Source organism: Amycolatopsis xylanica (assembly GCF_900107045.1).
In the GTDB taxonomy this organism is placed as follows: Bacteria; Actinomycetota; Actinomycetes; order Mycobacteriales; family Pseudonocardiaceae; genus Amycolatopsis; species Amycolatopsis xylanica.
This window is the reverse complement of sequence record NZ_FNON01000011.1, coordinates 173,015-229,930: the sequence shown is the minus strand read 5'-3', so window position 1 is coordinate 229,930 and position 56,916 is coordinate 173,015. Positions and strand designations below refer to the sequence as shown.

Sequence of the window (56,916 nt, the reverse complement as noted above, 5' to 3'; positions counted from 1 at the left end):
GCACGCAGACGACCAGGTTCTTGATCTTGTGGTCGACCAGCACGGCGACGAACTCTCGGATGGTCGCGCTCGGCCAGAAGTACCAGGCCGTCGGCGATCCGATCACCTGGCCGTTCACCTTGGCCCGGCGCGCGATGAGCGCGGCGCGTAAGACGTGGAAGTTGTTGGTCACCACGGCGCAGCGGTAATCGGGCTTGTGCTCGGCCATGATGTCCGCGCTGAACCGGAGATTCTCGAACGTCGTCCGCGACCGGTCCTCCAGCAGGATGCGTTCACGCGGCAGCCCGGCGGTCACCAGGTAGTCGGCCATGGCCCGCGCTTCGGACACCTCCTCGTCGGGCCCCTGCCCGCCCGAGGTGACGATCAGCGGCTCGCGGTTCCGCTTGTGCTCCTTGGCGAGCACGCTGAGCCCACGATTCAACCGGCTCGTGAGCAGCGGCGGCACCGTCTTCCCGCCCAGCAGGCCCGAACCGAGCACGACGACGAAGTCGACGCCCTTCTCGCTGCGGATGCGCCCGTAGACGACCGAGTACAGGAGGAAGCATACGAAGATGAACGAGACATACGCGAGAATCCCGTTGACGCTGCCGCGCAGCGCGTCGAGCGGCGCCCAGTCGATCCGCGTCACCAGCGCGTTGAACACGATCAGGCCGACGATCCCGAGACCTGCCAGCAGCGACAGGACGTTCGCGGGCCTGCGCCCTTCGCGCCGGAGCATGGTGATCCCGTTGCAGATCAGGAACACCGCGAGCGCGAGCACGGTCACGACGAAGAGCACGAAGGCAGCGAGAACCAGCCAGGCCGCCGCGTCGGGGGAGACCGCCGCGAGGAGCGCGAGCAGCGTGATCGCGATGAAGAACAACGCGAAGAAGAGGTAGAAGCCGTTGCGGAGCCTGCGGCGGTCGTGAATGAAGCTCACCAGGAACGCCACCGTGCACAGCGCCGCGAAGACGAACGGGAAAACGGCGCCCTCCACGGGACCTCCAGTCTGGGGTTCGGTCCCGGTCACGCTAGACCACGATGATCAGCCCACTTTCGGGCGATCAGGTCGTGAGTGTTCCGGCCGGTTCTAACCGGCCGGAACACTCACGACCCGGCTACTCGGTGTCGGCGTGGATGGCGGTGAGGATGGGCGTCTGGGCCGCCTTGCGCGCCGGCCAGAGCGAGGCCAGTATCCCGATCGCGACGGTCACCAGCACGAAGACGCCCAGCCGTTCCCAAGGCACGACCAGCGTCAGCTTCTCCTGGCCGAGCACCACGATCGCGCCGAGCGCGCAGCCAGCCACCAGCCCGATGAGCGCGCCCAGCATGGCGATGATCACCGACTCCAGCCGGAGCACCGAGCCGACCTGCTTGCGGCCGAGCCCGACCGCGCGCAGCAGGCCGATCTCGCGCACTCGCTCCAAAGTGGACATCGTCATGGTGTTCACCACGCCGAGCGCGCCGATGAGCACCGAAACGCTCAGCAACGCGTACAGGATGTTCAGGAAGACCGCCGCCTGCGAGCCCGCTGCCTCGGCGACCTCGGCCTTCGTCTGGACCACCAGTGTCGGATTGGCGAGCGCGTGCTGGATCGACTTGCTCACGGTCGACGCGTCCTGGTCCGTCTTCACCAGGATCTTCTGCGGCGCGGCGTCCTTGGGCGCGGCGATCAGGGCCTGCTCACCCGATTCCGGGGCCTCGTAGATGGCGACGATCGGCAGCGACGCGGGTGCGTCGCCGGAGGTCGCCTTCAAGGTGCCCGAGACCTCCGAGCCGATGGTCCAGCCGTGCTTGGCCGCCACCTGCTCCGAGATCGCGAGTCCGCTCGCCAGCTGATCGAGTGATCCCTGCTTGACCGTGACCGGGAAAAAGTCCTTGATGCTCTGGGGATTCACGCCGGTGGGGTTGAAATAGCCGCCGTCGTCGAGCTGGATGGCGACCGGGGACATCGGCGTGACCGACCCGACGCCGGGCACCTTGGCGATGTCCGTGACGGTCTTCGCGGACAGGTCGGCGTAGTCGATCGTGGTGACCTCGATGTCGGCCTTGTCGGCGGTCGCCGACTTCTTCGCGTCCGCCGCGGCGACCGAGGCGATCGGCACGGTGACCGCCGCGCACACGGACAGGCCGATCATCAGCGTCGCCGCGGTGGCCGCGGTCCGGCGCGGGTTGCGGCGGGTGTTCTCGACGGCCAGCGTGCCGCGCATGCCACTCAGCCGGGTGAGCGGCCCGCGCAGGATCTTGGTCAGGCCCAGGCTGAACCACGGCGTCAGCACGATCAGCCCGAGCATGGTCACCGGCGCGCCCAGGTAGATCAGGTCCTCGGCCTGGATGCCCGCCGTGGTGATCGCGGCGCCCAGCAGCGTGACGACGAGGCCGATGATGTTCCTGCGGCGCAACGACTTCGCGGTCGGCGGGACGCCGGTCCGCAGTGCCGCGATCGGCGGGATGGCGGCCGCCCGCCGCGCGGGGATGTAGGCGGCGACCGTGGTCACGCCGATGCCGACCCCGATGGCCGCGCACAGCGCGCCCACGCTGAACACCTGCAGCGGCACGCCCGGCCCGTTGATCACGGCGAACGCGCTGTTGAGCGCGGCCGCCGCGCCGATGCCGAGCAGGTACCCGAGCACGGTGGCGATCAGGCCGAGCACGGTCGCCTCGGCGAGCACCGTGCGCAGCACGTACTTGCGCGACGCGCCGACCGCGCGCAGGAGCGCGTTCTCGCGGGCGCGGGCCGCGGCGAGCATGGTGAACGTGTTCGCGACCAGGAAGACCGCGACGAACAGGGCCACCGCCGCGAAGATCAGCAGGATCTCGGTGATCTTGTTGTCGCTGTGCGGGGTGTTGAGCTGATGGCCCGTCTTGACGTCGAAGGCCTTTCCGAGCATGGCGCTGACACCGGTCGCGAGCGTGTCCTGGCCGACGCCGGGCGCGGCCACCAGGTCGAGTGCCGTGTAGCTCCCCGGAACGTGCGCGAACTGCTCGACCGCCGTCTTCAGTTCGAACGCGACCAGCGTGCCGCCCGAGGCCAGCCGAGCGTCATCGCCCGCGAACACACCCACGAGCCGCACCTGGCGCACCACACCCTTGACGATCACTCTCACGGTGTCGCCGACGTTGAAACCGGCCTTCTTCGCGGCGGCTTCGTCGACGGCGACCTCGTCGGGGCCGCTTGGCGCCTTACCGGCGCTCAGCGGGAAACGGGCGGGGTCGTAGCTCACGCCGGCCGCGCGGTCGGGCAGCCCGGCGAGCGCGCCGTCCTTGCCGACGAGGAACGCGCGGCCGTCGGCGATCGGCCGGACCTGCGCGACCCCTTGCACGCTTTGAAGCTGGCCGACGACGTCGTCGCCCATCGGCGTGCTGTAGCGGTCCGGCTCCACCTTGACCGCGACGTCGGCTTGCGCGCGGATCTGGGCGCGTTCGATCGAAGTCTTGACCGCGTCGCCGTAGAGCAGGGAGCCGACGACGAACGCGACTCCGAGCACCACGCCGAGCGTGGGCAGCAGATACCTCGCCTTGTGCGCCAGTATCGAACGGAACGCCAGCCGGAACATCAGCCCACCGCCTGCGTGTCGAACCGGCGCATGCGGTCGAGCACCCGGCCGGGGGTCGGCTGGGTCATCTCGTCGACCAGGCGGCCGTCGGCGAGGAACAGCACGCGGTCCGCGTAGCCCGCGGCGATCGGGTCGTGCGTGACCATCAGCACGGTCTGCCGCCATTCGCGCGCGCATCGCTGCAGCAGCGAGAGGATCTGCGCGCCCGACCGGGAATCCAGGTTCCCGGTCGGCTCGTCGGCGACGACGATCTCCGGGCGCGTGATCAGCGCCCGCGCGCACGCGACCCGCTGCTGCTGGCCACCGGAGAGCTGCGCGGGCCGGTGATCGAGCCGGTCCTGGAGGCCCATCGCCTCGATGACCTGCTCGGTCCAAGCTGGGTCGGGTTTCTTGCCGGACAAGGACAACGGCAGCGTGATGTTCTCCCAGGCGCTCAACGTGGGCAGCAGGTTGAACGACTGGAAGACGAATCCGATCTTCTCGCGGCGGACCTGGGTCAGCTGCTCGTCGTTCAGCGAGCCGAGGTCGACGCCCGCGATACTGGCCTTGCCCGAGCTGGGCGTGTCCAGTCCGGCGAGGCAGTGCATGAAGGTCGACTTGCCGGAGCCGGACGGGCCCATGATCGCGGCGAATTCACCGCGGCGGAAGCGCACCGACACCTCGGCCAGCGCGACCACGGCGGCCCCGTCGGTGCCATAGACCTTGCCGAGGTGCTCCACTTCGGCGACAGCGTGTTCGTTCATGGTCCCCATGCTTCGCGATCGACCGGAGATCCGGCTCCACCGAACTGACGAGTGAACCCGAACGTGCTCCGCCGAACGAATGAGGACTGTCCTCAGAGAACTGTCCTAACGTGGCAGCCATGCTGGCGACATTCGGAAGGCTCTCTTGGGTTCAGCGCGGCGCGCTGGGGCTGGGGCTGCTCACAGCGGCCACGCTCGCGGTGCTCGAGGGCTTCAGCTCGGAAACGTTGGCCCCGGGCATCGGGCTGGCCATCTGCGGCCTGGTGCAGGTGGCCGTGCTGGCCATGCCCACCCTGCGCCCGGTCGTGATCGTGGAGGCGACCTGCGTCTCGATCGCGTTCACCCTGCTGACACCCGCGCTGCCACAGGGGTTGGACAACACCTACGGCCTGGTGGAGACGATCGCGCTTGCCTGCCTGGTGACGCGGGTGATCATCGAACTGCCGCCCCGGCGCTCGGCGCTGCTCGTCCCGCTCCAGTTCCTCGCCATCGTGATCATGCCGTTGCGGTGTTACACGATCGAGAGTGGTCTGCGGGAGGTCTTCGTCATCCTGACCTCGTTCGCCACGATCCTGGTGATCGTGCTCGGGCTGTACCTGCGCCTGCACGACCAGCGCCGGGCCGACGGCCACGAGATGGCCAAACAGGTGCAGCGGCTGACGTATGCCCGCGATCTGCACGACTTCGTCGCCCACCACGTGACCGCGATCGTCGCGCAGGCGCAGGCCGTCCGCTACACCACGGCCGCCGGGCAGCAGCCGACCCCGGAGGCGCTCGACAAGATGCTGGCGGGCATCGAAAAGGCGGGTTCGCAGGCGCTGGCGTCGATGCGCGGGATGATCACGGTGCTGCGCGACGACCAGCCCATCCCGGTGCGCAAGCCGCTCGGCGCGGTGCTGTCCGAGGCGACCGGCCAGTTCGTCGGCCCGCCGGTCACCACCGAGATCGACGAGGTGCTCGCCGAGACCTATCTCGTCCCGCACGTGCTCGACGCCGTGCACCATGTCGTCCAGGAATCGCTCACGAATGTGTTGCGCCACGCGGAAGGCACCACCGGGGTCACGGTCAGCGCGCGCACCCTGCCCGACGACAAGCTGGAGATCGTGGTGCGCGACGACGGCGCGGCCAAACCCGGTTCGTCCGGCGGCGGCTTCGGTCTCGTCGGCCTGCGCGAGCGCGTCGAAGCCGCGGGCGGGACACTGACCTCCGGGCCCGACGGCGACGGCTGGCGCGTGGCCGCGACGCTGCCGTTGACCTTGGCTCTGCCATCATGACGCGGATGAGCACCCGTGTGTTGATCGCCGACGACCAGGAGATGATGCGCTCGGCGTTCGGGATGATCCTGGATTCCCAGCCCGACATCGAGGTCGTCGCCTCGGTCGGCGACGGCCAGGCGGCGGTCGACGAGGCACGCAGGCTCCGCCCGGACGTCTGCCTGCTCGACATCCGGATGCCCAAGCTCGACGGCCTGGAGGCGACCCGGCTACTGGCCGGTCCCGGCGTGCTCAACCCGCTGAACGTCCTCATCGCGACCACCTTCGACCTCGACGAGTACGTCTACCGCGCCCTGCGCAACGGCGCTTGTGGCTTTCTCCTCAAGGACATGTCACCCGCACTGCTCGTCGAGGCCGTCCGCGCCGCGTCGGCGGGGGCGACGCTGATCTCCCCGACGGTGACCACCCGCCTGCTGGCCCACTTCGCGCTCGACCGCTCGGACAAGGCGACCCAGGACTCCGCGCCCGCCGAACCCCTGACCGAACGGGAACTGGATGTCGTCCGCCAGGTGGCGCAGGGCCGGACGAACAGCGAGATCGCTGCGGACCTGTTCGTGAGCCAGGCGACGGTCAAGACGCACCTGGCGAACGTGCAACGCAAACTGGCGGTGCGCAACCGTGTGGAGATCGCGGCCTGGGCGTGGCGCACCGGCCTCTGCGTCTGAAGTGGTCGTGAGTGTTCCGGCCGGTTAGAACCGGCCATACCACTCACGACCCCGCTCAGCGCGGGGTGCCCAGGGTCCCGTTGATCACCGTGCGCAGGATCCACTCGAGGCGGGCTTCGGGTGGCCCCGAGACGAGGTCGTCGCCGAGCGCGACCACGCGTGGGTGCGTCTTGGGCGAGGCATTCCGCAGCGCGGCGACCGTGGCCTCGTGGTCCGCCGGCGCGGCGGCGCTCTCCGCGCGCGCCGACTGCTCGGCGGCGGTCGCGGTCGCGACCAGCAGGAGCGCGTCGATGCCCCAGGCCGCCTGGGCGTCGGGTACTCCACCCTTGTGCAGCAACGCCAAGACCGCCTCGACGAGCGCGAGGTAGTTCGGCCCGGACGGCCTGGCGATCAGCGCGGAACTCGCCAAGGCCGGGTGTGCGAACAAAACCTGGGTATACGAACGCAGAACGGCGATGAGCCGGTCCCGCCAGTCGCCCTTGGCGCGGACCGGGCGCAGGTCGACCGTGCCGAGCAGGTGCTCGAGGATGGCGGCGTGCAGCTCGGCGGTGTTGGCCACGTAGACGTAGAGGGAGGCGGCGCCGGTGTCGAGCTCCTGGGCCAGCCTGCGCATCGTGACCCGTTGCAGCCCCTCGGTTTCCATCAGGCGGACGGCCGTGGCGACGATGCCTTCGTAGGTCAGCGCTGGCTTGGCGGGGCGCTCGCGGCGGCTGCGGGGTGCCGAGGTCATCGAGCGAGCCTACTGAACGTGTTCGTCCCGAACAAGTTCGTCAGGATCACGCTGGGGGAGCACGCAGAACTCATTGCCCTCGGGGTCGGCCAGCACGACGAAATGCTCGGCCGGGTCGTCCGTGAGGACGCGGGCGCCGAGTGTGGTCAGGCGGTCGATTTCGGCGTATTGGCCGAGTTCGGCAGGCGCGATGTCGATGTGGACGCGGTTCTTCACGCGCTTGCCCTCACCGACCGGCTGGAACAGCAAGGGTATTCCGCTTTTCCCGCGAAGCTCCACATAGGTCAGTCCGTGACCGTCGCGCCAGCGGCGGGTTTCGGCGTAACCGAGTGCCTGCTGCCAGAACGCGGCCAGTTTCTCGGCGTCCTGGCAATCCACGGTGATCGCGATGATGCTGGTCATGGCCGCCACCTCGCAGGGACAGGCGGCGGGCCCGTCGCCGGGCCCGCCGTTCGAATGGGGGGTCAGTCCTTGTCCCGGACGCCCTTCACAGCGTCCTTGACCTTTTCGGCGGCCTGCTTGAGCGAGCCCTTGGCCTGGTCGGCCTTGCCTTCGGCCTGCCACTGCTCGTTGTCGGTGGCGTCGCCGACGGCTTCCTTGGCCTTGCCCTTGAGCTCTTCGGCCTTGTTCTCCATCTTGTCGTTCACGACGAACCTTTCCTTGTCGGAGGTGTCACCACCCGGCGGTTACCCGCATTGGCGGCGTTTAACCACCGTCATTCGTGTCATCGTGCGGCGCGCCGACCGGTTTCGATTCGGGGGAACCGCGTTGGCGCAGGTAGACGCTGAACACGGCCATCGAGCCGATGGCCAGGAATTCCGACTGCCAGTTCTGCAGCGTGCGGTTCCAGAAATCCGCCGAACCCAGATAGGTGAGCCAGGTCACCGGATCACCGAAGTCGCTGAGCTGCGAGGCGTTGTAGGCGCTCAATCCCGCGATCGACTGCGCGAGCAGCGAGAGCAGGAACAGGCCCGCCATCACGAAACCGAGTGAACGCGAGAAGACCGCGGTGCGCCACCCACCCGCACGGGCCCACTTCGGCGAAGACACTTTCGTGTACTTCCCGACGAGTTGCTCGCGGTCGTTCTCGGCGCCGAGCCGGTCCGGCGGCTTCGATTCGGGTGAGCCGCGTTGCATGAGCCAGACGGTCGCGAAGATATAGAGGAAGAATTGCAGGTATTCCGACTGCCAGTTCTCGGCGACATCGACCGCGAAATCGCTCGACGTCACGTAGTCGAGCAGGCTGATCGGCTCGGCGCCGTGCGCGAGCGCGCGGCTGTCGAAGTCGGCGTGTCCCGCCAGCGCCTGCCCGAGCAGGCTGGCCAGGAACAACGCGCCGAACGCGAGCGCCAGGCCGTTGTCGCGTAAGTACCGCTTCATTGGTGGGCCAGCCCGAGTGCGATGCAGTACCCGAGGCCCGCGACCACGAAGACGAGGTAGCAGACGAACAACGCGCGGCCTCTCATCGCCCACCGACCAGGCAGTCGTAGACCTGCTCGTTGCGCGGATGGCAGCCGGCGCCGGTGATCCGCCAACCGTCGGAGAACTCGTGCAGGAACACGGTGTCGTCAGCGCTCTTGGCCTGAGCTTCGCTGCTCCACACCACGGGCATGGCCGGCGGCGCGTGCGGCAGCCGCAGCGCGGCCAGCGCGACCGCGCACGGATGGGTGGTGAGCGCGTCCTTGGCACGGGGCGCGAGCAGCGCGCACGCGGCCGCGGTGTCACCCGATCCGACGGCGTCGGCGAACCGGCGCGCCACCGCCGACGGCGCGGCGTCCGCCGGGCTCCCGCAGGCGGCGACCGCGCAGGTCAGCAGCACCGCGGCGACCGATCTGATCATGGCGGCCGGATACCCACCGCGCGGAGTGCTAAACCGGTGGCCGCCCGCGTCGGCCCCTGAGCCCGGGATAAAGCGGGCTTTATTCCACCCCGGGATAAAGCCCGCTTTATCCCGGGCTTGCCCACCTCGCCGAGCGTGCAACGGATCCGGGGCCTGGTTCCGTCACTGAAGCATGGCCAAGCTGATGACGTTCCGGGTCGCGGTCGCCTGCGCGGCGGTGCTGCTGGCCGCGGCGAGCGCGGTGCCGGGCTCTCCGGTGGGCGAGCGGACCACGATCGTCGACTACGGGCCGGTCAACGAACCGGCTTCGCTGCGGCTGGCCGCCTTCGACTCGTGCCAGACGGCGCTCGAGGCGTTCAAACGCGCGCTGCTGCCGCGGATCGGCGAGTACGGCCTGCCCGGCGGTGACAGCGTGGGGCCGGATTTCACCGGCGCGCGGGCGATCGCGGCGGAAGCCGCTCCGCAGGACGCCGCGGCCAAGTTCTCCAAAACCAACACCCACGAAGCCGGTGTCGACGAGCCCGATGTGGTCAAGACCGACGGGAAACGGCTGGTCAGCGTCGCGGACGGCACGCTGCGGGTGATGGATGTGGCCAGCCGCAAACTCAGCGGATCGATGACCATGCCCGGTGGGATGGCCACTCGGCTACTGCTGCAAGGCGATCGCGCGCTCGTGGTCTCCGAAGGCACGATCATGCCCGACTTCGAGGGCCGCAAGCCCGTGCCGGGCGGCGGCGCCGGGCCTCGGCTGACGCTCGTCGACCTGTCCGGCACACCCAAGGTGCTCGAAACGCTGACCACCGACGGCGCCTTCGTCGACGCGCGTCAGGTCGGTGGCGTCGCGCGGATCGTGCTGCGTTCGTCGCCGCGGTTGCCGTTCCCGTATCCGGCGGATCCGAAGCGGAATCGGGACACCTTGGAGCGGTCGAAGATCGAGGATTGGCTTCCGCACTACACACTGGAACGCGAAGGCAGCCGTCAAGAGGGCACGCTCGTGCCGTGTGATCAGGTGAAACGGCCCGCCGAGTACAGCGCCGCCTCGATGCTGACCGTGCTCACCGTCGATCTCGCGGGCAAGCTCGGCACGGGTGATCCGGTGTCGATCGTGGCCGACGGGGAGATCGTCTACGGCACCGGCACGAGTCTGTATATCGCCGACGAAAACCGCGCCGACACCGAGATCCACCGGTTCGACATCGCCAAGCCGGGCAAACCGGTGCACACCGCGTCCGGCTCGGTGCGGGGAAGGCTGCTCAACCAGTACTCGATGTCCGAGTACGCGGATCATCTCCGTGTCGCGACCACAGTGGACGGTGATGCGCACAGCAAGGTAACCGTGCTCGACCGCAAGCTGGCCGCGGTCGGGGAACTCGGCGGACTCGGTGCGGGGGAACGGATCTACGCGGTGCGGTTCCTCGGGCCGGTCGGCTATGTGGTGACGTTCCGGCAGACCGACCCGCTGTACACAGTGGACCTTTCGGATCCGAAGAAGCCGCGCGCGGTGGGGGAGTTGAAGATCAGCGGTTACTCCGCCTATCTGCATCCCGCCGGTGACGGCCGGTTGATCGGCGTCGGGCAGGAGGCGAGCGAGAAAGGCAGGAGCCTGGGCACCCAGGTTTCGCTCTTCGACGTCCGCGACCCGGCCAGGCCGAGCCTGCTCGCCAAGCATCACCTGCGCGGCGCCCACTCCGAGGCGGAGTACGACCCGCACGCTTTCCTTTACTGGCCCGACAACGGACTGCTCGTCGTGCCGGTCGACGGGGACCGCTCCGGCGGCGGCGCGCTGGTGCTGCGCCTGACCGACGGCGCGTTCACAGAGGCCGGCACCGTGAGCCACGACGGCGGCGGGGTGCGGCGCGCGCTGGTGCTGGGCGGTGCACTGTGGACGGTGTCGGAGACGGGCGTGCTGGTCAGCGACCTGACCAGCCTCGCCCGCCTCGCTTGGCAGCCGTTCGCCTAGTCGGTGCCGGACTCCATCGCGGCCGCGTCCAGGAACTGGTCGTCGGCCGGAGCCTCGCCACGGGAGGCGATGACCTCGGCGCCGCCCTCCGGCATCGCGCCGATCAGCTCGGTCGACGGCTGCGCGGCGGCGATCAGCATCGCCTGCTGCCCGCCGACCATGCCCAGCCCGGCGTACTGCTCGAGCTTGGCGCGCGAGTCGGCGATGTCGAGGTTGCGCATGGTCAGCTGGCCGATCCGGTCGACCGGGCCGAACGCGGAGTCCTCGGTGCGCTCCATCGACAGCTTGTCGGGGTGGTAGCTGAACGCGGGGCCCGAGGTGTCGATGATCGAGTAGTCCTCGCCGCGCCGCAGCCGCAGCGTCACCTCGCCGGTGACGGCCATGCCGACCCAGCGCTGCAGTGACTCGCGGATCATGAGCGACTGCGGGTCGAGCCAGCGGCCCTCGTACATCAGCCTGCCGAGCCGCCTGCCCTCGTTGTGGTACGTGGCGAGCGTGTCCTCGTTGTGGATGGCGTTGACCAGCCGCTCGTACGCGGCGTGCAGCAACGCCATGCCCGGCGACTCGTAGATGCCGCGGCTCTTGGCCTCGATCACGCGGTTCTCGATCTGGTCGGACATGCCGAGCCCGTGCCTGCCGCCGATGGCGTTGGCCTCGAGCACCAGCGCGACCGCGGAGTCGAACTTGGCGCCGTTGATGGTGACCGGGCGGCCCTGCTCGAAGCCGATGGTCACGTCCTCGGTCGCGATCTCGACCGCCGGGTCCCAGAACCGCACGCCCATGATCGGCTCGACCAGCTCGATGCCGGCGTTGAGGTGCTCGAGCGCCTTCGCCTCGTGCGTCGCGCCCCAGATGTTCGCGTCGGTGGAGTACGCCTTCTCGGTGCTGTCGCGGTAGGGCAGGCCGTGCGCGACCAGCCACTCGGACATCTCCTTGCGGCCGCCGAGCTCGGTGACGAAGTCGGCGTCGAGCCACGGCTTGTAGATCCGCAGCGCCGGGTTCGCGAGCAGGCCGTAGCGGTAGAACCGCTCGATGTCGTTGCCCTTGTAGGTCGAGCCGTCGCCCCAGATCTGGACGTCGTCCTCGAGCATCGCGCGGACCAGCAGCGTGCCGGTCACCGCCCGGCCGAGCGGGGTGGTGTTGAAGTACGTGCGGCCGCCGGTGCGGATGTGGAACGCGCCGCAGGCCAGTGCCGCGAGCCCCTCCTCGACCAGCGCGGCACGGCAGTCGATCACGCGGGCGATCTCCGCGCCGTACGACGTGGCGCGGCCGGGCACCGACGCGATGTCGGGTTCGTCGGGCTGGCCGATGTCGGCGGTGTAGGTGCAGGGCACCGCACCTTTGTCGCGCATCCACGCGACCGCTACCGAGGTGTCGAGGCCGCCCGAGAAGGCGATACCGACACGTTCACCGATGGGCAGGGAAGTGAGCACTTTGGACACGACGACAGTGTATGCACTCGACTGCATGACTATGCAACCGGGGGTCTGATCGAGGGTGAATCGCGAGGTCGGGATCGATTCAGAGAATTCTGCTAGTCTCCCGGTGTTTCGCGGCTCACAGTGGCGCCGCAGCCGTCTTGCCGCTGTGCCATGGTCGTCTCCGGCCGGGAACCCCGGCATGAAGACTCATCGAGGAGCGAACATGACCGCCATTGTCCGGGTACACGGCCGCCAGGTGCTCGACAGCCGGGGCAACCCGACCGTCGAGGTCGACGTCGAGCTGGCCGACGGCTCACTCGGCAGGGCCGCGGTGCCTTCGGGCGCGTCGACCGGGACCAAGGAAGCGGTCGAGCTGCGTGACGGTGACAAGACGCGGTTCCACGGCAAGGGCGTGCGCAAGGCCGTCGACGCGGTCAACACCGAGATCGCCGAGGCCATCTTCGGGCTCGACGCGGAGTCGCAGGCCGAGGTCGACCGCGCGCTGATCGAGCTGGACGGCACCCCGAACAAGGCCCGTCTCGGCGCGAACGCGACGCTCGGCGTCTCACTCGCCGTCGTGAAGGCGGCCGCCGCGGCCAGCGCGCTGCCGCTCTACCGCTACGTCGGCGGCGTGTTCGCGCACCTGCTGCCGATGCCGATGATGAACATCATCAACGGCGGCGCGCACGCCGACAACCCGATCGACTTCCAGGAGTTCATGATCGGCCCGGTCGGCGCCGAGACCTTCGCCGAGGCCGTCCGGATGGGCTCCGAGGTGTTCCACACGCTGCGCAAGTCGCTGCACGAAGCCGGCCACGGCACCAACGTCGGCGACGAGGGCGGGTTCGCGCCGAACCTCAGCTCCGCCGACGAGGCGCTCGAGTTCGTGCTCCGCGCGATCGAGCAGTCCGGCTACACCCCCGGCGAGGACATCGCGCTGCTGCTCGACCCGGCCGCGTCCGAGTTCTACACCGGCGAGGTCTACGACTACACCGGCGAAGGCCGCAAGCGCAGCGTCGAGGAGCACGTGGCCTACCTCGCCGACCTCACCGCGCGCTACCCGATCGTGTCCATCGAGGACGGTGTGGCGCAGGACGACTTCACCGGCTGGAAGCAGCTCACCGACACCATCGGCGACCGCGTGCAGCTCGTCGGCGACGATGTGTTCTGCACCAACGTGAACCTGCTCAGCGACGGCATCGAGCGCGGCATCGGCAACTCGATCCTGGTCAAGGTCAACCAGATCGGCACGCTCACCGAAACCCTCACGACGGTCGAGACCGCGCACAAGGCGGGCTACTCCGTGGTCATGTCGCACCGCTCGGGCGAGACCGAGGACACGACGATCGCCGACCTGGCGGTGGCCACCAACTGCGGCCAGATCAAGACGGGCTCGCTGTCGCGGTCCGACCGCACGGCCAAGTACAACCAGCTCATCCGGATCGAGGAGGAGCTCGGCGCCGAGGCCCGGTACGCGGGCAAGTCCACCCTTCGCGGGCGCTGACCTCAGAACGGGATAAAGCGGGCTTTATCCCGGAGTGGGATAAAGCCCGCTTTATCCCGTTTCACGACCCCGCGTTGGTCCAGACGACCTTGACCGACGAGGCCGCGCGTTCGGTCCGGATTTCGATGAGCTCGCCCAGGATGGTGGCTCGGTCGAAGACGATCGCGCGGTCGTCGCGGTCGAAGGTCACGCGGTCGCTGAGGAACACCGGCGCGCCCTCGGCACGCTCCAGCAGCGTGCCGAGGCGGGCGGTGAGCACGGCAGGGCTGAGGCGTTCGTCGGCCCGGTTCGCGATGCGGCCGTCGGCGGCGAACGCGTCGTAGAGCGAGGTCGTCGTGAAGTCGACCTGCGCCAGCGAACCCGTGAAAGGCTCAGGGATCCACGAGACCTGGTGGATCGCGGGCGCACCGCCGACGTGGCGCAGCCGTTCGACCCGCAATGCCGGTTCGGCGGCCTCGACGCCGAGGCGGGTGGCCACCCAGGCGGGCAGCGGGCGGCGGCCACGGGCGAGCAGGGTGGTCTCGACCGAATGGCCCTGCTCGCGCAGATCGTCCGCGAGGCTTTTCAGGGAACCCATGCTGTAGAAGGCTTTCGGCGACGAGACGTAGGTTCCGCGGCCCGCCTCCTGGGTGACCAGGCCGCGCTCGGTGAGCAGGCCGAGCGCTTGGCGCAGCGTCATCAGGGTGACGCCGTACTCGGCGCTGAGGTCACGCTGGGAAGGCAGGGCCTGGCCGGGAGCGTAATGCCCCGCCTGGATCTTGAGGTCCAGGTCGGCCGCGATCGCCGCGTACTTCGGCTGCCGCCGCTCGTCGCCCATGGCCCCGCTTCACCTCGTCAGTCCGCGATGGCGTCCAATGCCGTGCGCATGTCCGCCAGCTCCGCGCGGAGGTCCTCGGCGCGGCCGCCGTCGAGCACTTTACGCATCAGCGCCGAGCCGACGATCACGCCGTCGGCGTACCGCGCGGCCTCGGCGGCATGATCGGGGCGGGAGACGCCGAAACCCACCAGCACGGGCAGATCCGTGAGTTCGGTGAGCGACCGCGCGAGTGCCCGGCCGGACTCGGGCAGGTCCCGTTTCTCGCCGGTGGTCCCCATCAGGCTGACCGCGTAGACGAAACCGCGGCTGTGCCCGGCGATCACGCGCAACCGGTCCGGCGTGGTCGACGGCGCGGCCAGCAGCACGAGGTCGATGCCGTGCCGGGCGGCGGCTTCGGACAGGGGAGCGACCTCGTCGACCGGCATGTCCGGGACGATCAGCCCGCTGACGCCCGCCTCGCGCAGCGCGGCGCAGAACGAGTCGGCTCCGTTGCGCAGCACCAGATTCGCGTAGGTCATCGTGACCAGCGGGACGGCCGGATCCAGCTTGGCGAGGTCCGCGAGGATCCCGTCGACGGTCGTGCCGCGGCTGAGCGCGCGGTCCGAGGCCTGCTGGACGGTCGGGCCGTCGAGCGTGGGATCGGAGAACGGGAGGCCGATCTCGATGAGGTCGGCGCCCGCGTCCTGGTACGCGCGCAGGTAGTCGGTCCAGTCGTCGGTGATCCCGCCGGTGACGTAAGGCGCGAGGAGCTTGCGGCCCTTTTGCCGTGTCTCGCGGGTCCGGGTTTCGAGTGCGTTCACGAGAGCTCCATCAGGGTGTGCATGTCCTTGTCACCGCGGCCGGAGAGCGTGAGCAGCACGGTCGAGCCTGCAGGGATCTCGCCGTCCTCGACCGCGCGCAGCACCCAGGCGACGGCGTGCGCGGATTCCAGCGCGCAGAGGATGCCCTCGGCCTTGGCGAGCCGCCGGACCGCGTCGAGCACCTCGGCGTCGCTGACGGTGAAGTACTCGGCCCGGCCGAGATCGGCGAGGTAGGCGTGCTCGGGGCCGACGCCGGGGTAGTCGAGGCCGGCGGCGATCGAGTGCGCCTCGCTGATCTGGCCGTGCTCGTCCTGCAGCACCTTGGTGCGGAACCCGTGCAGGATCCCGGGAAGGCCGGAGTTGATCGCGGCGCCGCCCTCGGGTTCGACGCCGATCAGCCGCGCCGGCGTGTCGACGAACCCGGCGAACGTCCCGGCCGCGTTCGACCCGCCGCCGACGCACGCGACCACGAAGTCCGGGGTGGCGGTGCGCAGCTCGGTCGCGCACTGCGTGCGGGCCTCGTCGCCGATCACCCGCTGGAATTCGCGCACCAGCCACGGATACGGATGCGGGCCCATCACCGAGCCGAGGCAGTAGTACCCGTCCTCGACCGAGGAAACCCAGTGCCGCAACGCTTCGCTGCACGCGTCCTTCAGCGTCCGGCTGCCGGAGCCGACCGGCACGACCTCCGCGCCGAGCATCCGCATCCGGAACACGTTGAGTTCCTGGCGCTCGATGTCACGCTCACCCATGAAGACCGTCGCCGACATACCGAGCAACGCCGCCGCGGTCGCGGTGGCGACACCGTGCTGGCCCGCGCCGGTCTCGGCGATCAGCCGTTGCTTGCCCATGCGCTTCGCGAGCAACGCCTGGCCCAGCACGTTGTTTATCTTGTGCGAGCCGGTGTGCGCGAGATCCTCACGCTTGAGCAGCAACGTGATGCCGAGTTCGGCGGACAGCCGCCAGGCCGGGGTCAGCGCGGTCGGCCGTCCCGCGTAGACGGCGAGCAGCCGGTCGAGCTGCCCGTGGAACAGGGGATCGGCCCACGCGTCCCGGAACGCGTGCTCGACCTCTTCGCAGGCCGCGATCAGTGATTCCGGCACGAACCGGCCCCCGTACTCGCCGAACCGGCCGAGCCCCGAGGGTGCCCTGACGTCCACGGCCAAGCTCCGCGTGTCCATCTCGCCTCCAACTGTTCTAGAACTGTCTACTCTAGGTGTACCACACCTCGGCCCAACAGTTCTAGAACAGTCGCGCACCCGCTGGGGGTCGTGAGTGGTACGGCCGGTTCTAACCGGCCAAAACACTCACGACCCCTTGCGCTGGGCGGGATAAAGCGGGCTTTATCCCGGATGGGCCGCGCGTGTCGCTTGCTTGGCCACGGTGGGTAGGCCCTTGGGCGCGGTCCGGCCTTGATCGCACGAAAGTGGCGTATGTGACGGTCAGCGTCACATACGCCACTTTCATGTGGCTTGGTCAAGTGGGTTGACTGAGTGGGATTTGGGTCGTTCAACGCCGCGAACCGCACTCACCGGCCCTGCGGCAGCGGGATAAAGCGGGCTTTATCCCGCCCGCGCACGCCTGGCACGCGCGGGGGTCGTGAGTGGTATGGCCGGTTCTAACCGGCGTAAACACTCACGACCCCGGGGTGGGTCAGCGGGCTCGGAGCATGGGGCGGAAGGCGTCGCGGTGCGCCCAGGCCAGGTAGATCTCGGCCGCCGCGACCGCGCAGGGGATCAGCAGGCCCGCGGGGTCGAGAAAGAGGTGGAACGTGAAGATGCCGACCACGATCGGCGCCAGCAGGGCCAGCGCGAGCGGGACGAAGCGGTTGGCCAGCAGCAGCACGCCGACGAGCACCTGGATCCCGCTGACCAGCGGGTTCATGTAGCCCGTCTCGGCCAGCGCGATCGCGAACTTCAGCGCGCCCGCGGACATGGCGCTCGCGTCACCGGGCATGAACAGGAGGAAGCCGTTCAGGCCGAACACCGTGAACACCAGGCCCAGCAGGACGCGGGCGGTGGCGGTCACGACGCGGACGGGGGTGCGGACCTGGGCGGCGATCGTGGCGGTCATCTTCAGCTCCTCGGTTGGGGTTCTTACCCCTTCGTCGAGTGGCTTCCCGCCGGATCGACATTCCGGGGAAGAAATTTTCAGGCGAGTGCCGCGTTCACCCGATCGGCCGTGGAGACGCTCGACTGCGGGTTCTGGCCGGTGATCAGATTGCCGTCCACCACGACCTGGTCCGACCATGGCGCGGCCGTGGTGACCGTCGCGCCCTCTTCGCGCAGGCGGGACTCGACGAAGAACGGCGACTTGTCGCCGGTGCCGCCCTGCATCTCCTCGGCGTCGCTGAACGAGGTCATCGAACGCCCGGCGAACGCGAACGAGCCGTCTTCCTTGCGAGCGCTGAGCAGCGCGGCCAGGCCGTGGCACAGCGCGCCGATGATCTTGCCCTGCGCGTCGGCCTCCTTGAGCAGACGGCCGGTCTCGGCGTCGAAGGCCAGGTCGGTCATCGGACCGTGGCCGCCGGGCAGGTAGAGCGCGTCGTAATCGGCCGCGGAGACGGCGGAGAGCTTCAGCGGCGAGGAAAGCTGCGCGTCGATCGACTCCAGGTAGGCGCGGAACCGGGCGCCCTCGGCGGGGTCGACGCCGCCGCGTTCGTCGAGGCTGACCGCGTCGACGGTCGGGCGGACGCCATCGGGGGTGGCCACGTCGACGGTGTGCCCCGCCGCGAGCAGCACGCGGTGCGACTCGGCCAGTTCCTCCGCCCAGAAGCCGGTGGGGTGGTCGGTGCCGTCGGTCAGCCGGACGTGGTCGGCGGCCGAGACGATCATCAAGATTTTTGCCATGCCGGAGTCAACCATCACGGCTCCGGTTCCCATCCCGGCCTTCCATAACGAAACTTATGGAAGGATGGTTGCGTGCCAAGCCTGGATCTGCTGGAGACGTTCATGGCGATCTACCGCCGTGGCTCGCTCTCGGCCGCTGCGGTCGAGCTGGGACTGACGCAACCCGCCGTCACCGGCCAGCTGGTCAGGCTGGAGAAAGAGCTCGGCGAGCCGTTGTTCGAGCGGTCGAGGCTCGGCGCGGTGCCCACCGCGCGGGCGGCCGGGCTCGCCGCGCGGATCGGCACGCATCTCGACGAGCTGCGCGGCGCGCTCGTCACCGATCCGGGTGACGCGGTTTACCACGACCGGGTGGCGATCGCGGGGGCCAGCGACGGGATGGCGGCCAAGTTCCTGCCCGCGCTCGTCCCGCTGACCACGCGCGGGCTGCGGCTGACCGTCACGCTCGGGCTGGCCGACGAGCTGCTCGCGGCGCTCGTCGCGGCCAGGGTGGACATCGTGCTCTCGTCGGTGCGTCCCAAGCACCGCGCGATCGCGGCGGTCCCGCTGATCGACGAGGAGTTCGTCCTCATCGCGTCGCCGACGCTGGCGCGCAGCGTCGAACCCGCCCGGCTCGGCGAGGACCCGGTGCCCGCGCTGGCGCACCTGCCGCTGGTCGCCTACGCCGAAGACCTGCCGATCATCCGCCGCTACTGGCGCAGCGAGTTCGGGCGGCGGCCGCCCAACCGGGTCGCCGTGACCATCCCCGACCTGCGGGCGGTGCTGGCCGCCGTGATCGCCGGGGCTGGCGCCACCGTGCTGCCCCGCTACCTCGCCGCCGCCGCGCTCACGGCCGGTTCCGTCCAGCTCGTGCACGAACCCGCGGCGCCGCCGTTGAACACGCTGTACCTCGCCACCGCGGCGGGCGGGCCCGGCCGTCCGGCGGTCGCGCTCGTCCGTGACCACCTGATCGCCCAGGCCCGCGCGTGGGGTTCGCTCTAGACCGGCTCGGGCACTCGCTGGACCGCGCCCCCTCGGACGTAGACGGCCCGGATCCGGTGCAGCGCGGCGGGATCGCGCAGCGGGTCGCCGTCGACCGCCAGGATGTCCGCGTCGTAGCCGGGTGCGATCCGGCCCTTGCGGTCGCCAACGCCGCACACGGCGGCGGCCCGTGAAGTGCAGGCGCGCAAGGCTTCCGCCGGACCCATGCCGATGCTGAGCAGCTGCGCGTACGCGTGGCGCAGCACGTCCGGCGGCTTGACGGGCGCGATGCCCGCATCCGTGCCCGCGACGATCAGCGCTCCCGCTTCGTAGAGCTTGCGCAGATTCGCCTGGAACGCGGCCATCCTCGTGGCGATCGCCGGTGGCACCGCGAAGCCGGGCAGCGGTACCGCGCCGAGGGTCGCGCCGACCGCGATCCGCCGCTCGGCGAACTTCGCGAGCAGGCCGGGCGGGATCTCGTCGACGCCGTCCTCGGTCATGAAGCTGACGTGTTCGAGCCCGTCGACGCCCGCCTCGACGGCGTCGATGATCGCCTGGGTCCCGTGCGCGTGCGCGGTGATCGGCAGGCCGTGGCGATGTGCCTCGTGGACGGCGGCGCGCAGCTCCTCCAGGCCGAACTGGGCGAGCTCGGGCTTGCTGCCGGGCGTCATGTTGCCGCCGCTGGCCATGATCTTGATGACGTCCACGCCGCGGGCGGCGTGCGCGCGGATCGCCGCGCGGATGCCTGCGGCGTCGGCCGCCTCCTCGCCGAGGAAGTGGCAGTGCCCGCCGGGGCTGGTGATCGGCGGCCCGGCCGCGACGATCGTGGGCAGCGACGGGTCCGACGCGGCCGCGTCCCGCAGCCCGAGCGAGAGATAGCCGCGGTCGCCGAGGTCGCGCACCGTGGTGACCCCGCCGCGTGCCGCGGCCCTGGCCGCGGCGGCCATCGCGGCGAACGCCTCGGCGTCGTCGCGGCCCGCGAGCCCGGCCACCGGGTCGGGGCTCGCGTCGAAGGCCAAGTGGACGTGGGTGTCGATCAGGCCGGGCAGGATCGTCGCCGCGCCGAGGTCGACGACGGTGGCGCCGCCGGGCACCTCGGTGCCGATCGCGACGATCTTGCCGCCGTCGAGCACGACGGCCGGGTCGGGCGTGAGGGTGTCGCCGGTGCCGTCGAACAGCCACGCGGCGCGCAGGACGGTGAGCGGGTTCGTTGTCATGCGGCGAGCCTGCGCCGTGCCGTCCGCGCCGACATCCGTGGAGCTACGGAGCTTCGGTACCCATCTCGCCGCTCGCCACCCAGGCGGCGATCTGCGACCGGTTGCCGAAGCCGAGCTTGCCCAGTACGTGCTGCACATGGGTTTCCACGGTCCGTTCACCGATGTGCGCGGCCGCGGCGATCTGCCGGTTCGTCAAGCCTTGTGAAACCAGCTCGGCGATCTGCTGCTCGCGGCGGGTCAGCTTGGCGTTCCCGCGGTTGCCGCTGAGCGAGTCGCCCAGCTCCTGGGCCCGGCGGCACAGCGGGGTCATCCCGAGCTTGCCCGCGACCGCCGCCACGGACGTCGCCAGCGCCGCGGCCTCGTCCAGGTCACCGGTCCGTTTGCGCCTCGCCAGCACGGTGGCGAGGTGGTACCTGGCGGTCGCGGTCCACGGCGGCACCCCGGCGCGCTCGTTCGCCTCGACCGCCTCGCGCAGGGAGCGGACGGCGTCGTCGAGCCTGCCCAGCGTTGCCGCCGCGAGGCCGAGCCCGAGCCGGGCGGAGCCGGTGATCGCGACGACCCCGGCGCCGCCGCACGCGAAGAGATCGGCGTACGGGGCCAGCCTGCGGTGGATCTCCGCGGCGGTCGCCCTGTCGCCGAATTCCGCGGCGAGTTCGGCCGTCCCGGCCAGCGCGGACAGCAGCATGAAGGCGGGCATCGTGTCGAACGACGGCAGCGCCCGATACAGCCGCTCGGCCTTCTCCCGGTTGCCCAGCATGAGTTCCCACAACGCGAACAGCGCCTTCGTGGACGCCTTCGCCACGTTGGTCGTGTGCCACTCGACCAGGTCTTCGGGAATGTCGTCGAGCGCGCCGGTCAGCGCGCGCATCCCCATCAGGAAACCGGCCGACGGGAACAGCGCGCCCTCGTGCCCGGCGGTCGTGGCCAGCGCCTTGGACTGCGTGCCGATCTCGATCGCCTCGGCGAACCGGCCGCGCACGGCGGCGATCGCGGCCCGCGAGCGGCAGGCGTGCCACCGGGCGAGCGGGGACCGCAGCCGGTCGGAGATGATCATGATCGGCTCCAGCTCGGCCTCCGCGCGATCGATCTCACCGAGCTGGGCGAGCGCGTCGAAGCGCCACAAATGCCCCCACAACAGCGAATCGTCGTCCTGGCCGACGGCGAGCAGGCGGTCGCCGAGCGCGAGCCGGTCCGCGGCGCCGTCCGGCCCGCTGCGGGCCATCTGCCTGGCGCGCAACGCTTCCACGATCGCGCGCCGGTCGCCGACCCGTTCGGCCATGGCCAGCGCCTCGGCCGACCGGGTGTCGATGTCGCTCGACGAGCGCCACGCGTCGGCGGACACCCGCAGCGCGAGCAGCCTGGCGCGCAACGCGCTGTCCGTCTCGTCGATCCCGGCGAGCGCCTCCTCGCACAGCGCGCGCCCGATGGGGTCCCACAGGAAGTCGGTGACGCCTTCCATGGTGAGCACCGCTCGCGCGATGGTCTCCGCGTCCCCTTCCCGGCGCGCGAGCTCCGCCGCGGTCATCAGCGACTGGCGGGCGCCGTCCATGTCATAGGCGCGCACCCGGGCGCCGACCTGGGCGAGCAGCAGACGGCATCGATCGGCGGGCGCCGGCCGGGCGCCCGTGGCCAGCGCACGGCCGTACAGCTCGTCCGCTTCCTCCCAGGCGAGCTGGGCCATGGCCTGATCCGCCGCTCGCTCCGCCCACTCCGCGGCCGTCGCCGCGTCGCCCGACGGCAGGGATTCGAACAGGTGGAAGGCGATCTCCGCCACGTGAGCGTCCGTGTCGGAGCGGCTCATGAGGTGCTCGGCCATCCGCTGGTGCAGCACCAGCCGCCGTGCGGTCGCCACCTCCAGCCGGGCGGACTCGCGGATCAGGTCGTGGGTGAACCGGCCGCCGCCGACGATCCCCGCCGCCGTCGCCTCGTCGAGCGCGGTGAGCACCTCCGCGACACCGAGCCCGGCCGCGAACGCCACGGCCGGGGCGTCCACTTCGGACCCCAGGACGGCGGCCGTCGCCAGCACCTCTTGGCACAGCGCGGAAAGCCGGGCGAGCCGGTCGTGTACCGCGTCGCGCACGCCGTCGGGCAACCGCCCATGGTCCTGTGCGCCGGCGAGCAGCCGTCCCAGCTCGCCGACGAAGAACGGGTTGCCGCCGGTGCGGCGGCACACCGCGGCGGCGACCGGTGCGGGCACCGCCCAGCCGGTCACCCCGGCCAGGTGCTGCGCGACCTCGGGCTCGGCCAGCCCGGTCAGCCGGATCCGGGTGACCAGTGGTTCACGGGCGAGCCTGGCCAGCGCGGTCCGCAGTGAGTCGTGCGTCTCGGTGTCCCGGTAGGTGGCGAGCACCATCAGGCGAGTGTCGGCGATGCCCATCGCGAGGTGGGTCAGCAGTCCGGTCGAGGCCGGATCGGCCCACTGGATGTCGTCGAGCACCACCAGCAGCCCGTCCGGCCCGGCGGCCGCGCCGAGCCGGTCCGTCACGCTCTCGAACAGCCGGAACCGTTCGCGTGCCTCGGCGTCGTCCACGAACGACAGGTCGCCCGCGCTGCCCAAAGCCCGTGCCAGCTGGCGGAACGGCCAGTAGGGCGGGCTGCCCGCTTCCATTGTGGACCGTCCCCACGCGGTGGCCATGCCGAGTGCGCGCGCCTCGGCGACGGTCTCCTCGGCGAGCCTGGTCTTGCCGACCCCCGGTTCGCCGGCGACCAGCACGACCTGCCCGGCGCCGCCCGCCGCCGCGCGAAGCCGGTCGCCGAGCAGCTCACGTTCGGCCGCACGCCCGATGAACCGGTCCCGCGTGCTTCTGGTCATCGTCCCCCGATCGCCGCCTCCGCCTCATCGTAGGACTTCGGCACGGGAGGTGATCGGCTGTGGCACGATCACCCGGAACGGCAGCGGAGGAGCGGGGATGCGCGGCAGGCGGACACGGCACGAGGACGTCGCGCCCGAGCACATCGCGGCCGTGCTGCGTGAGCGGATCTACGGCGGTATCGCCTGTCTGAGCACGCTTCTCGTGCTGGTCCGGCCCGCGGACTCCTCGCCGTGGGTCGCGGTCGTCGACGTCGCGGTGGCCGCGGGCGGGCTGTGGGCCGCGAGTTTGCTCGCTGAGCATGTCGCGCACCTGGCCGCGCATGGGAAACGGCTGCACGGCATGGAAGCCATCACGGCCGCGCGGGCGTCCGGTCAGATCCTGCAGGCTTCGGGGACGCCGTTGCTGCTGCTGGTCATCGCGGCGCTGGGCGGGATGCGCTACGAGGTCGCGCTGAAGGCGGGGATCTGGGTTTCGGTGGTGTCGCTGGGTTTGTTCGCGCTGCTCGCGGCGCGGCGGACGCGGCTGCCGCTGTGGAAGCGGCTGTTGCTGGTGGTCGCGCTGCTGGGGCTCGGCACGCTGGTCGTGGTGATCAAGACGCTCGCCCACTGAGAAGGGCTCGTGCGCGTTGCGGGCGGTTCTAACCGCCCGCAACGCGCACGAGTCCTTTACTGGCAGGCTTCGCAGTCCGGGTCGTCGATGCGGCAGGCGGCGCCGTCGGTGAGCGGGAAGTCGAAGTCGTCGAGTGCGGGGACGAGCGTCGCGGCGGTCTCCGGCGACGGCGACGGCGTGGTGGTGGCGGACATGTCACTCCCTTGATCACGGACCTTGTGACTGGGTGTAGCGCACAGGCGCGGGAGACATTCCGTGACGCGCGACACAGACGCGCGACACAGACCCGCGAGACAGTGGTCAGCGGCTGTCGCGGACCGCGATGACGTTGTCGACCAGGCGCTCGGCGTCGGTCTCGGGATCCAAGGGCATCGACATCAGCGCGCGGATGTACGCCGGGGCGAGGATGAGCTCGAAGACGTCCAGCCAGGTGAGCGTCGTGCACCCGCTCGCCGCCAGGGTGGCCTCGAACTGGCGGACCCGCGGTCCGGCGAACTGCTGGACGTCGGACAGCCCGTTCTCGCCCGCCCTGGCCATGGCGCGGAAGAACGCGAGGTGGTTCGGGGCGCGCAGGTCGGTGAGCAGCCTGGTGACCCAGACGAGCAGGTCGGCGCGGAGATCGCCGGTCGCGGGCACGGGGGAGCGCTCGCCGAGTTCGTCCACGACCGTGTCGATGATCAGGCCCTCCGCGGTGCGCCAGCGGCGGTAGATCGTGGCGATGTGCACGCCGGACCTGGCGGCTACGGCGGCGAGGTCGATGGTGCCGTCCTCGGATTCGGCCAGTAGTTCGCGGGTGGCCGCGTGGACGGCTTCCCTGGTTCGCGCGGTGCGTCCGCCGGGACGCGTCACGCCTGTCGCTTGAGCCATGGGAAGAGACTATCGCGAATTAGTTGCGTTAGCACGCCGACTCACGCTAGCGTTAAACGCGAAAGATTCGCATCAGGGAGAGATGGGGCAGGTCATGGCGAAGGCGTTGATCGTCGGGGGCGGGATCGCGGGCGACATGCTGGCGTTGTTGCTGGAGCGGGACGGCTGGCTGGTGACGGTCGCCGAGATCGCGCCGGCGCTGCGGACCGGCGGGCAGACCGTCGACCTGCGCGGGGACAGCCGCGAGGTGCTGGACAACGCCGGGCTGCTCGGGAAGGCGCTGGAGTGCCTGGTCCCGCAGCGCGGCGCCGCGTGGATCGACGCGAAGGGGCGGCCGCTCGCCAAGATGCCGGTGGAAGCCTTTGACGGCAAGGGTTTGGTCTCGAAGGAGGAGCTGCTGCGCACCGACCTCGCGCGGATCATCCACGAGGCCGCCGGGCCCGGCGTGACGCACCGCTTCGGTGAGACCGTGGAGGCGCTGGAAGACCAGGAAAGCGGTGTGCTGGCCCGGTTCCGGAGCGGGGACGAGGAGGTGTTCGACCTGATCGTCGGCGCGGACGGCGCCCACTCGCGGGTGCGCGCGCTGCGGTTCGGGCCGGAGGAGCGGTTCCGCAAGCCGCTCGGCCTGGCGCACGCCTGGTTCACCCTCGACGAGAAGCCGGGGACACCGTCGCTCGACGGCTGGTTCCTGATGCACAACGCGCCCGGCCGCCGCGCCGTGGCCGCCCGGCCAGGGCACGCCGGTCAGCAGGAGATCGGCATGACCTTCGGCGCCGACACGTTGCCGCCGCGCGGCGACCGTGATGCCAGGTTCGCTTTGCTGGAGCGCACTTTCGTCGATGTCGGCTGGCGCACGCGAGAGTTCCTCGACGCGGCCGCGGTCGCTTCGGACTTCTCGCTCGACACGCTCGATCAGGTGACCATGCCCGCCTGGCACGACGGCCGGGTGGTGCTCGTCGGCGACAGCGCCTGGTGCGCCAGCCCGCTCAGCGGCCTCGGCACCGCGTTGGCGTTGCGGGGCGCCGAGGAGCTGGCGTCCGCGCTGCGCGAGACCGGGAACCGGTTGCCCGCGGCGCTGGCGGCATTCGAGTCGGCCATGCGGCCGAGGGTCGCGTCGGCGCAGCAGCTGCCGCCCGGGCGGGTCGCGGCGGCAGCACCGAAGACCAAGTGGGGCATCAGGGTCAACGCCTGGGTGATGCGCGCGGTCCAGTCGAACCTGCTGCGGCCGTTGATGAAGCGGGCGTTCGCGGCGACCGAGCACGGCCGCGAGTCCGCGTCCGCGATGTGAGAACTGTCGGTCCGTGCGCTTAGGGTGAGGGAGTGACCACACCCGCGCTGCCCCTGATCGACATCGGACGCTTCCGCGACCCCGCCGCGGACCGTACGGAGTTCCTGGCCGAACTCCGGCGGGCCGCGCACGAGGTCGGCTTCTTCTACGTGGTCGGGCACGGCGTGCCGGACCACCTGACCACCGGGATCTTCGACGTGGCCAAGGAGTTCTTCGCCTTGCCCGCCGAAGAGCGGCTGGCGATCGAGAACGTCCATTCCCCGCAGTTCCGGGGATACACGCGGACGGGCTACGAGTACACCGGCGGGTCACCCGACTGGCGCGAGCAGATCGACATCGGCCCGGAGCGGGACCCGGTGGCGCCGGGCGGTCCCGCGTGGCAGCGGCTCATCGGCCCCAACCAGTGGCCAGATGCGCTGCCGGGGTTGAAGGAGACGACGTTGGCCTGGCAAGCCGAAGCGTTGCGGGTGAGCCGCGAGGTGCTGCGGGCGCTCGCCGCCGCGCTCGGCCAGGACGAGGGCTACTTCGACGTCTGGTTCGACGAAGAGGCCTCCACCCACGTCAAGATCATCCGCTACCCGGGGCGGCCGTCGGCGGAGCGGGATCAGGGTGTCGGCGCGCACAAGGACTACGGCTACCTCGCCCTGCTGCAGCAGGACGAGGTCGGCGGCCTGCAGGTCCAGTCGGCCGATGGCGGCTGGATCGACGCCACGCCGATCCCCGGCAGCTTCGTGTTCAACATCGGCGAGATGCTGGAGATCGCGACCCAGGGCTATCTGACGGCCACCCGCCACCGGGTGGTCAGCCCGCCCGCCGGCGTCGAGCGCTTCTCGGTGCCGTTCTTCCTGGGCCCCAGGCTGGATGCGGTCGTAGAGCCGTTGCGGCTGCCGCCCGAGCTGGCCGCGCACGCGAAGGGGATCAGCCAGGACGCGGACAATCCGCTGCACGCGGCGTTCGGGGAGAACGCGCTCGTCGGCTGGCTGCGGTCGCATCCGAAGGTCGCCGAGCGCTGGTGGGGCGACGTGCTGGCGGAGCGCGCATGAGCGAGCAGCGTTCGTTCGAAACCCGCCAGATCCACGCCGGCGCGAAACCCGACCCGGCGACCGGCGCCCGCGCGACGCCGATCTACCAGACCACGTCGTTCGCCTTCGACGACGCGCACCACGCGGCCGAGGCGTTCGCGTTGCGCGACCTGGAAACGCACGCGTACACCCGCTTGTCGAACCCGACGACCGCGGTCGTAGAGGCGCGGCTCGCGGACCTCGAAGGCGGGGTCGCCGCGGTAGCGGTGGCCAGCGGCCAGGCCGCGTCCACCTTGGCGCTGCTGAACATCGCGCGCGCCGGTGACCACGTCGTCGCGGCCGCGAGCCTCTACGGCGGGACCTACAACCTGCTGGCGTACACCTTCGCGGACCTCGGGATCGCGGTCGACTTCGTGCGCGACCCCGACGACCTGGCCCAGTGGCGCGCCGCCGTCCGGCCGGAGACGAAGGCGTTCTACGCGGAGACCGTCGGCAACCCACGCGGCAACGTGCTCGACATCGGCGCGGTCGCGGACGCCGCGCACACGGCCGGGGTGCCGCTGATCGTCGACAACACGGTGCCGACGCCGTTCCTCGCGCGGCCGCTGGAGCACGGCGCGGACATCGTGGTGCACTCGACCACGAAGTTCCTGTCCGGCCACGGCACCGGGATCGGCGGCATCGTCGTCGACGGCGGCAAGTTCGACTACACGGCCGAACCGGCGCGCTGGCCGCAGCTGACCAGCCCGGACCCGAGCTACCACGGGCTCGTCTTCGGGCAGGAGTTCGGCGAACTCGGCTACAGCCTGCGACTGCGGACGAAGCTCGTCCGCGACCTCGGCCCCGCGGTGTCCCCGTTCAACAGTTTTCTTCTGCTGCAAGGCATCGAGACGCTTTCGCTGCGCATGGAACGGCATGTCGCGAACGCGGCCGCCGTCGCCGCGTGGCTCGCCGAGCGGCCCGAGGTCGAAGCGGTGCATTACGCAGGCCTGCCCGGCAGCCCTTGGCACGACGTGGCGAAGCGGTACCTGCCGCTCGGTGTCGGCGCGGTCGTGGCGTTCGAGCTGGCGGGCGGTCTCGAGGCTGGCCGCCGGTTCGTCGACCGCCTGCGGCTGTTCAGCCATCTGGCCAACATCGGCGACGTGCGCAGCCTGGTGATCCACCCGGCGTCCACCACCCACGCGCAGCTGGACGGGGAGCAGCAGCTCGCCAGCGGCGTCACCCCCGGCCTGATCCGGCTCTCGGTCGGCCTCGAAGGCGTCGGCGACCTGCTCGCCGACCTGGAGGAGGGCTTGCGCGATGGCTGAGTTCGACGGCGCGCACGGCAAGGTCCACTATGGACACTGGAGCCCGGACGACCCCGATGTGCTGGTCGTGTTCTTCCACGGGCTCGGTGAGCACATCGGCAGCTACGGGCCGCTCGCCGAAGCGCTCACCGAGGCCGGGTTCGCCGTCTGGGCGGCCGACCACGCCGGGCACGGGCGCAGCGACGGCGAGCGCGTGCTGATCAACTCCGTCGACGACCTGCTCGCCGACGCCGCCACGCTCGTCGGCCTCGCGCGGGCCGCGCATCCCGGGCTGCCGCTGGTGCTCGCCGGGCATTCGCTCGGCGCGACCGTGGCCACCCTGCTCGCGGGTGAGGCCGAGCCTGCCGCGCTGGTGCTCGCCGGGTCGTCGCTGGTGCCCGACCCCTCCGGCGGGCTCGCGGTGCTGCTCGCCAGCGGGATCGACCCGTGGGAGCTGCGCAAGGATCCCGGCGAGATGACCAGGCACGCCGGGTACGCCCAGCAGATCCGCGACGATCCGCTGACTTGGCAAGGCGGCTTGCGGAGGGAGACGCTGCGCGCGCTCGTCGAGGCCGCGCCGAGGATGGCCGAAGCGCTCGGCACGCTGAAGCAGCCCGTGCTCCTGCTGCACGGAGAGGCCGATGACATGGCGCCGGTCGCCGGGGCGCTCCGGGCCGCCGAGCTGGTGCCGGACGCACGAGCGGTCGTGTTCCCGGAGGACCGCCACAACATCCTGAACGAGCTGGATCGGGAGGACGTCTATCGAGTGTTCACCGAGTTCATCGCGGAGCGGGTGCGAAGCTGAGCTCGGCCCAGGTCGTCTTGCGCGTCGCCGAGTGCCGCACGCCCCAAGCCGAGCTGAGCGCCTTGACCAGCAGCAGCCCTCGCCCGCCCGGCTCCGGCCTCGGGCGCTCTTCCCGCACCTCGGGCAGGAGCTGGGGACGGCCGTCGTCGATCTCCAGGCGCACCACGGAGCGGCCGTCGGGCAGCCACATCCGGAACGCCAGCACCCCGTCGGCGTGCCGGTAGGCGTTGGTGACCAGCTCGGTGGCCAGCAGCTCGGCGTCGGCCACGGTCTCGGCGGGAACGTCCACCAGGCGTTCGCGAAGCCACGCGCGCATCGGGGCCAGCGCGGGCGGACCGGACGTGACGGGGAAGTCGTAGTCATCCGGTCTGTGGTCGACACTCACGATGCTCCTCAGCGGTGCGGCCCCGCCGATGAGCGTGGGTGACGTCGCGTGCACTCGATATGGTGACACTCGCGCCCCCGCCACGCTCATCAACGCCTCATGACCCTTGTGCGGGCCACTGCTGGCCGCGCATCCAGGAGTCGAGCGCGATGAGCGTCTTGGTGCCCGTGACCTGGTGATGCGTGCGGATCTCGTCGATGGTGCGCTGTAGGTGGGCCATGTCGCGCACGCGGAGCCAGACGAGGGCGTCCGGGTCGCCCGCGATCGTGAACACCGCCTGGGCCTCGGGCATGCGGGTGGTCGTGCGGACGATCTCGCCGACCTTCGTGGTGCCGGTGAAGCGGAGTTCGGTGAACGCCTCGATGCCCCAGCCGAGCTTGGTGTGATCGAGCTGGACCGTGTAGCCGACGATCACGCCGGTCTCCTGCAGGCGGTCGATGCGGCGTTTGACCGCCGCCGTGGAGAGCGTGACGCGGGCGCCGATGTCCGCCAGCGTGCGGCGAGCGTCCTCGCGCAGGAGCTCCAGGATCTCGCGGTCGGTCTCGTCGATGAGCATGGAGCCGGAGAGTACCCGCACGCAACAAATATGGTCCAGAAGTGCCAGAAGTGCGGATATTTTGCGTCAGACCCAGGAGTTCCCGCCCGGCTGTTGCGGGCGGCGGTGTGGGCCAGGTCTCCTACTCGGAACGACGGCTGGAGGAGGACGGTGTGGTGGAGCAGTTCACGCTGGAAGACCGGTATCTGCGCGAAGACGGCACCGTCTACCTGAGCGGCGTCCAGGCGCTGGTCCGCATGCTGTTCGACCGGGTGCGCCACGACCGCGCGAACGGGGCGTCGCGCGGCGTGTTCGTCTCCGGCTACGAGGGCTCGCCGCTGGCCGGGTACGACCTCGAGCTCGGGCGCCGGTCCGTGCTGCTGGACAAGCACGACATCGTGCACCGGCCGGGGCTGAACGAGGAGCTGGCCGCGACCTCGGTCATGGGCAGCCAGCTCGCCGGCGCCACCGGGATCTGGTACGGCAAGGCGCCGGGGCTCGACCGGGCCACCGACGCGCTGCGGCACGCCAACCTCGCGGGCACCGACCCGGCAGGCGGAGCGGTGGCGCTCGTCGGCGACGACCCGAACGCGAAGTCGTCCTCGGTGCCGTGCGCCTCGGAACTGGCGCTGGCCGACCTGGCCATGCCGGTGTTCTTCCCGGCGGACTCGCAGGACGTGCTCGACTTCAGCCTGCACGCCGTCGAGCTGTCCAGGGCGAGCGGGCTCTGGTCGTCGATCAAACTCGTGGCCAACGTGGCCGACGCCGCGGGGACCGCTCGTGTCCGGCCGCAATGGACGGCGCCGGTGCTGGCTCCCGGGTTCAAGCCGTATCAGCACAAGCCCAGCGCCCGCCTGCTCGGCACCACGCTGATGGCGCTCGAACGCAGCCTCTACACCGAACGCCTGCCGCTCGCGATGGAGTACGTCCGGGTGAGCGGGGTCAATCGGATCGTCTGCCAGGGACCTCAGGATCGCTTCGGCATCATCACCGCCGGTAAGTCCTATTTGGACCTTATGCAGGCGCTGCGCACGCTCGGTCTCGACGAGGAAGCGTTGACCCGTCACGGGATCCGGATCCTCAAGCTCGGCGTGATCTACCCGCTCGAACCGTCGATCGTGCGTGAGTTCGCCGACGGGCTCACCGAGATCGTGGTGATCGAGGAGAAGCGCTCGTTCGTCGAAGCGGCGGTCAAGGAGGTGCTCTACGGCACCGCCGGCGCGCCCGCCGTTTACGGCAAGACCGGCCCCGGCGGCCGCACGCTGTGCACCGAGCTGGGCGAACTCAGCCCGGAGAGCATCGCCACCGCGCTCGCGAGCAGGCTCGGCGACATCCCGTCGGTGAGCGCGTGGCGGCAGCGGCGGCGACGAGACCGCATCGCCGTGCCGTTGCTGACACGGACGCCGTACTTCTGCTCGGGCTGCCCGCACAACTCCTCGACCAAGGTCCCGGAGGGCACCGTGGTCGGCGGCGGGATCGGCTGCCACGCCATGGCGCTGTTCATGGAACCCGAACAGGTCGGCGATGTGGTCGGGCTGACCCAGATGGGTGGCGAGGGCGCGCAGTGGATCGGGATGGAGCCCTTCGTCGACGCCACGCACTTCGTGCAGAACATCGGCGACGGCACGTTCACCCACTCCGGCAGCCTCGCGGTGCGCGCCGCGGTCGCCGCCGGGGTGAACATCACCTACAAGATCCTCTACAACTCGACCGTCGCGATGACCGGCGGGCAGGACGCCATCGGCGGGCTCCCGGTGGACCGGCTCGCGGCGTCGCTGCTGAGCGAGGGCGTCGCCAGGGTGGTCATCACCACCGACGAGCCGAGCAAGTTCCGCCGGGTGCGGCTGCCAGGCGGAGTGGACGTCCGCTCTCGCGACGAACTCCTTGCCACGCAAGAAGAACTGGCCAAGGTGCCCGGCGTGACCGTGCTCATCCACGACCAGGAATGCGCGGCCGAGAAGCGCCGCAAGCGCCGTCGCGGCAAGCTGGAGACCCCGGCGGCCAAGGTCGTGATCAACGAGCGGGTGTGCGAGGGCTGCGGCGACTGCGGCGCGAAGTCCAACTGCCTTTCGGTGCAGCCGGTCGCGACCGAGTTCGGCCGCAAGACCACGATCCACCAGTCTTCGTGCAATGTGGACTATTCGTGCCTCGCTGGTGACTGCCCCTCGTTCATGACCGTGGTGCCCAGCGGCCGCAAGCAGCGGCGCGGCCTGGCTGAGCTGACCGCGGCCGAGCTGCCCGAACCCGCGCGCACCGGCACCGACGTCACCGTCCGGATCACCGGCGTCGGCGGCACCGGCGTGGTCACCGTCGCGCAGATCCTCGCCACCGCCGCCGTGCTCGAAGGCAGGCAGGTGCGCACGCTCGACCAGACCGGGCTCGCGCAGAAGGGCGGCGCGGTCGTCTCCGACCTGAAGATCACCGCCGGGCCGACCGAGCAGGCGCCCAAGCTCGCGACCGGCGAATGCGACCTCTACCTGGCCTGTGACGTGCTGGTCGGCGCCGACCCGGCGCACCTCTCGGTGGCCGACGCCGCCCGCACGACCGCCGTCGTCTCCACCACCGAGGTGCCGACCGGCCGGATGGTCGTCGACACGAGTGTGTCGTTCCCCGACGCCGCGGCCGTGCGGGGCGCGATCTCCGCGAACGCGGCGCGCACCGTCGCCCTGGACGCCCGCGAGCTGGCCGAGACGCTGTTCGACGACGACCAGTTCGCCAACATCCTCCAGCTGGGCGCGGCCTATCAGACCGGCGTCATCCCGCTGGACGCGGCGAGCCTGGAGCGCGCGATCGAGCTCAACGGCGTCGCCGTCGCGGGTAACCTCCAGGCGTTCCGGCGCGGCAGGCAGCTCGTCGCCGACCCGGGCGCGCTGGCCACACCGCCCGCGGTCGCGGTGACCCCCACCCCGTCGGCGGACGCGCTCGCCGCCCGCGCGCTCGTCAAGGCCGAGCCGGGCTCGGAACTCGCGCGCCTGCTGGACATCCGCGTTCCCGAGCTGGTGTCCTATCAGGACGCTCGCTATGCCCGCCGCTATGCCGAATTCGTGGAGCGGGTGCGCGTGCTGGAAGGCGACTCGACCGCCGTCACCGAGGCGGTCGCCCGCAACCTGCACAAGCTGATGGCCTACAAGGACGAGTACGAGGTCGCCCGGCTCGCGCTCGACCCCGAGGTGCTCGCCGGGATCGAGGCCGAGTTCGGCGTCGGCAGCCGCTACGCCTACCGCCTGCACCCGCCGGTGTTCCGCGCGCTCGGCATGAAGCGCAAGATCGCGCTGTCGCAGCGTTTCCGGCCGATGTTCGTCGCACTGCGCGCGGCCCGGAAGCTCCGAGGCACCAGGCTGGACCTGTTCGGTCTGGCCAGGGTCCGGAAGGTGGAGCGCGAGCTGATCGACGACTACCGGGAGACGATCCTCGCCGCGTTCGAGACCGTGGACCGGGACAGCCTGCTCGCGCTGGCCGAGCTGCCGGACCTGATCCGCGGCTATGAGGACGTCAAGCTGGCCACTGTGGACGCTTACCGCAGGGAGCAGGCGAAGCTGCGGTCTCGCACACCGGCCGCGCTCACCTGATGCGCCACTTCCGCATGAGCTTCAGCCCGGACAGCATGCCCTCGACGTACTTTTCGTAAGCCTGGCCTGGCCGTGGCCCCATGACCTGCTTCTTGAGCACGGCCAGGTTCTTGACGTCGGTGTACTTCAGCAGGCCCTGGTCGCCGTGCCGCGCGCCGACACCCGAGGTCTTCACGCCGCCGGACGGGGTGCCCTTGGCGGCGTACGCGGTCGCGAGGATGTCGTTGATGTTGACGTTGCCGGACTCGATGCGCGCGGCCACGGCGCGGGCGGCGTCGACGTCGCGGCCCCAGACCGAGGCGTTGAGGCCGTAGTCGGTGTCGTTGGCGAACGTGACGGCCTCGTCGACCGTGCGGTACTTGTGCAGTGCGACAACGGGTCCGAAGGTTTCGGTGACGCCGCAGAGCATGTCCTTGGTGACGCCTTCGAGGATGGTCGGCTCGAAGAACGCCGGGCCGAGATCGGGCCGCGGCTTGCCACCGCAGAGCACGGTCGCGCCATTGGCCACCGCGTCGTCGACGTGTGCCTTGACGCGGCGCAGGTGGTCGGGGGAGATGAGCGAGCCCATGTCGGGGCCGAAGTCGTAGGCGGCGCGGACGTCGAGCGCCTCGGTCTTGGCCACGAACGCGGCCTTGAACTCGTCGTAGCGGGATTCGGGCAGGTAGATCCGCTCGATGTGCATGCAGATCTGGCCGGTGTTGCCGAACGCGCCGAAGATCGCGCCCTGCGCGGCTTCGGCGATGTCGGCGTCGTCGAGCACGATCATCGGGTTCTTGCCGCCGAGTTCGAGGCAGCAGCCGATGAGATTGCGGCCCGCGCGTTCGCCGATCACGCGGCCGGTGGCCGTGGACCCGGTGAACATCACGTAGTCGGCCTGGTCGATGAGCGTCGGGCCGACGTCGGGGCCCTCACCGCACACGACCTGGAACAAACCCTTGGGCAGCCCGGCTTCTTCGAGCAGCTGGACACCGTAGAGCGGGGAGAGCGCGGTCTTGTTGTCCGGCTTGAGCACGACCGCGTTGCCTGCCATCAGCGCGGGCACGGCGTCGGAAATGCCGGTGGCGAACGGGAAGTTCCACGGCGCGATGATGCCGACGACCCCCTTCGGCTGCCGGATCTCGGTCGACGTGGTCAGCAGCGGGACCGGCCCGCCGCGCTTGGTCGGCGCGAGCAGTTTGGCCGCGCGCTTGAGGTAATGGCTCATCACCATCGCCGGATCGCAGGTCTCCTCGATCGCCATCCGGCGGTTCTTGCCGCTCTCGGCCTGGATGAGATCCGTGGTGGTCCGCGCGTTGTCGACGAAGAGCGTGTGCGCCCGCTTGAACACCGCCAGCCGCTGCTTGAGCGGCGTCGCGGCCCACTTCCGCTGGGCCGCGCGTGCTTCGGCGAACGCCCGCTCGATGTCGGTCGGCGTCGACTGCGGCAGCTCGACGAGCGTTTCGCCGGTGTAGACCTCGGTGAGCTTCCAGGCCGCGCCGGACGAGCCGGGCACGCGGGCGACCAGCCGGTTCAGCAGCGCGTCGGTGACCGACGCCGGGCGGGTGAGGTCGAGCGGGGTGACGGTCATGGCCCTCTTTCCGTCAGTGGTCCGAAAGGACGAGTCGCGCGCCCATCTCGCCGATCATGATGGCCGGGGCGTTCGTGTTGCCGCCGGTGATCGACGGCATGATCGAGGCGTCGCAGACCCGCAGGCCGTCGATGCCGCGGACCTTGAGGTCGGGGCCGACGACCGCGAGCTCGTCGACACCCATCCGGCAGGTGCCGACACCGTGGTACACCGAGGTCGCCCTGTTGAGGATCGCGTCGCGCAGCTCCTGGCCGCGCAAGCCCTTGCCAGGGTGGATTTCCTCTTTGACGGAGCCCTTGAACGCCTTCGACGCGAAGATCTCGCGGACCAGTTCCGACCCCTCGCCGAGCACTTCGAGGTCGGCCGGATCGGCGAGGTACTGGAAGTCGATGAGCGGGGTCGCCGCCGGGTCGGCCGAGGCGAGCCGCAGCGTGCCCCGGCTCTTGGGGTAGATCAGCGTGGTCAGCACGGTGAGCGCGGGCCGCTTGTCGACATCGTGCCGGATCGGCGCGTCCTGGTTCGGCGAGACGTACGCCCACGGCAGCAGGTGCAGCTGCAGGTCGGGGATAGCGCCCGCCTGCGAGGTCTTGAGGAACGCGACCGCCTCGAACACCGAGTTCGCGAGGAACGTCGTGCCCGGCTTGAGCATCTCCCTGACGAGACCGCGCGCGAAGTAGCTCGGGGCGCCCTTGTTGCGGCTGGAGGACACGTGGAAGGTCAGCGCGTGGAACATGTGGTCGTGCAGGTTGTCGCCGACCGGCAGGTCCGCGAGCACCTTGATGCCGTGTTCGCTGAGGTGCTCGGCGTGGCCGACGCCGGAGAGCATGAGCAGCTGCGCCGAACCGACGAACCCGGCCGAGAGGATGACCTCCTTGCCCGCCCGGACGGTCCGGCTCGTGCCGCCGGCGTCGGTGACCTCGACGCCGACGGCGCGGCCGTGTTCGATCAGCACCTTCTTCACCAGCACCCCGGTCCGCAGTTCCAGCGTCGGGGGAGCGAGGTGGTGGAGGTAACCGCGGGAAGCGCTGTACCGCAGGCCGTCCGCGGCGTTCTGCTGCATCCGGCTGACGCCTTCCTGCGACTCGGCGTTGTAGTCGTCGAGTATCTTGCAGCCCGCCGCCTCGGAGGTGGCTTCGAGGAACAGCAGCGAACCCTCCTGCGGGGTCTTGCTGCGGGTGACCCGGATCGGCCCGCCCGCTCCCCGGAACGTGTTCTCGCCGTCCTCGAAGTCCTCCATCCGCTTGTAGGCGGCGTTGACGCTGTCGGCGTCCCAGCCGGTGTTGCCCTCGGCCGCCCAGTCGTCGAAGTTGGCCCGGTTGCCCCTGACGTAGACCATGCCGTTGATGGAGCTGGAACCACCGACCACCTTGCCGCGCGGCACCGGCATCCGGCGGTCGAGCAGGTGCTTCTGCGGGACCGAGTAATAACCCCAGTCGAAAGGCTTCTTGAGCTGGGGGACCGCGTGCATCGGCCCGACCAGGCCCGGCTTCTTGACCAGCATCTTCTCGTCGGTCTTGCCCGCTTCGAGCACGATCACGCTGGCGCCCGACTGGGCGAGCCTGCCCGCGATCGCGGCCCCCGAACTGCCCGACCCGACGACCACGTAGTCGGCCTCGTCCGCCATGTCCGCTCCTCGGTACCGCCGCCGAAACTGGAACCTGTTCTAGTTCCATGACCGTATAGCGTCGCCGCCCGGTTCCGCAACGGCCTACTGGTCAGAAGCGGCGCAGGCCGAACGTCCGTACCGAGGTGTCACCGGCCGTCAGCGCTTCGAGATGCCCGGTCAGCACGGCCGTGCCGAACGGGCTCGCCGCCGCGGTGGTCGGTGCCCCGCCCGTCCACGGGGTGACCGGTGACTGGCGCGCCGTGCGCCAGTGGTCGCCCGAGGTCAGTACGCGGACACCGTTCACGCCTGGCGCGCCGAGGCTGTTGGTGACCGCCACGAGCGAGCCGTCGCGGCGCAGGACGAGCCCGTCGCCGCCGAGCACCGGCTGATCGAGTGCCACCTCGTCGGCCTTGCCGGTGTCCATGTCCACTTTGAACAGCTTGCCCGTGCTGTAGACGACGGTGAGCGCGAACCCGTCCGGATGCCAGACGACGCCGTTGAGCCCGAAGCCGGGAGCCGCGAACCCGGGGTTCGTGACCCGTGCGGTGATCCGGCCGCGCGGGTCGACCCGGAAGAGCGTGTCGCCGACGGTGTCTGTGACGTAGGCGTTGCCGCGGGCGTCGACCGCCACGTCGTTGGCCGCGTGCTCACCGTCGCTCCCGGCGAGGTCGACCAGCGAAATCCGTTGCCCCGTATGGAGATCGAAGATCCCGAGCCCGGATTGGTGATTGGTGGTCGCCGGGCTCGAGCGCTCGCCGAGCCCCAGATCGGCGTAGGTGACGAGCAGGCGACTGTGCGCGGCGTCGACACTGATGCCGAAAGTCGATACCATCGCCGGGTCGCTCACGAGCGTGCGGACGGTTTTGCCGGGCTGGACCACGGCGACCGTGCCGAATCTGACGGAGCCCACCAGGTATGTCCGCCTGGTCGGATCCCACGCCACCCCCTCTGGATAGAGCGAAGGCGCCGTGACCTCCACGTCCTGCGCCGGATGGGCCTGAGCGGGCCCCGCCAGCAGCCCGCCGATCGCTACGGCCAGTAGCGCCGGCAGAGCCAGTCGATTTCTGAATCGCATTTTCCAAACCCCTCTCTCGAACGCGACTCAGCCTTCTTGTCCCGGTGTGTGCCCGCCAGACCCTGCGGTTCCTAGTACTCCGACTACCACGAAAGGTGCACCGATGTCCTTGCTGTCCCAGTTCCCCAAGATGACCACCGGACCCGAACGCCAACTGCTCGAGTACATGCTCGATCGCAACCGCAAGGCGGTCATCGACACCGCGCGCGGCCTGTCCGAGGCCGACGCGCGCCGCCGCCTCGTCCCGTCGCTGACCACGCCGATCGGTCTGGTCAAGCACGCGGCGGTCGCCGAGCGCGTCTGGTTCCAGCGCACCATGCTCGGCCTGCCCGAGTCCGAATGCGACGGCCGCGCGCTCGGCGGCGACGGCAGTTTCGTTGTCACGGAAGGGGAAACGCTCGATGACGTGATCGCCGAGTTCGAGCGCACCAGCGCGCGCTCGCGCGAGATCGCGGCTCAGTTCGAGCTCGACGACCTGCGGTCACACTGGATCGTGGGCGAAGTCAGCCTGCGGTTCGTGTACCTGCTCTTGATCGAGGATTTCGCGCGGCACGCCGGCCATGGCGACATCCTCCGCGAACAAATCCTCGCTGCACTGGAGGAACTCCAGGTTTAGGATCGAAATCATGCGTTTCGCCATCAAAACTTCGCCGCAAAACACCGAATGGGCGGACATGCTCGCCGTGTGGCAGGCCGCCGACGAGATCGAGCTGTTCGAATCAGGCTGGACCTTCGACCACTTTTATCCCATTTTCTCGGACCCGACCGGCCCGTGCCTCGAAGGCTGGGTGACGCTCACCGCGCTCGCCCAGGCCACCAAGCGGCTCCGGCTGGGCACGCTGGTCAGCGGGATCCACTACCGCCACCCGGCGCTGCTCGCGAACATGGCCGCGACCCTCGACATCGTCTCCGGCGGCAGGCTGGAGATCGGTATCGGCGCGGGCTGGAACGAGGAGGAGTCCGGCGCGTACGGCATGGAACTCGGCTCGATCAAGGCGCGCAGCGACCGGTTCGAGGAAGGCTGCGAGGTGCTGGTCGGCCTGCTGACCCAGGAGACCACCACGTTCCAGGGCGAGCACTACCAGCTGACCGACGCCCGCTGCGAGCCGAAGGCCGTGCAGCGCCCGCATCCGCCGATCTGCATCGGCGGCAGCGGTGAGAAGCGGACACTGCGCACCACCGCGAAGTACGCCCAGCACTGGAACTTCGTCGGCGGCACGCCGGAGGAGTTCGCCCGTAAGCGGGACGTGCTGCACCAGCATTGCGCCGACATCGGCCGCGACCCGAGCGAGATCACCTTGTCCTCGCACGTCCTCCTCGGCCCCGAAGTCGACTACGCCAGGGCGGCCGCGCAAGCCGAGGCCCTCGGTGAAGTGGGCCTCGACCTCGCGATCGTCTACCTGCCGCCGCCGCACACCCCGGCCGTGCTCGAGCCGCTCGCGAAGGCGCTCGAACCGCTGCGTTAGCCGCGAACCGGAAGCCTGGTCAGGCCGTGCATCAGCAAGCCCGGCCGCCAGGCCAATTCCGCCTCCGGCACGGTCACCTCGAGCTTCGGGTACCGCTCGAGCAGGTGCCGGAACGCGATCACGCCCTCGGTCCGTGCCAGCGGCGCGCCCAGGCAGTAGTGGATCCCGTGCCCGAACGCGACGTGCTGCGCCGCGGACCGGGTGATGTCGAGCGAGTCGGCGCCGAACCGCTCCTCGTCCCGGTTGGCCGCCAGCAGCGACACGAGCACGAGCTGGCCCGCCGGGATCTCCGTGCCGCCGATGACGACCGGCTCCTTGGTGAACCGCAACGTCGAAGTGCTGATCGGCCCGTCGTAGCGGAGAAGTTCCTCGATGGCGCCCGGCAGCAGGCTCTCGTCTTCCCGGAGCTTGGCGAGCTGGTCCGGATGCCGCAGCAGCGCGAGCATCCCGTTGCAGATCAGGTGCACGGTCGTCTCGTGGCCCGCGACCACCAGCAGGAACGCGGTGTCGACCAGTTCACGCTGGCTGAGCGAGCCCTGCTCGTCCTGCACCTGCACGAGAGCCGAGAACAGATCGTCCTTCGGCTCGGCCCGCCGCTCCTCGCAGAGTTCCGCCAGGTAGTCGGTGAAGTCGGTGGCCGCCTTGACGACCTCTTCCGGATCGAGCGCGCCGCCCTCGATGGTCGTGTTGGACCACTTGATCAGCTGCGGCCAGTGATCCTCCGGCACGCCGAGCAGTTCGCCGATCACCATGGCGGGCAGGGGGACGGCGTAGTCGTGCATCAGGTCGAACTCGGATCCGGCCTGGTCGAGCAGCGCCGCGCTGATCTCCTCGATCCGCGGCCGCAGCGCCGTCACCCGCTTCGCCGTGAACGCCTTGGTCACCAGCCGCCGCAGCCGCCCGTGATCGGGCTCGTCGACGAACAGCATGTTGTGCGGCACGGTCGCCTCGTAGCCGCTGCTGTCACCGCCGGGCAGCGTGTTCGCCTTGATCACGCCCGGATTGTTGGTGAAGTCCTTGCTCAGCCGCGGATCGGTCATGGCCGCGCGGACGTCTTCGTACCGGCTGACCACCCACATCTGCACGCCGTGCGGCGTGGCGGTCCGGTGCACCGGCTCCTCGGCCCGCAGCCTGGCGTAGACGGCGTGCGGGTCCTGCAAGTACTTCTGGTCGAACAACGTGTCGAACATCGAACCCCCTAGATCCCCCCATGGACCGCCGAATTCTACCGGCCGGGCCGGGCCGGCGGGGCTGGTTTCGGGTCAGGCCGAAGGTGTTACGACCCCGTCCGGCGCACCGGGCCGGGCTGACCGTCCGCTGTGGACAGTGCGGCCAGCTCGGCCAGTGCGTCGTCCTGCAGCGACGTCACGCCGACGCGTTCGAACAGCGCGAGCGCGTCGGTGAGCCTGGCGCGGGCGTTCGCGTGGTCTCCTTGGCCTGCCAGCACCTTGCCGGCGGCCAGCAGCGCGCGGCCTTGGCCCAGCGTCGCGTGATGGTGCTCGAAGATGACGAGCGCTTCCTCGCATTGGGCGAGCGCGGTGTCGAGCCTGCCGAGCGCGGCCAGGTTCTGCGTCGAGCGCAGGAGCAGGTACGCGTAGTTGCTGTCGTCGACGGGGGAGTGGCGGCCTTCGCGGGCCTGCCTGAAGTAGTCGACGCACGCCTTGAATTCGGCGGCGGCCTCGTCGAGTTCACCGTTCATGTGCCACTGCGTGGCCCGCATCGCGCGCGCCACGTGGAGGCCGAGGCGGAAGCCTGCCTTCTCGAACAGGGCGACCGTCTCGTCGAGGAGCGCCCGGGAAGCGACGGGCTGGCCCGCGTTGAATCGCGCGCTCAGGAGGTAAATCCTGGCCCAGCCCTGTTCGCACAGGTCACCGGCCTCCTCGGCGGCCTGCCTCGCCTGCTCGGCCATGTCGATGGCCTCGCTCGCGCGGCCCATGAGCGTGGACAGCGCCCAGGCCAGGTAGTTGCGGTGGACGGCTTCGTCACGCTTGCTGCCGAGCGCCAGCGCCGACCGGACCGCCAGGCCGAACACGTCGTGCCAGGTGCGCGCGGTGCCACCGAGTTCCGAGTACCAGTGCATGGCCTCGGCCAGGTCGAGCACCTGCTGGTGCGCCCCGTGCTCGGCGGCCCGCTGGACCGCGGTGGACCAGTTCTTCAGCTCGATGTCGAGCCAGCGGCCGGCGCCCGCGGCGTCGTCGAAGGACGGCGTCGGCGCGGGCGGCACGGTCACCCCGCCGGAGGGCTGGAAGTACCGGCCCGCCGCCGTCGCGGTCCGCACCAGCCAGTCGTTGAGGCGGTACTCGGCCGCGTGGATGTCTTCGGCGGAGTCGTCCTGAGTGAGCCGCTCGGTCGCGAACACCTTGAGCAGGTCGTGGAACTGGTAGCGGCCATAGGGATAGGACGGCTGCACCATGCTCGCGTCGGTCAGTTCTTCGAGGAAGAGTGCGGCCTCGTCCTCGTCGGGGGCGTCGATGAGCGCCCGCGCGGCGCCCGCCGAGAAGTCGGCGGCCGGCACGAGGGACAGCCTGCGGAAGACCGTGGCGGCGGCGGGGGAGAGCTGGCGGTAGGACAGGTCGAACACGCTGCGGATGTCGAGGTCGCCCGCGGTCAGCGTGGTCAGGCGCTTGCCCTGGTCGCGCAGCTGGTCGACGAGCCGGGAGATCGGCCAGACCGGGCGGCTCGCCAGCCGGTTGCCCGCGATGCGCAAGGCGAGCGGCAGCCGTCCGCACAGTTCGGCCAGCTCGACCGCCGCGGCCTTCTCCCGCGCGACGCGTGGTGTGCCGATGATCGACGCGAGCAGCGAGACCGCGTCTTCGCGCTCCAGCGCGCCGAGGTTGATCCGGCTGGCGCCTTCCAGCCCGACCAGCAGCTGGCGGCTGGTGATCAGCGTGAGGCACTGCGGCCCGCCGACGAGCAGCGGCCGCACCTGGGCCTCGTCGGCGGCGTCGTCGAGGATGATGAGGGTGGCGCGGTCCTTCAGCAGTGCCCGGCACAGGCCGATGCGGTGCTCCGGCTCGGCCGGGATTCCGACGGCGTCGACGCCCAGCGACCGCAGCGCGAGGTGCAGCACGTCCGCCGGGTCGTTCGGCTCGGCCGACATTCCGCGCAGCTTCAGGAAAAGCTGGCCGTCGGCGAACCGGCTCGCGAACTCGTGCGCGGCGCGCACCGCGAGGCTCGTCTTGCCGGTGCCGGCGGAGCCACTGAGGATCGCGACGTGCCCGGCGCGGCGTTTGCCTTCCGCGAGTTCGCCCGCGAGAGTGGCCAATGCGGTGAAATCTTTTTCACGTCCGGTCAGATCGTCGAGGTCGGGCGGCAGCACACCCATCGCGGAAGCGCCGTAGATCCGCGTTTCCGGCTTCGGGGCCGTCCGCGCGCGGCCCTGCTTCGCGAGTTTCTGCAGCGCGGTCAGCTCGGCGTCGCTGAGCGCCAGTGAACCGGCGAGCGCCTCGATCGTGCGCCGCTGCGGGCTTTTCGCGACCCCGCGTTCCATGTCGCTGATCGCGCGGATGCTCACGCCGGAGCTTTCGGCCAGCTCTTCCTGCGTGAGCCCGGCGCGCATGCGGTATCCGTACAAAAGCGCCTTGAAGGTACTGGAATCGTCACTCCAGGCCGCGTTTGTCATGACCTCGATTATCCATGCGCGCCGGGCTCCGCCGTCACACCGGCTCAGTCGAGGAACTCGATGTACCCATCCGTGCCGTTGACCCGGATCCGCTGGCCGTCGCGGATCAGCCGGGTGGCCCGGTCGACGCCGACGACCGCGGGCAGGCCGTACTCCCGCGCGATCACCGCGCCGTGCGTCATCAGGCCGCCGACCTCCGTCACGAGGCCGTCGACGCCGACGAAGAGCGGAGTCCAGCTGGGGTCGGTGAAGGCGGTGACCAGGATGTCGCCCGCTTCGAGATCGGCGTCGGCGATGTCGGTGATGACGCGGGCGCGTCCCTCGACGGTGCCCGCCGACACCGGCAGGCCCACCAGCGCGCCGGGCGGGGCGTCGTCACGCCGGTAGTCCCCGGTGATCGCCTCACCGTCCGAGGTGAGGACGCGCGGCGGGGTGAGCGTCTCGTAGGTCCGGAACGCCTCGCGCCGCTCCTGGATGAGGTCGTGGTCGGCCTTGCCGGACCGCACGACCTCCTGCAGCTCCTCGAACCGGAGGTAGAAGATGTCGTCCGGCGCGTGCAAAACGCCGTCGTCCAAGAGCCGTCCGGCTTCGCGCAGCAGCGCCTGCTTGTAGACGAAGTAGCGGCTGATCATGCCGTACTTCGGGTACTCGCGATATCCGGCGAACGTGCGGACGCGGTCGATCATCCGCTTGGTCTCTTCGGCTTTCGCCTCGCCGTCCGGGAGGCCGCGCAGTCGCGTCAGCACGTCCTGCTCCTTCCGGTTCGCCTCTTCGAGTCCCTGCTCGAAACGCCGCTTGCCCGCGCCGGGCTCGAAGTTCTTGACGTTGCCGAGCAGCGTCGGCACCAGCGTGGCGGGACGCTCGGTCCAGCGCGTCCTGGTGATGTCGATCTCGCCGGCGCAGCGCATGCCGTACTGGTCGAGATACGCCTGGATGGCGTCACGCGCCTCCTGGCCGCCGTCGAGCCCGGCCAGCTCGTCCAGGAAGTCCTCGTCGTCCGAGATCCCCTGGAGGAAGGCCACGACCTCGGCGTGCGGGCGGATGACATCCGCGACGTCGAGCAGCGCCAGCCCCATTTCGGAGGTGACGTTGTGCGGCACGGATTGGGTGAGCACGTCGGCCGCGTTCTTCTCACCCAGCCACTGCTCGAGGTGGTCGTTGAGCCACCACGTCGTGTCCATGCTCGCCATGATCGCCTGGAAACTCCGCCGATCGAACAGGAGCCGCCGCAGCTCCGCGAGGTCACCGACGATGAAGTCGAGCAGGGCGGGCCCGGACAGCGGCTCGATCTCGCGGCGCAGGGTCTCGACGGAAGCCTGGTTCTGCGCGATCAGCTCGGCGACGATCGCCGGATCGGTCGGCATCGGCTCGGGCTCGGGTGCCGCTGACGGCGGGGTCTCGGGGTCCGGGAGCGACGGGATGAAGTCGCCGCGGTCGAGCACGGTCTGCAGCGCGTCCCGGATCAGCGGATCGGACTTCCCCGCGTTCCCCAGGATGGCGTCGCGTCCCGACGGCGTCGCCAGCTGCGGGGCGACGTCGACGAACAGCCTGCCGCCCGCCTCGTGCATCGGCCGCGGGGTGGTCAGCTGCCAGAACGACAGGCCCAGCGGCTTCATCGCGTCGGTCATCATCTGCTGGTGCCCGACGGAGAGGTAGACGTGGTTGCCGTCGTCCGCGGTCTCGGGGATGGGGAACAGCGTGGTGATCGGCCTGCTCTGCACGACGTGGAAATCCCCGTCGACCAGGCACCACTCGATGTCCTGCGGACCGCCGAAGTGCGCTTCGAGCCGCCTGCCCAGCCGCACCAGGCCGACGGCCTGCTCGCCGGTCAGCGTCGGCAGCGTCTGGCGTTCCGGCTCGATCGGCGTCTCCCGGGTGCCACCGCCCGGCACCGCGTGGACGGCCAGCCGCTTCGTGCCGAGCGCCGTGGTGAGGACCTGATCGTCGCGCACGGTGTAGACGTCGCCGTTCACATGGCCGGAGACCAGCGCCTCGCCGAGCCCCCATGCCGCCTCGACGGTGGCGATCTTCCGGTTGGACGTCACGGGGTCGGCGGTGAACAGGATCCCGGCCGCCTCGGGGAAGACCATCTTCTGCACGACCACGCCCATCCGCACGGCGCGGTGGTCGAAGCCGTTGTGCCGCCGGTAGGTCACCGCCCGCTCGGTGAACAGCGAGGCCCAGCACCGGCGGATGTGCAGCAGGACCTCGGTCTTGCCGACGACGTTCAGGTACGAGTCCTGCTGGCCCGCGAAGGACGCGGTCGGCAGGTCTTCGGCCGTGGCGCTGGAGCGCACGGCGTAGGGGACCTGCTCGTCGAGCCGCTCGCTGACCGCGTCGATCAGCTCGCCGGGCATGGTGACGCCCTCGATGACCTCCCGGATCTCGGCGCTGAGCGCGCGGACCGTCTCGCGGTCGTCCGGCCCGGCCTGCGCCAACCGGTCGAGAAGGCCGTCGATCGAGGGCGCGGCGGCCATGATCTGTCCAAAGGCTTCCGTGGTCACGCAGAACCCGTCCGGCACGCGGACACCGTCGATCCGTGAGAGCTCACCGAGGTGCACCCCCTTGCCGCCGACGTCCGCGAGGTTGGCGCGGTCGATCTGCTCGAAGCCCAGCACGTAGCCCAATTCGGTTGCTCCATCGTTCGTCTGGTCGGTACGCGACGAGCAGTATGGATCATCTTCGCGCGCCACATGAGGTCCGCGAATCTGCTATAAACTGAAAGAGAGGGGCGCGGTGCTCCGCCCCCGTGTCGTCCATCCAGGTACGCGTGTCGTCCCTCTGTGCACGCGTGTCGTCCGATCCGGTACACCGGCGGCAGGCCACGATTCAGGCGAATCAGTACGGATATCGAATTAGCTATTCGCGATATGTGCGTTGTTTGCACAATTTCGTGTCATTAAGCCTCGTTATCCTCACGTCGGTTGTGCTATTCAGCCACCGGGGTTTTAATACCCTTGAGACATCCGATGTCTCGGACCCGTTGGCCGCTTCGGAACGCCGCCCGATCGATGGCCGATCGTCGAATTTCACTCGTTCCGGGAGGTTTCATGTTCTTGAAACGGATCACGGCGGCCGCCGTGGCCGCCACGGCCGTGGCAGCGGCCGTTACCGCCGTGTCGCACCAGAGCGCGACCGCGGCCTCGGGGGTGCCTGCTTTCGACCACATCGTGCTGGTGATGTTCGAGAACAAGGACTTCAAGGAAATCAACAACAGCTCCAAGGCGCCCTATTTCAACAAGCTCGCGAGCCAGGGCGCGAAGTTCACCAAGGCTTTCGGCACCACGCATCCGAGCCAGCCGAACTACATCTCCCTTTTCGCGGGCTCGACGCTGGGCGTCAGCAGCAACAGTTGCAAGGATTTGGGCAACAAGGAGAATCTCGCGACCCAGCTGGCCAGTGTGAAGAAGTCGTTCGTCGGCTACGCGGAGAGCATGCCGTCGGACGGGTACACCGGCTGCGAGAGCGGTGAGCTCTACGCCCGCAAGCACAACAGCTGGGTGAGCTTCAGCAACGTCCCCAAGTCCAGCAACAAGCGGTTCTCCGCGTTCCCGAGCGACTTCTCGAAGCTGCCGACCGTCTCGTTCGTGACCCCCGACCTGTGCAGCGACATGCACGACTGCGGGATCGACACGGGCGACAAGTGGCTGAAGAAGCACCTGGACGCGTACGCGCAGTGGGCGAAGACACACAACAGCCTGCTGATCGTCACCTTCGACGAGGACAACGGCTCCTCGGTCAACCAGATCTTCACGGCGTTTGTCGGTGCGCACGTGAAGCCGGGCAGCTACAGCACCTCGATCAACCACTACTCGGTGCTGCGCACGATCGAGGCCGCCTACGGCCTGCCGGGGCTCAACGAGGCGGCGAAGAAGTCGCCGATCTCGGGCGTCTGGAACTGACCAGGCTCGTGCGCGTTGCGGGCGGTTAGAACCGCCCGCAACGCGCACGACACTCTAGCCGGAATCGCGTTTGCCCATCAGCGAGAACGCCACCACCAGCGCGACGGCCACCCAGGTGAGCAGCACACCGCCGCCGGTCAGCGGGCCGAGGTAGGTGACCGCGCCGGTGTCGAGCTTGGCGGTGCTGAGCTGTTCCGCGGCCGAGGCGGGGAAGTACGCCAGGATGTCCCGCTGCACCCAGGTCGGCAGCAGCGCGCCGAGGATCGCGGGAGCGAAGATGAACGCGATCGCGGTCGCGATGGCGCCCGCCGCGCTGCGCATCATCACGCCGAACGACAGCGCCAGCAACGCGAACGCCGCCATCTCCGCACCCCACCCGAGCAGGCTGCGGATCACCCCGTGGCCATCGAGGCCCAGCGTCGGGATGTCCGGGTTGACGCCGAGGATCAGCTGCCCGAGGAAGAACGCCGCCGCCGCGAACAACACGCCGAGCACGAACGACAGCAGGCCGACGACGACGGCCTTCGAGAGCAGGACCCGGCCGCGGTGCGGGGTGATGGCCAGCGTCAGGCGCATCATCCCGGTCGAGTATTCCCCGGACACGGCGAGCACGCCGAGCACCGAGATCAGGATCAGCCCGAGGTTCATCCCGACCATGCTCACGCCGGCCGCGTCGAAGTCGACCCGTTGGCCGGCGGGCAGGTTCTTGTAGTCCGACTCGGTCAGGAAGCTGAAGAGCGCCGAGAAGCCGACGCTGACCACGGTCGCCGCGAGCACGACGATCCAGGTCGAGCGAACCGACTTGAGCTTGGTCCATTCCGCGGCGATCGTGTTGCCGATGCCGGGCGACGCGGGGGCCATGGTGGTCGTCACGTCAGTCAGTCCCTTCCGCCGCGAGTGCCCGCACCGTCTCGGCGAGCTGCTGGGGTGCGCCGCCGGAGGAGCGGTACTGCACGCTGTTCTTGGTGAGGTCCATGAACGCGGCCTCGAGGCTGGCGCGCACCGGAGTGAGCTCGTGCAGGCCGAGCCCGCGCTCCAACGCGAGATCACCGATCTGCGGCGCGTCCATGCCGACGACGGTGAGTGAACCGTCATCGAGCTTCGTCACCGTGCCACCCGCCTTTTCGAGTGCCCCGGCGAGTTCGCCTGCCAGCGGCGAGACCACCCGGACGTGGCTGCGCGCGCTCTGCCTGGTCAGCTCGGCCATCGGCATGTCCGCGATGAGCTCGCCCCGCCCGATCACGATGACGTGCGCGGCGGTCTCTTCCATCTCGTTCATCAGGTGGCTGGACACGAAGACCGTCCGGCCCTCGGCCGCGAGATCCTGCATCAGCGTCCTGATCCAGTAAATCCCCTCGGGGTCGAGCCCGTTGACCGGCTCATCGAACAGCAGCGTCGGCGGATCACCCAGCAGCGCCGTCGCGATACCAAGACGTTGGTACATGCCCAGCGAGAAGTTGCCGACCTTCTTCCCCGCGACCTCGGTGAGCCCAACGGTGTCGAGGACCTCGTCCACCCGCTTGCGCGAGATGCCCCCGGCCTGCGCGACCCACTGCAGATGCCGGTACGCCGTGCGAGCCCCGTGGACAGCCTTGGCGTCGAGTAGCGCGCCCACCTCCCGCATCGGCGCGGGCAGATCCCGATAAGCCTTGCCGTTGACGGTGACCGACCCGCCGCTGGGCGCGTCCAGGCCGAGGATCATCCGCATGGTCGTCGACTTGCCAGCACCGTTCGGCCCCAGGAAACCGGTCACGACACCGGGTTTGATATCGAACGACAAGCCATTGACGGCCGTCGTGCCCCCATATTTCTTCGTCAGCTCTCGTGCTGTGATCAAGCGCCCGCTCCGTAATCGATCCTGGATACCGGTGACCATCGAACCGGCTGCCACCGCTGTCGTGCTAGCGCACAACGTGGTCGGCCACGACAACTAAAGTTGCGAGCCGGTGGAAATGGGGTGATCTTCGCGGTGTACCGAGGCTTTCGCAACTTGGATGCCCTGGGTGAGTGGTGGATTATCGTGCGCAGTCGAAGCTCAATGGAGCTGTTGGTGGCGCTCGGAAGGTCGCCTTTGTCCTGGGGTGCTGGGTCGGATCTAAAGACATCCCGTATGGACATTTCCGCTCCGGGGCCGGGTGATGTTTGGGGTCACCGCGGAAATATCCATACGGACCGGGGCACGGTGGTCGGTTTTCGTTGTGGCTCACCGGAAAACCCGGCCAGTACTTGCTGCCCGCTTGGGCGTGGGGTCGGCCAGCTCGGCGTGTCCAGTGGCATATGACTCTGGACGCTGGTAGTGTGGGATGCATGATCAGCACCGAAAGTCCTGACGCCGCAGCACCACCGGAGTGGTGGCGCTGTGACAAAGACACGCTGCTGCTCGCCTACGTCGCCCGCGAACGAGAAAAACGGCGCCTGGAGGCCGAGCAGGGGCAGATTCTGGCCGAGATCGAGTCTCGGGGTGTGAAGGAGGTGACCGGTTACGCGACGGTGCCGGGGATGCTGGTGGACTGGGTGCAGATCAAGCATTCCGAGGCCAAAGCCCGCGTGGATCGCGCTCGTGCACTCAACCCGCGCCAGGATGGCGGCACCCGGATTCCCGCGCTGGCACCACATGCCGCCGCGGCAGCACTCGCGGGTGATCTGGGAGCGGCGCAGCTCGATCCGATCATCGCCGCCCTGGGCGCACTCCCGCCCACAGTGTCAGCCGAAGACCGCGACACCGGCGAACAGATCCTGGTCAACCTCGCCCGTACCGCTGGGCCTCGGCAGATCAGCCACACCGCCAAGAACCTGCGAGACCGGCTCGACCCCGACGGGCGGGAACCCAAAGACCCCGACCCCGCAGAACCGCGCCACGAACTCGGGTTCGTCACCCACCGCGACGGCAGCCACGGCGTGAAAATCAAGACCGACGCCGAAACCATCGCCCGACTCAAAGCCACCCTGGACCCACTCGCCAAACCCCGCCCCGCCACCGAAGAAGAAGGCCGCGACACCCGCTCGCAGTGGGAGCGGTTGGGGGATGCGTTCGCCACCTTTGTTCGTATCGGCATGGGCAACCCCGAACTCCCCACCCAAGCCGGAGACAGCGTGCATGTCGTGGTCACCCTCGGCCTTGACGAACTCAAGACCGGCATCGGGCGGACCTGCCTGGATTTGGTCGGGGATATCAGCGCTACCGACGCACGCCTGCTCGCGTGTGACTGCAAAGTCATCCCGGTCACCCTCGGCTCCCACGGCGAACCGCTCGATGTCGGCCGGACTCAACGCCTCGCGACACCCGCGCAACGTCGGGCGCTGGCGATCCGGGACGGTGGCTGCGCGTTCCCCGGCTGTGATGCGCCGCCGCAGCAATGTACGGCCCACCACATCGTTTTCTGGGCTCACCATGGGGAAACCCGGATCGACAATCTCGTGCTGCTCTGCGGCCGACACCACCGACTGATCCACAACAGTGACTGGGAAGTACGCATCGCCAGCGACGGATATCCCGAGTTCATCCCACCGGCGTTTATCGACCCCGCACGCACACCCCGCCGCAACACCATGCACACCACCCGAACCTGACCCGCGGGGGAGCGCATCGCGGGCCAGCTGGCGGGGGTCTCTTCATCGCCTCCGGCGTCGTGTCTTAGGCCGTTGCGTGCGCAGCGAGGACCGCCGTGGCCCGGCCGCCCCTTTGTGCAGGCTTTTCGGCCACCCAGCGGCCGAAAAGCCTGCACAACAACCGAAACATCCCCCGGTGACAACCAAACCCGGCGCAGTCCCACTAAACTCGAGGCAGTTCCCCACCCCGAGCCGACCCCTCAGAAAACCTCGGCCAAACCATCACACCGCCGACCCGATCACCCTCCCTGCCGCCATCGCACATCACGACCCTGGCAGCCCGACCCAGCGCCAAAGTGGGCAGCAAGTGCCCGCCGGAGTTTCCGGCGAGCCCAAGCGGCGTTGTACCACCGTGCCCCGGTCCGTATGGATATTTCCGCGGTGACCACATACGACACCCGGCCCCACGAGCGGAAATTTCCATACGGGACCGCCCTAGATCCGACCCCGACAGACCCAAAACCCTGGGGTTGCCGGATCAGCGGGTCGCGTGGTCGCTCCACAGCATGGCATCCCGTAGCGCTTCGATCAGGGACTCGTCGTCGCGCTCGGTCGGATCTTCGCTCTGAGGTAACCATTTCTCGGCGACGAGGGTGCCGTCGATGTACTTGGCGATGATCATGCCCGGGTAGTGGAGTGTCTCGGTGTGTCCTGCGGTGACCAGGGAAACGCTGCGGGAGCCTCGGCGAAACGAGGCGTGGTGACGCGCCATCATGCTCCAAGTTGCGAACGTAGCGTTAGTGTTCAGTCGCAAGAACTGGGCTCGGTGTTACGGGGGTGCTCAGTGGTGGTGGGCGAGTGAGGCGTGGGCGGCGTCGGCGCCCGCTGCGGGCTCGGTGTGGATCACGGCCGAGGTGAGGCGGGGGACCGCGTGGAGGAGGGCGTGCTCGACGTCGTGGGCGAGGTCGTGGGCTTGGCCGACCGTGAGGTGCGCGTCGACGGCTATGGCGAGTTCGGCGTGGAGGCTGTGGCCGATCCAGCGCATGCGCAGGTCGCGGATGCCGTGCACGCCGGGGACGGCGTCCGCCGTTTGCTCGGCGAGTGAGACGGTGGAGGGGTCGACGGCGTCCATGAGGCGGCGGAAGACCTCCTTCGCGGCGTCGCGGAGTACGACGAGGATGGCGGCTGTGATGGCGAGGCCGATCAGGGGGTCGGCGGCGGGGAAGCCGAGTGCCACGCCGAGGGCGCCGAGTACGACCGCGAGTGAGGTGAAGCCGTCGGTGCGGGCGTGGAGGCCGTCGGCGACCAAGGCGGCTGAGCCGATTTCGCGGCCGACTTTGATGCTGTACCTGGCGACGAGCTCGTTGCCGACGAAGCCGGTCAGGCCGGCGATGGCGACGACCCAGAGGTACTCGACCGGTCGTGGGTCGAGTAGCCGGAGCACGGCTTCGTAGCCGGCGAGTACCGCTGAAGCGGCGATGATGAGCACGACCACCACGCCCGCGAGGTCCTCGGCGCGGCCGAGGCCGTAGGTGAAGCGGCGGGTCGCGGCGCGGCGGCCGAGCAGGAAGGCGATGCCGAGTGGGAGTGCGGTCAGGGCGTCGGCGAAGTTGTGGATCGTGTCGCCCAGCAAGGCCACCGAGCCGGTGACCAGCACCAATGCCAGCTGGATGAGCGCGGTGGCGAACAGGGCGGCGAAGGACCAGACAAGCGTGCGAACGCCGCGGCGGCTGGTCTCGAGTGCGGAGTCGAGGCGGTCGGCGCTGTCGTGGCTGTGCGGGGTCAAGGCGTGCTTGAGCCGGCTCCAGCGCCGCCGCTCGTGGTGGTGTCCGTGTCCGTGGCCATGCGTCATCGTGACTGCTCCGTTTCCGCCTATCTGCGCATGCACGCAGGTATGCAGGCAAGGGTAGTCTGAGCGCATGCACGAGGCGCTACCGGAGTTCGACATGCCCAATGAGGAGCAGGTGCACCTCGCCGCCGAGTCGTTCCGGCTGCTCGCGGATCCGACGCGGATCAAGGTGCTGTGGGCGCTGCTGCAGGGGGAGTCGTCGGTGGCCTGCCTCGCCGAACTCGCCGGTGCGGCGCCGACCGCGGTCAGCCAGCACCTGGCGAAGCTGCGCCTGGCGGGGCTGGTCAAGGGGCGCCGCGAGGGCACGTTCGTCTACTACTCGGCCGCCGACAACCATGTCCGCGGGCTGCTCGCGCAGGCGCTGCACCACGCCGATCACGTGGACCGCGGCATTCCCGGCGACGACAGCAGGCCGCACGTCATGCGGTCATGATCCTTCGGCGAGGATCTTGTCGAGGCGGCTCATCGAGTCGAGAACGCCACGCTCCATGCCGCTTTCGACCATCGCGTCGCGGGCCGCGACCGACAGGAACACCGAGTGGGTGCGGACGCGGGTGCGGCCGCCGAGGTCTTCGAAGGTCAGCGTTTCGAGGCTGACCTCGGTCGGCCAGCCGTCGAACTGGAAGGTCTGCACGATGCGCTCGTTCGGGACGACCGCGTGGAACACGCCGCGGAAGACGAAATCGCCCGACTCGTCGTGGTGGATGTAGTGATAACGGCCGCCGTCGGTGGCGTTGTACTCGACCAGGTCCATTGACGTGCCCGCCGGGCCCAGCCACTGCGGGATGAGCTCCGGGTCGGTCCAGGCGCGGAAGACCTGGGCCGGGGTCGCCTCGAACTCGCGGACGATGTCGAGGAACGGGGTGCCGGGCTCGGCCGTGATCGTGGTCTCGTTCATTTTTCTTGCTCCTTAAGGGTTTCCAGTACCGCGTCGAGGCGGCGATGACGTTGTTCGGCGGCCAGCCGGTAGCCGTCGATCCAGCTGGTGAGCTCTTCGAGCGCCGCGGCGTTCAGGTGGCATGGCCTGCGCTGGGCGTCGCGGCTGCGGGTGATCAGGCCGGCGGCTTCGAGCACCTGGATGTGGCGCGAGACCGCCTGCTTGGTGATGGTGAACGGTTCCGCCAGCTCGTTCACGGTCGCGTCGCCGCGGGAGAGCCTGGCGATCATGGCGCGCCGGACGGGATCGCCCAGCGCGGCGAACGCCCGGTCCAGCCGTGCCGCCACTTCGTCAACTGCCATGTTGTTCAACTCATCTCTTTATCAACCGATGTGTTGACTATAGGTCGGTGCGCTGCGGGCTGTCAAGCGTCCGCAATCGGGAGGTTGGTGACTTTCGGGATCTTGGTGAACCGTGGGAAAGAGCCCGCCCTGGAAACTCGGCCGACTACTGGAGGAACGAATGTCTCGCGAAAACGGCACCGGGAAAGCGTCTGAGCCGTTGGAGATGTTGCACACCCACCGGGCCGACGAGCCGCTGGGGCCGCCGTTTCTTTCCACGTTGAAGACCGGTGTGCCGGTCTGGGTGGTCCAGCGTCACCCCGAGGCCAGGCAGGTGCTGACCGATCCGCGGCTGAACCGGGCGTCGCTCGTCGCGCCGGACGCGCCGCCGCACACGCCTTATCCGAATCTGCTCACCGATCCCTCGATCCTCAACAATCTCGACGGGGAAGAGCACCGGCGATTGCGCCGCACGGTCAGCAAAGCCTTCGCGCCGCGGTCGATCGCGTTGTGGCGGCCGTGGGTCGCGTCGGTGGTGGACGATCTCATCGATCGGCTCATGGACAAGCCGCAGCCCGCGGACATCATTTCCGGGTTCGCGAGTTCGTTGCCCAGTTCGGTGCTGAGCAGGCTGATGGGGCTCGACGAATTCGACCGCGACCGGCTGGCGAACTTCTGCGATCACGCCTTTTCGACGACGGCTTTTCCGCCGGAGCAGGTGCAGGCGGTGCTGGGCGAGTTCGCGGCCTTCGGCGCGGAGGTCGTCGCCCTGCGGCGCGCCGAGCCGGGGGACGACCTGGTCAGTTCGCTGATCAAGGCCGCGGACGAGGACGGCGGGCTGCCGGAAGAGCAGATCGTCGGCCTGGTCATCCTGCTGACGGTGGCCGGGCACGAGGTGACGACGACCGTCATCGGCAATACCTTGGTCTACCTGCTCACCGATGGGCGTGACGCGTGGCGTGAGCTCGCCCGGGACGAAAGCCTGGCGCCGATCGCCGCCGAGCAAATGCTGCGCGGTATTTCGATCGGTGGCGACATTCTGCCGGGATTCCTGCGCCGGGCCATCGAAGACGTCGAAATCGGCGGCGTGCTGATCAAAAAGGGTGAGATCGTCGCGGCCGACACCAAGATAGCGAACCTGGATCCCGAGGTTTACCCGAAGGATCCGCGCGAGGCCCCGCTCAGCGCGCTGGGCACGCCGCATCTGGCGCTCGGCGCGGGTCCGCACTATTGCCTTGGCGCCTGGCTGGCCAAGCTCGAAATGGAACTGACGTTGCACCGGCTGCCGAATCGCCTGCCCGGTCTGCGCTTGGACGTGGCGCCGGAGAACATCGAATGGCGGCCCGGTCAAATGACCCGCAGCCCGCAGACCCTGCCGGTCAGCTGGTAATTCCGCCGCAAGGTTTTCTGTATCGCAATGGGGGATTTGTCATGGCTATTGCCATTGTCGGGATTTCGTGCCGTTTCGCTCAGGCGAGAGACCTTTCGGAATTCTGGGCACAGCTCAAAGCGGGCGCGAATCTGATCACCGAGATCCCGGCTGAGCGGCGGGACGGTGATGAAGCCTACGAGGCCGGGGCTCGCTGGGGCTCGTTCATTTCCGGGGTGGACCAGTTCGACGCCGGATTCTTCGGCATCTCGCCGCGCGAAGCGGCCGCGATGGACCCGCAGCAGCGGCTGACGCTCGAACTGAGCTGGGAAGCCTTGGAGGACGCCGGAATTGTCGCGGAGTCCATGCGGGACACCCGGGCCGGTGTCTTCATCGGCGCGGGCCGCGACGACTACGCGAGGCTGACCGCCCGCGACAGTTCCCAGCACACTTTCGCCGGCCTGCAACGCGGGATCATCGCGAACCGGGTTTCGTACTTCTGCGGGCTGCGCGGCCCGAGCATGGTCGTCGACACCGGCCAGTCGTCCTCGCTGGTCGCGGTCCACCTGGCGTGTCAGAGCCTGCTCTCCGGGGAATCGGAGATCGCGCTCGCCGGCGGCGTCAATCTCAACCTCGCCGCCGCGAGCGCGCAGGAGGCCGAGCGGTTCGGCGGTCTCTCGCCTGACGGGCGGTGTCACACCTTCGACGCGCGGGCCAACGGGTTCGTGCGCGGCGAGGGTGGCGCGGTCGTGGTGCTCAAGCCGCTGGAAGCCGCGGTGGCCGCCGGTGACCTGATCCACGGCGTGATCAGCGGCGGCGCGGTCAACAACGACGGCGGTGGTGACGGGCTCACCGTGCCCAGCCAGGCCGCGCAGGAAGAGGTGCTGCGGACCGCGTACGAGCACGCCGGTGTCGATCCCGTGCAGGTCGGGTACGTCGAGCTGCACGGGACCGGGACCAAGGTCGGCGACCCGATCGAGGCCGCCGCACTCGGTGCCGTGCATGGGAAAGCGCGTCTCGACGGCGACCCGCTGCCGGTGGGGTCGGTGAAGACCAATCTCGGTCATCTCGAAGCGGCCGCGGGGATCGCGGGCCTTCTCAAGGCCGTGCTCGCCATCCAGCACAGGGAGATCCCGGCGAGCCTGAACTTCGAGACCCCGAATCCGCAGATCCCGCTTGACGCGTTGCGCCTGCGCGTCTGCACCGAGGCGAAGGCGTGGGACGCGGGGCCGAGGTTCGCCGGAGTGAGTTCGTTCGGCCTGGGCGGGACGAATTGTCATCTCGTGCTCAGCGAACCACCGGCAGCTCCCAAGACGCAAGCCGTTGCCGCGAAGGAGCTTCCGTTCGTCCTTTCTGGACGATCACCTGAAGCGTTGCGAGAGCAGGCTGTGCGGCTCGGCGAATACGTCGAGAACCACCCCGAGATTTCCCTGCTGGACCTCGCCTACTCCTTGGCGACCACGCGCACCGCGTTCGAGCATCGGGCCGCGTTCACGGCGTCGGCACGGGAAGCGTTGCTGTCCGGCCTGCGAGCGATCGCCGAGGGCCACGAGACAGACACGCTCGCAGGCGGTCAGCCCGGCTGGGAGACGGTGTTCGACGGCGCCAGCGCCGTCCGGCTGCCGACCTACCCGTTCCAGCGCACCCGGCACTGGGTCGACGCTGTGCGACGGCCGGTGCGCACGAAGCCGCGGACCGGAGACGACGACGCGCTGCTGAGGGTGGTGCGCGAGCAGGCCGCGCTGGTGCTGGGGCACGCCGATCCCGCCGACGTCGATCCCGACCGCAAGTTCGCCGAACTCGGGTTCACCTCGCTCATGGGCGTCGAGCTGTACGAGCGGCTCCAGCCGCTCGTGGAGACGCAGGTGTCCCAGACCGCGTTCCTCAACTACCCGACGCCCCGCGCGCTGGCCGAGCATCTGCGTGCGGCACCCGAGACCCCGGCAGCGCGTCCCCAGGCAGGGCCGGTCTACGAGCCGGTGGCGATCGTCGGCATGGCTTGCCGGTTCCCCGGGGGCATCGCCACGCCGGACGACCTGTGGCGGGTGGCGGCGACCGGGGTCGACGCGATCGGCGAGTTCCCGGCGGACCGTGGCTGGGATCTCGACACGCTCTTCGACCCGGACCCCGACCACGTCGGCACCTCGTACACGCGAAACGGCGGTTTCCTTTACGACGCGGGGGATTTCGACGCGTCGTTC

Annotated in this window: 50 protein-coding genes (2 of these 50 only partly in view); 18 read left to right on the top strand and 32 right to left on the bottom strand. The window is 69.6% G+C overall.

Translation table 11 applies throughout. From position 1 onward, the window contains the following. The 3 genes from BLV57_RS37460 to BLV57_RS37450 form a co-directional block, all read right to left on the bottom strand. Positions 1-976 carry the 5' portion of a YdcF family protein gene (locus tag BLV57_RS37460; protein ID WP_091297983.1) on the bottom strand. 38 nt of this gene lie to the left of the window's left edge, so 976 of the gene's 1,014 nt are visible here — the first part of the coding sequence; it begins with the start codon at positions 974-976; its stop codon lies off the left edge, out of view. Positions 977-1,097: 121 nt separating this feature from the next. Beyond that, the gene (locus BLV57_RS37455; protein ID WP_091297982.1) at positions 1,098-3,536 is read right to left on the bottom strand and encodes an ABC transporter permease; all 2,439 of its coding nucleotides are present in this window, start codon (positions 3,534-3,536) and stop codon (positions 1,098-1,100) included. Further along, positions 3,536-4,288, bottom strand: coding sequence for an ABC transporter ATP-binding protein (locus BLV57_RS37450; RefSeq protein WP_218134968.1), 753 nt, complete (start codon positions 4,286-4,288; stop codon positions 3,536-3,538). The genes BLV57_RS37455 and BLV57_RS37450 overlap by 1 nt, the downstream gene beginning before the upstream one ends. A gap of 110 nt (positions 4,289-4,398) precedes the next feature. On the opposite strand from BLV57_RS37450, the gene BLV57_RS37445 reads away from it, so the two are divergent. Continuing rightward, entirely contained in the window at positions 4,399-5,553 is a 1,155-nt protein-coding gene (locus BLV57_RS37445) for a sensor histidine kinase (protein WP_091297978.1), read from the top strand. A gap of 5 nt (positions 5,554-5,558) precedes the next feature. Then, positions 5,559-6,218 (top strand): response regulator, encoded by a 660-nt coding sequence (locus BLV57_RS37440; RefSeq protein ID WP_091297975.1) that lies wholly within the window; start codon positions 5,559-5,561, stop codon positions 6,216-6,218. A 55-nt stretch (positions 6,219-6,273) separates the two neighbouring features. Here the strand turns inward: BLV57_RS37440 and BLV57_RS37435 are convergent, their stop codons facing one another. The 5 genes from BLV57_RS37435 to BLV57_RS37415 all read right to left on the bottom strand — a co-directional run bounded on the left by BLV57_RS37435 (position 6,274) and on the right by BLV57_RS37415 (position 8,788). Then, entirely contained in the window at positions 6,274-6,948 is a 675-nt protein-coding gene (locus BLV57_RS37435) for a TetR/AcrR family transcriptional regulator (RefSeq protein ID WP_091297974.1), read from the bottom strand. Positions 6,949-6,957: 9 nt separating this feature from the next. Continuing rightward, the gene (locus BLV57_RS37430; RefSeq protein ID WP_091297972.1) at positions 6,958-7,350 is read right to left on the bottom strand and encodes a VOC family protein; all 393 of its coding nucleotides are present in this window, start codon (positions 7,348-7,350) and stop codon (positions 6,958-6,960) included. Positions 7,351-7,412: 62 nt separating this feature from the next. Further along, positions 7,413-7,595 (bottom strand): CsbD family protein, encoded by a 183-nt coding sequence (locus tag BLV57_RS37425; protein WP_091297970.1) that lies wholly within the window; start codon positions 7,593-7,595, stop codon positions 7,413-7,415. Between the two features lie 58 nt (positions 7,596-7,653). Next, positions 7,654-8,328, bottom strand: coding sequence for a DUF6766 family protein (locus tag BLV57_RS37420; RefSeq protein ID WP_091297968.1), 675 nt, complete (start codon positions 8,326-8,328; stop codon positions 7,654-7,656). 82 nt (positions 8,329-8,410) lie between these two features. After that, positions 8,411-8,788 (bottom strand): hypothetical protein, encoded by a 378-nt coding sequence (locus BLV57_RS37415; RefSeq protein ID WP_091297965.1) that lies wholly within the window; start codon positions 8,786-8,788, stop codon positions 8,411-8,413. Between the two features lie 172 nt (positions 8,789-8,960). On the opposite strand from BLV57_RS37415, the gene BLV57_RS37410 reads away from it, so the two are divergent. Continuing rightward, positions 8,961-10,748, top strand: coding sequence for a beta-propeller domain-containing protein (locus tag BLV57_RS37410; RefSeq protein WP_218134967.1), 1,788 nt, complete (start codon positions 8,961-8,963; stop codon positions 10,746-10,748). On the opposite strand, the gene argG is transcribed toward BLV57_RS37410, so the two are convergent. Then, positions 10,745-12,190 carry an argininosuccinate synthase gene (gene argG / locus BLV57_RS37405; protein WP_091297963.1) on the bottom strand — a complete coding sequence of 482 codons (1,446 nt, stop codon included), beginning with the start codon at positions 12,188-12,190 and terminating at the stop codon, positions 10,745-10,747. The two genes, BLV57_RS37410 and argG, sit on opposite strands and share 4 nt — an antisense overlap. Positions 12,191-12,392: 202 nt before the next feature. Between argG and eno the strand changes: the two genes are divergently transcribed. Continuing rightward, complete coding sequence (gene eno / locus BLV57_RS37400; RefSeq protein WP_091297960.1) at positions 12,393-13,673, top strand: phosphopyruvate hydratase; 1,281 nt, start codon at positions 12,393-12,395, stop codon at positions 13,671-13,673. Positions 13,674-13,734: 61 nt separating this feature from the next. On the opposite strand, the gene BLV57_RS37395 is transcribed toward eno, so the two are convergent. From BLV57_RS37395 to BLV57_RS37375, 5 genes are all read right to left on the bottom strand, one after another. Then, the gene (locus BLV57_RS37395; RefSeq protein WP_091297957.1) at positions 13,735-14,490 is read right to left on the bottom strand and encodes a GntR family transcriptional regulator; all 756 of its coding nucleotides are present in this window, start codon (positions 14,488-14,490) and stop codon (positions 13,735-13,737) included. 17 nt (positions 14,491-14,507) lie between these two features. Beyond that, positions 14,508-15,290 carry a tryptophan synthase subunit alpha gene (trpA, locus tag BLV57_RS37390; RefSeq protein ID WP_091297955.1) on the bottom strand — a complete coding sequence of 261 codons (783 nt, stop codon included), beginning with the start codon at positions 15,288-15,290 and terminating at the stop codon, positions 14,508-14,510. Next, positions 15,287-16,471 (bottom strand): tryptophan synthase subunit beta, encoded by a 1,185-nt coding sequence (trpB, locus tag BLV57_RS37385; RefSeq protein WP_091297952.1) that lies wholly within the window; start codon positions 16,469-16,471, stop codon positions 15,287-15,289. The genes trpA and trpB overlap by 4 nt, the downstream gene beginning before the upstream one ends. A gap of 472 nt (positions 16,472-16,943) precedes the next feature. Next, positions 16,944-17,363 carry a hypothetical protein gene (locus BLV57_RS37380; RefSeq protein ID WP_091297949.1) on the bottom strand — a complete coding sequence of 140 codons (420 nt, stop codon included), beginning with the start codon at positions 17,361-17,363 and terminating at the stop codon, positions 16,944-16,946. Positions 17,364-17,440: 77 nt separating this feature from the next. Beyond that, complete coding sequence (locus BLV57_RS37375; protein ID WP_091298163.1) at positions 17,441-18,139, bottom strand: type 1 glutamine amidotransferase domain-containing protein; 699 nt, start codon at positions 18,137-18,139, stop codon at positions 17,441-17,443. A gap of 72 nt (positions 18,140-18,211) precedes the next feature. Between BLV57_RS37375 and BLV57_RS37370 the strand changes: the two genes are divergently transcribed. Next, positions 18,212-19,117 (top strand): LysR family transcriptional regulator, encoded by a 906-nt coding sequence (locus BLV57_RS37370; RefSeq protein ID WP_091297947.1) that lies wholly within the window; start codon positions 18,212-18,214, stop codon positions 19,115-19,117. Here the strand turns inward: BLV57_RS37370 and BLV57_RS37365 are convergent. Both BLV57_RS37365 and BLV57_RS37360 read right to left on the bottom strand, forming a co-directional pair. Further along, positions 19,114-20,313: an amidohydrolase family protein gene (locus tag BLV57_RS37365; protein WP_091297945.1), complete on the bottom strand. Its 1,200-nt coding sequence runs from the start codon at positions 20,311-20,313 to the stop codon at positions 19,114-19,116. The two genes, BLV57_RS37370 and BLV57_RS37365, sit on opposite strands and share 4 nt — an antisense overlap. Positions 20,314-20,356: 43 nt before the next feature. Beyond that, positions 20,357-23,125 carry an ATP-binding protein gene (locus BLV57_RS37360; protein ID WP_091297943.1) on the bottom strand — a complete coding sequence of 923 codons (2,769 nt, stop codon included), beginning with the start codon at positions 23,123-23,125 and terminating at the stop codon, positions 20,357-20,359. 97 nt (positions 23,126-23,222) lie between these two features. Here BLV57_RS37360 and BLV57_RS37355 point away from each other — a divergent pair, with 97 nt between their 5' ends. Further along, the gene (locus BLV57_RS37355; protein ID WP_091297941.1) at positions 23,223-23,735 is read left to right on the top strand and encodes a hypothetical protein; all 513 of its coding nucleotides are present in this window, start codon (positions 23,223-23,225) and stop codon (positions 23,733-23,735) included. 56 nt (positions 23,736-23,791) lie between these two features. Here BLV57_RS37355 and BLV57_RS43530 read toward each other — a convergent pair whose 3' ends face one another. Continuing rightward, positions 23,792-23,929: a hypothetical protein gene (locus BLV57_RS43530; RefSeq protein ID WP_176968988.1), complete on the bottom strand. Its 138-nt coding sequence runs from the start codon at positions 23,927-23,929 to the stop codon at positions 23,792-23,794. Positions 23,930-24,035: 106 nt separating this feature from the next. Beyond that, a complete protein-coding gene (locus tag BLV57_RS37350; RefSeq protein WP_091297939.1) occupies positions 24,036-24,602 on the bottom strand; it encodes a TetR/AcrR family transcriptional regulator in 567 nt (188 codons plus the stop codon). Between the two features lie 94 nt (positions 24,603-24,696). Between BLV57_RS37350 and BLV57_RS37345 the strand changes: the two genes are divergently transcribed. From BLV57_RS37345 to BLV57_RS37330, 4 genes are read left to right on the top strand one after another with little or no spacing between them, the layout of a single operon-like run. Continuing rightward, positions 24,697-25,890: an FAD-dependent monooxygenase gene (locus BLV57_RS37345; RefSeq protein ID WP_176968987.1), complete on the top strand. Its 1,194-nt coding sequence runs from the start codon at positions 24,697-24,699 to the stop codon at positions 25,888-25,890. A 32-nt stretch (positions 25,891-25,922) separates the two neighbouring features. Beyond that, the gene (locus BLV57_RS37340) at positions 25,923-26,933 is read left to right on the top strand and encodes an isopenicillin N synthase family dioxygenase (RefSeq protein ID WP_091297934.1); all 1,011 of its coding nucleotides are present in this window, start codon (positions 25,923-25,925) and stop codon (positions 26,931-26,933) included. Next, positions 26,930-28,219 (top strand): bifunctional o-acetylhomoserine/o-acetylserine sulfhydrylase, encoded by a 1,290-nt coding sequence (locus BLV57_RS37335; protein ID WP_091297933.1) that lies wholly within the window; start codon positions 26,930-26,932, stop codon positions 28,217-28,219. The genes BLV57_RS37340 and BLV57_RS37335 overlap by 4 nt, the downstream gene beginning before the upstream one ends. Further along, entirely contained in the window at positions 28,212-29,003 is a 792-nt protein-coding gene (locus BLV57_RS37330; RefSeq protein ID WP_091297930.1) for an alpha/beta fold hydrolase, read from the top strand. The genes BLV57_RS37335 and BLV57_RS37330 overlap by 8 nt, the downstream gene beginning before the upstream one ends. Here BLV57_RS37330 and BLV57_RS37325 read toward each other — a convergent pair. Together BLV57_RS37325 and BLV57_RS37320 are read right to left on the bottom strand one after the other, a co-directional pair. Then, positions 28,978-29,388, bottom strand: a complete 411-nt coding sequence (locus BLV57_RS37325) for an ATP-binding protein (protein ID WP_245757670.1) — start codon at positions 29,386-29,388, stop codon at positions 28,978-28,980. The genes BLV57_RS37330 and BLV57_RS37325 overlap by 26 nt on opposite strands. Positions 29,389-29,485: 97 nt before the next feature. Further along, a complete protein-coding gene (locus BLV57_RS37320) occupies positions 29,486-29,944 on the bottom strand; it encodes an Lrp/AsnC family transcriptional regulator (RefSeq protein WP_091297925.1) in 459 nt (152 codons plus the stop codon). A gap of 152 nt (positions 29,945-30,096) precedes the next feature. Here BLV57_RS37320 and BLV57_RS37315 point away from each other — a divergent pair, with 152 nt between their 5' ends. After that, complete coding sequence (locus tag BLV57_RS37315; RefSeq protein WP_281244466.1) at positions 30,097-33,492, top strand: indolepyruvate ferredoxin oxidoreductase family protein; 3,396 nt, start codon at positions 30,097-30,099, stop codon at positions 33,490-33,492. On the opposite strand, the gene BLV57_RS37310 is transcribed toward BLV57_RS37315, so the two are convergent. The 3 genes from BLV57_RS37310 to BLV57_RS37300 all read right to left on the bottom strand — a co-directional run bounded on the left by BLV57_RS37310 (position 33,485) and on the right by BLV57_RS37300 (position 37,740). Continuing rightward, positions 33,485-35,059 (bottom strand): succinic semialdehyde dehydrogenase, encoded by a 1,575-nt coding sequence (locus tag BLV57_RS37310; RefSeq protein WP_091297922.1) that lies wholly within the window; start codon positions 35,057-35,059, stop codon positions 33,485-33,487. The genes BLV57_RS37315 and BLV57_RS37310 overlap by 8 nt on opposite strands. 13 nt (positions 35,060-35,072) lie before the next feature. Then, positions 35,073-36,683: a GMC family oxidoreductase gene (locus tag BLV57_RS37305; RefSeq protein WP_091297919.1), complete on the bottom strand. Its 1,611-nt coding sequence runs from the start codon at positions 36,681-36,683 to the stop codon at positions 35,073-35,075. A 91-nt stretch (positions 36,684-36,774) separates the two neighbouring features. After that, on the bottom strand, positions 36,775-37,740 hold the full coding sequence (locus BLV57_RS37300) for an SMP-30/gluconolactonase/LRE family protein (RefSeq protein WP_091297916.1): 966 nt from the start codon (positions 37,738-37,740) through the stop codon (positions 36,775-36,777). Positions 37,741-37,843: 103 nt separating this feature from the next. Here BLV57_RS37300 and BLV57_RS37295 point away from each other — a divergent pair, with 103 nt between their 5' ends. Next, positions 37,844-38,356 (top strand): DinB family protein, encoded by a 513-nt coding sequence (locus BLV57_RS37295; protein WP_425426074.1) that lies wholly within the window; start codon positions 37,844-37,846, stop codon positions 38,354-38,356. Positions 38,357-38,366: 10 nt separating this feature from the next. Beyond that, positions 38,367-39,206: an LLM class F420-dependent oxidoreductase gene (locus tag BLV57_RS37290; RefSeq protein ID WP_176968986.1), complete on the top strand. Its 840-nt coding sequence runs from the start codon at positions 38,367-38,369 to the stop codon at positions 39,204-39,206. Here the strand turns inward: BLV57_RS37290 and BLV57_RS37285 are convergent. The 3 genes from BLV57_RS37285 to rph form a co-directional block, all read right to left on the bottom strand. After that, positions 39,203-40,396, bottom strand: coding sequence for a cytochrome P450 family protein (locus BLV57_RS37285; RefSeq protein ID WP_091297913.1), 1,194 nt, complete (start codon positions 40,394-40,396; stop codon positions 39,203-39,205). The two genes, BLV57_RS37290 and BLV57_RS37285, sit on opposite strands and share 4 nt — an antisense overlap. Before the next feature lie 86 nt (positions 40,397-40,482). Then, entirely contained in the window at positions 40,483-42,828 is a 2,346-nt protein-coding gene (locus BLV57_RS37280) for an ATP-binding protein (RefSeq protein ID WP_091297909.1), read from the bottom strand. Positions 42,829-42,872: 44 nt separating this feature from the next. Further along, positions 42,873-45,446 (bottom strand): rifamycin-inactivating phosphotransferase, encoded by a 2,574-nt coding sequence (rph, locus tag BLV57_RS37275; protein WP_245757679.1) that lies wholly within the window; start codon positions 45,444-45,446, stop codon positions 42,873-42,875. 432 nt (positions 45,447-45,878) lie between these two features. On the opposite strand from rph, the gene BLV57_RS37270 reads away from it, so the two are divergent. After that, the gene (locus BLV57_RS37270; RefSeq protein WP_091297901.1) at positions 45,879-46,730 is read left to right on the top strand and encodes an alkaline phosphatase family protein; all 852 of its coding nucleotides are present in this window, start codon (positions 45,879-45,881) and stop codon (positions 46,728-46,730) included. 54 nt (positions 46,731-46,784) lie between these two features. Here the strand turns inward: BLV57_RS37270 and BLV57_RS37265 are convergent, their stop codons facing one another. Both BLV57_RS37265 and BLV57_RS37260 read right to left on the bottom strand, forming a co-directional pair. After that, positions 46,785-47,603: an ABC transporter permease gene (locus BLV57_RS37265; RefSeq protein WP_245757669.1), complete on the bottom strand. Its 819-nt coding sequence runs from the start codon at positions 47,601-47,603 to the stop codon at positions 46,785-46,787. A gap of 1 nt (position 47,604) precedes the next feature. Further along, on the bottom strand, positions 47,605-48,567 hold the full coding sequence (locus tag BLV57_RS37260) for an ABC transporter ATP-binding protein (RefSeq protein WP_091297898.1): 963 nt from the start codon (positions 48,565-48,567) through the stop codon (positions 47,605-47,607). 470 nt (positions 48,568-49,037) lie between these two features. Between BLV57_RS37260 and BLV57_RS37255 the strand changes: the two genes are divergently transcribed. Next, entirely contained in the window at positions 49,038-50,300 is a 1,263-nt protein-coding gene (locus BLV57_RS37255) for an HNH endonuclease signature motif containing protein (RefSeq protein ID WP_091297895.1), read from the top strand. A gap of 517 nt (positions 50,301-50,817) precedes the next feature. Here BLV57_RS37255 and BLV57_RS43525 read toward each other — a convergent pair. Next, positions 50,818-50,961 carry a hypothetical protein gene (locus BLV57_RS43525; RefSeq protein WP_176968985.1) on the bottom strand — a complete coding sequence of 48 codons (144 nt, stop codon included), beginning with the start codon at positions 50,959-50,961 and terminating at the stop codon, positions 50,818-50,820. A gap of 159 nt (positions 50,962-51,120) precedes the next feature. Continuing rightward, on the bottom strand, positions 51,121-52,131 hold the full coding sequence (locus BLV57_RS37250) for a cation diffusion facilitator family transporter (protein WP_091297892.1): 1,011 nt from the start codon (positions 52,129-52,131) through the stop codon (positions 51,121-51,123). A gap of 67 nt (positions 52,132-52,198) precedes the next feature. Between BLV57_RS37250 and BLV57_RS37245 the strand changes: the two genes are divergently transcribed. Then, positions 52,199-52,561, top strand: coding sequence for an ArsR/SmtB family transcription factor (locus BLV57_RS37245; RefSeq protein WP_091297889.1), 363 nt, complete (start codon positions 52,199-52,201; stop codon positions 52,559-52,561). Here BLV57_RS37245 and BLV57_RS37240 read toward each other — a convergent pair. Beyond that, positions 52,556-53,026: an SRPBCC family protein gene (locus BLV57_RS37240; protein ID WP_091297886.1), complete on the bottom strand. Its 471-nt coding sequence runs from the start codon at positions 53,024-53,026 to the stop codon at positions 52,556-52,558. The two genes, BLV57_RS37245 and BLV57_RS37240, sit on opposite strands and share 6 nt — an antisense overlap. After that, entirely contained in the window at positions 53,023-53,367 is a 345-nt protein-coding gene (locus BLV57_RS37235; RefSeq protein WP_091297882.1) for an ArsR/SmtB family transcription factor, read from the bottom strand. The genes BLV57_RS37240 and BLV57_RS37235 overlap by 4 nt, the downstream gene beginning before the upstream one ends. Positions 53,368-53,527: 160 nt before the next feature. Here BLV57_RS37235 and BLV57_RS37230 point away from each other — a divergent pair, with 160 nt between their 5' ends. Continuing rightward, positions 53,528-54,736 (top strand): cytochrome P450, encoded by a 1,209-nt coding sequence (locus tag BLV57_RS37230; protein WP_218134966.1) that lies wholly within the window; start codon positions 53,528-53,530, stop codon positions 54,734-54,736. A gap of 41 nt (positions 54,737-54,777) precedes the next feature. Next, a protein-coding gene (locus tag BLV57_RS37225; RefSeq protein WP_176968984.1) for a type I polyketide synthase crosses the window boundary here: on the top strand, positions 54,778-56,916 show its start. It continues 17,664 nt past the right edge of the window; the window shows 2,139 of its 19,803 coding nt (coding positions 1-2,139); its start codon is at positions 54,778-54,780; its stop codon lies off the right edge, out of view.

Coding starts and splice junctions, on each gene's coding strand:
- BLV57_RS37455 (WP_091297982.1), bottom strand. CDS start 3,536: ATGTTCCGGCTGGCGTTCCGTTCGATACTGGCGCACAAGGCGAGGTAT.
- BLV57_RS37450 (WP_218134968.1), bottom strand. CDS start 4,288: ATGGGGACCATGAACGAACACGCTGTCGCCGAAGTGGAGCACCTCGGC.
- BLV57_RS37445 (WP_091297978.1), top strand. CDS start 4,399: ATGCTGGCGACATTCGGAAGGCTCTCTTGGGTTCAGCGCGGCGCGCTG.
- BLV57_RS37440 (WP_091297975.1), top strand. CDS start 5,559: ATGAGCACCCGTGTGTTGATCGCCGACGACCAGGAGATGATGCGCTCG.
- BLV57_RS37435 (WP_091297974.1), bottom strand. CDS start 6,948: ATGACCTCGGCACCCCGCAGCCGCCGCGAGCGCCCCGCCAAGCCAGCG.
- BLV57_RS37430 (WP_091297972.1), bottom strand. CDS start 7,350: ATGACCAGCATCATCGCGATCACCGTGGATTGCCAGGACGCCGAGAAA.
- BLV57_RS37420 (WP_091297968.1), bottom strand. CDS start 8,328: ATGAAGCGGTACTTACGCGACAACGGCCTGGCGCTCGCGTTCGGCGCG.
- BLV57_RS37415 (WP_091297965.1), bottom strand. CDS start 8,788: ATGATCAGATCGGTCGCCGCGGTGCTGCTGACCTGCGCGGTCGCCGCC.
- BLV57_RS37410 (WP_218134967.1), top strand. CDS start 8,961: ATGGCCAAGCTGATGACGTTCCGGGTCGCGGTCGCCTGCGCGGCGGTG.
- eno (WP_091297960.1), top strand. CDS start 12,393: ATGACCGCCATTGTCCGGGTACACGGCCGCCAGGTGCTCGACAGCCGG.
- BLV57_RS37395 (WP_091297957.1), bottom strand. CDS start 14,490: ATGGGCGACGAGCGGCGGCAGCCGAAGTACGCGGCGATCGCGGCCGAC.
- trpB (WP_091297952.1), bottom strand. CDS start 16,471: ATGGACACGCGGAGCTTGGCCGTGGACGTCAGGGCACCCTCGGGGCTC.
- BLV57_RS37380 (WP_091297949.1), bottom strand. CDS start 17,363: ATGACCGCCACGATCGCCGCCCAGGTCCGCACCCCCGTCCGCGTCGTG.
- BLV57_RS37375 (WP_091298163.1), bottom strand. CDS start 18,139: ATGGCAAAAATCTTGATGATCGTCTCGGCCGCCGACCACGTCCGGCTG.
- BLV57_RS37365 (WP_091297945.1), bottom strand. CDS start 20,313: ATGACAACGAACCCGCTCACCGTCCTGCGCGCCGCGTGGCTGTTCGAC.
- BLV57_RS37360 (WP_091297943.1), bottom strand. CDS start 23,125: ATGACCAGAAGCACGCGGGACCGGTTCATCGGGCGTGCGGCCGAACGT.
- BLV57_RS37355 (WP_091297941.1), top strand. CDS start 23,223: ATGCGCGGCAGGCGGACACGGCACGAGGACGTCGCGCCCGAGCACATC.
- BLV57_RS43530 (WP_176968988.1), bottom strand. CDS start 23,929: ATGTCCGCCACCACCACGCCGTCGCCGTCGCCGGAGACCGCCGCGACG.
- BLV57_RS37350 (WP_091297939.1), bottom strand. CDS start 24,602: ATGGCTCAAGCGACAGGCGTGACGCGTCCCGGCGGACGCACCGCGCGA.
- BLV57_RS37345 (WP_176968987.1), top strand. CDS start 24,697: ATGGCGAAGGCGTTGATCGTCGGGGGCGGGATCGCGGGCGACATGCTG.
- BLV57_RS37335 (WP_091297933.1), top strand. CDS start 26,930: ATGAGCGAGCAGCGTTCGTTCGAAACCCGCCAGATCCACGCCGGCGCG.
- BLV57_RS37330 (WP_091297930.1), top strand. CDS start 28,212: ATGGCTGAGTTCGACGGCGCGCACGGCAAGGTCCACTATGGACACTGG.
- BLV57_RS37320 (WP_091297925.1), bottom strand. CDS start 29,944: ATGCTCATCGACGAGACCGACCGCGAGATCCTGGAGCTCCTGCGCGAG.
- BLV57_RS37310 (WP_091297922.1), bottom strand. CDS start 35,059: ATGACCGTCACCCCGCTCGACCTCACCCGCCCGGCGTCGGTCACCGAC.
- BLV57_RS37305 (WP_091297919.1), bottom strand. CDS start 36,683: ATGGCGGACGAGGCCGACTACGTGGTCGTCGGGTCGGGCAGTTCGGGG.
- BLV57_RS37300 (WP_091297916.1), bottom strand. CDS start 37,740: ATGCGATTCAGAAATCGACTGGCTCTGCCGGCGCTACTGGCCGTAGCG.
- BLV57_RS37295 (WP_425426074.1), top strand. CDS start 37,844: ATGTCCTTGCTGTCCCAGTTCCCCAAGATGACCACCGGACCCGAACGC.
- BLV57_RS37290 (WP_176968986.1), top strand. CDS start 38,367: ATGCGTTTCGCCATCAAAACTTCGCCGCAAAACACCGAATGGGCGGAC.
- BLV57_RS37285 (WP_091297913.1), bottom strand. CDS start 40,396: ATGTTCGACACGTTGTTCGACCAGAAGTACTTGCAGGACCCGCACGCC.
- BLV57_RS37280 (WP_091297909.1), bottom strand. CDS start 42,828: ATGACAAACGCGGCCTGGAGTGACGATTCCAGTACCTTCAAGGCGCTT.
- BLV57_RS37270 (WP_091297901.1), top strand. CDS start 45,879: ATGTTCTTGAAACGGATCACGGCGGCCGCCGTGGCCGCCACGGCCGTG.
- BLV57_RS37255 (WP_091297895.1), top strand. CDS start 49,038: ATGATCAGCACCGAAAGTCCTGACGCCGCAGCACCACCGGAGTGGTGG.
- BLV57_RS43525 (WP_176968985.1), bottom strand. CDS start 50,961: ATGATCATCGCCAAGTACATCGACGGCACCCTCGTCGCCGAGAAATGG.
- BLV57_RS37250 (WP_091297892.1), bottom strand. CDS start 52,131: ATGACGCATGGCCACGGACACGGACACCACCACGAGCGGCGGCGCTGG.
- BLV57_RS37245 (WP_091297889.1), top strand. CDS start 52,199: ATGCACGAGGCGCTACCGGAGTTCGACATGCCCAATGAGGAGCAGGTG.
- BLV57_RS37240 (WP_091297886.1), bottom strand. CDS start 53,026: ATGAACGAGACCACGATCACGGCCGAGCCCGGCACCCCGTTCCTCGAC.
- BLV57_RS37235 (WP_091297882.1), bottom strand. CDS start 53,367: ATGGCAGTTGACGAAGTGGCGGCACGGCTGGACCGGGCGTTCGCCGCG.
- BLV57_RS37230 (WP_218134966.1), top strand. CDS start 53,528: ATGTCTCGCGAAAACGGCACCGGGAAAGCGTCTGAGCCGTTGGAGATG.